The 55,732-nt window shown below is 52.5% G+C and carries 58 protein-coding genes, 1 tRNA gene and 2 riboswitches (1 of these 61 cut by a window edge); of the genes, 24 read left to right on the top strand and 35 right to left on the bottom strand.

The window, feature by feature from the left end:
• The 4 genes from gpmI to MWU63_RS14375 all read right to left on the bottom strand — a co-directional run.
• Window positions 1–1,454 carry the 5' portion of a 2,3-bisphosphoglycerate-independent phosphoglycerate mutase gene (gene gpmI / locus MWU63_RS14390; protein WP_247078482.1) on the bottom strand. It extends 67 nt beyond the left edge of the window, so only the first 1,454 of its 1,521 coding nucleotides appear in the window; it begins with the start codon at window positions 1,452–1,454; its stop codon lies beyond the left edge, outside the window.
• A 132-nt stretch (window positions 1,455–1,586) separates the two neighbouring features.
• On the bottom strand, window positions 1,587–2,057 hold the full coding sequence (gene rlmH / locus MWU63_RS14385) for a 23S rRNA (pseudouridine(1915)-N(3))-methyltransferase RlmH (RefSeq protein ID WP_213890481.1): 471 nt from the start codon (window positions 2,055–2,057) through the stop codon (window positions 1,587–1,589).
• Window positions 2,057–2,470 (bottom strand): ribosome silencing factor, encoded by a 414-nt coding sequence (rsfS, locus tag MWU63_RS14380; protein WP_343229467.1) that lies wholly within the window; start codon window positions 2,468–2,470, stop codon window positions 2,057–2,059. The genes rlmH and rsfS overlap by 1 nt, the downstream gene beginning before the upstream one ends.
• Window positions 2,471–2,719: 249 nt before the next feature.
• Window positions 2,720–3,574 (bottom strand): LysR substrate-binding domain-containing protein, encoded by an 855-nt coding sequence (locus MWU63_RS14375; protein WP_213890479.1) that lies wholly within the window; start codon window positions 3,572–3,574, stop codon window positions 2,720–2,722.
• Between the two features lie 89 nt (window positions 3,575–3,663).
• Between MWU63_RS14375 and MWU63_RS14370 the strand changes: the two genes are divergently transcribed.
• Window positions 3,664–4,686, top strand: coding sequence for a permease (locus tag MWU63_RS14370; protein WP_213890478.1), 1,023 nt, complete (start codon window positions 3,664–3,666; stop codon window positions 4,684–4,686).
• A gap of 17 nt (window positions 4,687–4,703) precedes the next feature.
• Here MWU63_RS14370 and MWU63_RS14365 read toward each other — a convergent pair whose 3' ends face one another.
• A complete protein-coding gene (locus tag MWU63_RS14365; RefSeq protein ID WP_213890477.1) occupies window positions 4,704–6,113 on the bottom strand; it encodes an amidase in 1,410 nt (469 codons plus the stop codon).
• A 56-nt stretch (window positions 6,114–6,169) separates the two neighbouring features.
• A complete protein-coding gene (locus MWU63_RS14360; protein WP_247078480.1) occupies window positions 6,170–7,477 on the bottom strand; it encodes a mechanosensitive ion channel domain-containing protein in 1,308 nt (435 codons plus the stop codon).
• 300 nt (window positions 7,478–7,777) lie between these two features.
• On the opposite strand from MWU63_RS14360, the gene leuC reads away from it, so the two are divergent.
• The 6 genes from leuC to MWU63_RS14330 all read left to right on the top strand — a co-directional run bounded on the left by leuC (window position 7,778) and on the right by MWU63_RS14330 (window position 14,253).
• On the top strand, window positions 7,778–9,199 hold the full coding sequence (gene leuC, locus MWU63_RS14355; protein ID WP_213890475.1) for a 3-isopropylmalate dehydratase large subunit: 1,422 nt from the start codon (window positions 7,778–7,780) through the stop codon (window positions 9,197–9,199).
• A gap of 11 nt (window positions 9,200–9,210) precedes the next feature.
• Complete coding sequence (gene leuD, locus MWU63_RS14350) at window positions 9,211–9,816, top strand: 3-isopropylmalate dehydratase small subunit (RefSeq protein ID WP_213890474.1); 606 nt, start codon at window positions 9,211–9,213, stop codon at window positions 9,814–9,816.
• 305 nt (window positions 9,817–10,121) lie between these two features.
• Window positions 10,122–10,964, top strand: a complete 843-nt coding sequence (locus tag MWU63_RS14345; RefSeq protein ID WP_247078473.1) for a hypothetical protein — start codon at window positions 10,122–10,124, stop codon at window positions 10,962–10,964.
• A gap of 8 nt (window positions 10,965–10,972) precedes the next feature.
• Window positions 10,973–12,037, top strand: coding sequence for an endonuclease/exonuclease/phosphatase family protein (locus tag MWU63_RS14340; RefSeq protein WP_247078471.1), 1,065 nt, complete (start codon window positions 10,973–10,975; stop codon window positions 12,035–12,037).
• Window positions 12,038–12,111: 74 nt separating this feature from the next.
• On the top strand, window positions 12,112–13,218 hold the full coding sequence (leuB, locus tag MWU63_RS14335) for a 3-isopropylmalate dehydrogenase (protein WP_213890472.1): 1,107 nt from the start codon (window positions 12,112–12,114) through the stop codon (window positions 13,216–13,218).
• A 141-nt stretch (window positions 13,219–13,359) separates the two neighbouring features.
• Window positions 13,360–14,253, top strand: a complete 894-nt coding sequence (locus MWU63_RS14330; protein WP_247078469.1) for a DUF2167 domain-containing protein — start codon at window positions 13,360–13,362, stop codon at window positions 14,251–14,253.
• A gap of 115 nt (window positions 14,254–14,368) precedes the next feature.
• Here the strand turns inward: MWU63_RS14330 and MWU63_RS14325 are convergent, their stop codons facing one another.
• The 7 genes from MWU63_RS14325 to MWU63_RS14295 all read right to left on the bottom strand — a co-directional run bounded on the left by MWU63_RS14325 (window position 14,369) and on the right by MWU63_RS14295 (window position 21,253).
• A complete protein-coding gene (locus MWU63_RS14325) occupies window positions 14,369–15,379 on the bottom strand; it encodes an NAD-dependent epimerase/dehydratase family protein (RefSeq protein WP_213890469.1) in 1,011 nt (336 codons plus the stop codon).
• A 104-nt stretch (window positions 15,380–15,483) separates the two neighbouring features.
• Window positions 15,484–16,530: a glycosyltransferase family 2 protein gene (locus tag MWU63_RS14320; protein WP_213890468.1), complete on the bottom strand. Its 1,047-nt coding sequence runs from the start codon at window positions 16,528–16,530 to the stop codon at window positions 15,484–15,486.
• Between the two features lie 179 nt (window positions 16,531–16,709).
• The gene (locus tag MWU63_RS14315) at window positions 16,710–17,402 is read right to left on the bottom strand and encodes an ABC transporter ATP-binding protein (protein WP_213890467.1); all 693 of its coding nucleotides are present in this window, start codon (window positions 17,400–17,402) and stop codon (window positions 16,710–16,712) included.
• Window positions 17,399–18,154 (bottom strand): ABC transporter ATP-binding protein, encoded by a 756-nt coding sequence (locus MWU63_RS14310; RefSeq protein WP_247078467.1) that lies wholly within the window; start codon window positions 18,152–18,154, stop codon window positions 17,399–17,401. Before MWU63_RS14310 ends, MWU63_RS14315 begins: the two co-directional genes overlap by 4 nt.
• On the bottom strand, window positions 18,147–19,130 hold the full coding sequence (locus MWU63_RS14305) for a branched-chain amino acid ABC transporter permease (RefSeq protein ID WP_213890465.1): 984 nt from the start codon (window positions 19,128–19,130) through the stop codon (window positions 18,147–18,149). The genes MWU63_RS14310 and MWU63_RS14305 overlap by 8 nt, the downstream gene beginning before the upstream one ends.
• Window positions 19,130–20,050, bottom strand: coding sequence for a branched-chain amino acid ABC transporter permease (locus tag MWU63_RS14300; RefSeq protein WP_213890464.1), 921 nt, complete (start codon window positions 20,048–20,050; stop codon window positions 19,130–19,132). Before MWU63_RS14300 ends, MWU63_RS14305 begins: the two co-directional genes overlap by 1 nt.
• Window positions 20,051–20,113: 63 nt before the next feature.
• Window positions 20,114–21,253, bottom strand: a complete 1,140-nt coding sequence (locus tag MWU63_RS14295; protein WP_213890463.1) for an ABC transporter substrate-binding protein — start codon at window positions 21,251–21,253, stop codon at window positions 20,114–20,116.
• A gap of 203 nt (window positions 21,254–21,456) precedes the next feature.
• On the opposite strand from MWU63_RS14295, the gene MWU63_RS14290 reads away from it, so the two are divergent.
• The 3 genes from MWU63_RS14290 to MWU63_RS14280 are packed head-to-tail and all read left to right on the top strand — an operon-like array spanning window position 21,457 to window position 22,542.
• Window positions 21,457–21,777, top strand: a complete 321-nt coding sequence (locus MWU63_RS14290) for a metalloregulator ArsR/SmtB family transcription factor (protein WP_213890462.1) — start codon at window positions 21,457–21,459, stop codon at window positions 21,775–21,777.
• A gap of 1 nt (window position 21,778) precedes the next feature.
• A complete protein-coding gene (locus tag MWU63_RS14285) occupies window positions 21,779–22,213 on the top strand; it encodes an SRPBCC domain-containing protein (RefSeq protein ID WP_213890461.1) in 435 nt (144 codons plus the stop codon).
• 17 nt (window positions 22,214–22,230) lie between these two features.
• Window positions 22,231–22,542: a hypothetical protein gene (locus MWU63_RS14280; protein WP_213890460.1), complete on the top strand. Its 312-nt coding sequence runs from the start codon at window positions 22,231–22,233 to the stop codon at window positions 22,540–22,542.
• A gap of 68 nt (window positions 22,543–22,610) precedes the next feature.
• Here MWU63_RS14280 and MWU63_RS14275 read toward each other — a convergent pair whose 3' ends face one another.
• Genes MWU63_RS14275 through MWU63_RS14265 form a run of 3 tightly spaced genes read right to left on the bottom strand, consistent with a single transcriptional unit; the run spans window position 22,611 to window position 26,582 of the window.
• Window positions 22,611–23,393: a carnitinyl-CoA dehydratase gene (locus tag MWU63_RS14275; protein ID WP_213890459.1), complete on the bottom strand. Its 783-nt coding sequence runs from the start codon at window positions 23,391–23,393 to the stop codon at window positions 22,611–22,613.
• Window positions 23,390–25,420, bottom strand: a complete 2,031-nt coding sequence (locus tag MWU63_RS14270) for an acetate--CoA ligase family protein (protein ID WP_213890458.1) — start codon at window positions 25,418–25,420, stop codon at window positions 23,390–23,392. Before MWU63_RS14270 ends, MWU63_RS14275 begins: the two co-directional genes overlap by 4 nt.
• Window position 25,421: 1 nt before the next feature.
• On the bottom strand, window positions 25,422–26,582 hold the full coding sequence (locus MWU63_RS14265; protein WP_247078466.1) for an acyl-CoA dehydrogenase family protein: 1,161 nt from the start codon (window positions 26,580–26,582) through the stop codon (window positions 25,422–25,424).
• Between the two features lie 80 nt (window positions 26,583–26,662).
• Here MWU63_RS14265 and MWU63_RS14260 point away from each other — a divergent pair, with 80 nt between their 5' ends.
• The gene (locus MWU63_RS14260) at window positions 26,663–27,601 is read left to right on the top strand and encodes a GlxA family transcriptional regulator (protein ID WP_247078464.1); all 939 of its coding nucleotides are present in this window, start codon (window positions 26,663–26,665) and stop codon (window positions 27,599–27,601) included.
• Window positions 27,602–27,607: 6 nt separating this feature from the next.
• Here the strand turns inward: MWU63_RS14260 and MWU63_RS14255 are convergent, their stop codons facing one another.
• The 3 genes from MWU63_RS14255 to MWU63_RS14245 are packed head-to-tail and all read right to left on the bottom strand — an operon-like array spanning window position 27,608 to window position 30,386.
• Window positions 27,608–28,588, bottom strand: a complete 981-nt coding sequence (locus MWU63_RS14255; protein ID WP_247078462.1) for a sterol desaturase family protein — start codon at window positions 28,586–28,588, stop codon at window positions 27,608–27,610.
• Entirely contained in the window at window positions 28,588–29,580 is a 993-nt protein-coding gene (locus MWU63_RS14250) for a sterol desaturase family protein (RefSeq protein WP_213890454.1), read from the bottom strand. The genes MWU63_RS14255 and MWU63_RS14250 overlap by 1 nt, the downstream gene beginning before the upstream one ends.
• A 44-nt stretch (window positions 29,581–29,624) precedes the next feature.
• Window positions 29,625–30,386: a class II aldolase and adducin N-terminal domain-containing protein gene (locus MWU63_RS14245; RefSeq protein WP_213890453.1), complete on the bottom strand. Its 762-nt coding sequence runs from the start codon at window positions 30,384–30,386 to the stop codon at window positions 29,625–29,627.
• A 103-nt stretch (window positions 30,387–30,489) separates the two neighbouring features.
• Here MWU63_RS14245 and MWU63_RS14240 point away from each other — a divergent pair, with 103 nt between their 5' ends.
• From MWU63_RS14240 to MWU63_RS14220, 5 genes are all read left to right on the top strand, one after another.
• Window positions 30,490–31,389, top strand: a complete 900-nt coding sequence (locus MWU63_RS14240) for a LysR substrate-binding domain-containing protein (RefSeq protein WP_247078460.1) — start codon at window positions 30,490–30,492, stop codon at window positions 31,387–31,389.
• Between the two features lie 13 nt (window positions 31,390–31,402).
• Window positions 31,403–33,211: an adenine deaminase gene (gene ade / locus MWU63_RS14235; RefSeq protein WP_247078458.1), complete on the top strand. Its 1,809-nt coding sequence runs from the start codon at window positions 31,403–31,405 to the stop codon at window positions 33,209–33,211.
• A gap of 2 nt (window positions 33,212–33,213) precedes the next feature.
• Window positions 33,214–34,695: an AMP nucleosidase gene (locus MWU63_RS14230; RefSeq protein WP_213890450.1), complete on the top strand. Its 1,482-nt coding sequence runs from the start codon at window positions 33,214–33,216 to the stop codon at window positions 34,693–34,695.
• Window positions 34,696–34,827: 132 nt separating this feature from the next.
• Entirely contained in the window at window positions 34,828–35,115 is a 288-nt protein-coding gene (locus MWU63_RS14225) for an HU family DNA-binding protein (RefSeq protein WP_213890449.1), read from the top strand.
• A gap of 78 nt (window positions 35,116–35,193) precedes the next feature.
• Window positions 35,194–36,060: a DMT family transporter gene (locus MWU63_RS14220; protein WP_213890448.1), complete on the top strand. Its 867-nt coding sequence runs from the start codon at window positions 35,194–35,196 to the stop codon at window positions 36,058–36,060.
• Here MWU63_RS14220 and MWU63_RS14215 read toward each other — a convergent pair.
• Together MWU63_RS14215 and aroC are read right to left on the bottom strand one after the other, a co-directional pair.
• On the bottom strand, window positions 36,057–36,713 hold the full coding sequence (locus MWU63_RS14215; protein ID WP_246531780.1) for an HD domain-containing protein: 657 nt from the start codon (window positions 36,711–36,713) through the stop codon (window positions 36,057–36,059). The genes MWU63_RS14220 and MWU63_RS14215 overlap by 4 nt on opposite strands.
• Entirely contained in the window at window positions 36,706–37,806 is a 1,101-nt protein-coding gene (aroC, locus tag MWU63_RS14210) for a chorismate synthase (protein WP_213890447.1), read from the bottom strand. Before aroC ends, MWU63_RS14215 begins: the two co-directional genes overlap by 8 nt.
• A gap of 90 nt (window positions 37,807–37,896) precedes the next feature.
• Window positions 37,897–37,995, top strand: a riboswitch (TPP riboswitch).
• Window positions 37,996–38,032: 37 nt separating this feature from the next.
• On the opposite strand from aroC, the gene MWU63_RS14205 reads away from it, so the two are divergent.
• From MWU63_RS14205 to MWU63_RS14195, 3 genes are read left to right on the top strand one after another with little or no spacing between them, the layout of a single operon-like run.
• A complete protein-coding gene (locus tag MWU63_RS14205; RefSeq protein WP_213890446.1) occupies window positions 38,033–39,013 on the top strand; it encodes a thiamine ABC transporter substrate binding subunit in 981 nt (326 codons plus the stop codon).
• Window positions 38,989–40,563, top strand: coding sequence for a thiamine/thiamine pyrophosphate ABC transporter permease ThiP (locus MWU63_RS14200; RefSeq protein ID WP_247078456.1), 1,575 nt, complete (start codon window positions 38,989–38,991; stop codon window positions 40,561–40,563). Before MWU63_RS14205 ends, MWU63_RS14200 begins: the two co-directional genes overlap by 25 nt.
• Window positions 40,550–41,242 carry an ATP-binding cassette domain-containing protein gene (locus MWU63_RS14195; RefSeq protein ID WP_213890444.1) on the top strand — a complete coding sequence of 231 codons (693 nt, stop codon included), beginning with the start codon at window positions 40,550–40,552 and terminating at the stop codon, window positions 41,240–41,242. The genes MWU63_RS14200 and MWU63_RS14195 overlap by 14 nt, the downstream gene beginning before the upstream one ends.
• Window positions 41,243–41,245: 3 nt before the next feature.
• Here the strand turns inward: MWU63_RS14195 and MWU63_RS14190 are convergent, their stop codons facing one another.
• The 8 genes from MWU63_RS14190 to MWU63_RS14155 form a co-directional block, all read right to left on the bottom strand.
• Window positions 41,246–41,917 carry a hypothetical protein gene (locus MWU63_RS14190; protein ID WP_213890443.1) on the bottom strand — a complete coding sequence of 224 codons (672 nt, stop codon included), beginning with the start codon at window positions 41,915–41,917 and terminating at the stop codon, window positions 41,246–41,248.
• Window positions 41,918–42,068: 151 nt separating this feature from the next.
• A complete protein-coding gene (locus MWU63_RS14185; RefSeq protein ID WP_213890442.1) occupies window positions 42,069–42,878 on the bottom strand; it encodes a cytochrome c1 in 810 nt (269 codons plus the stop codon).
• A gap of 14 nt (window positions 42,879–42,892) precedes the next feature.
• A complete protein-coding gene (gene petB / locus MWU63_RS14180; protein WP_213890441.1) occupies window positions 42,893–44,218 on the bottom strand; it encodes a cytochrome b N-terminal domain-containing protein in 1,326 nt (441 codons plus the stop codon).
• A gap of 11 nt (window positions 44,219–44,229) precedes the next feature.
• Window positions 44,230–44,793, bottom strand: a complete 564-nt coding sequence (gene petA, locus MWU63_RS14175) for a ubiquinol-cytochrome c reductase iron-sulfur subunit (protein ID WP_213890440.1) — start codon at window positions 44,791–44,793, stop codon at window positions 44,230–44,232.
• Window positions 44,794–45,137: 344 nt separating this feature from the next.
• Window positions 45,138–45,428, bottom strand: a complete 291-nt coding sequence (locus MWU63_RS14170; RefSeq protein WP_213890439.1) for a hypothetical protein — start codon at window positions 45,426–45,428, stop codon at window positions 45,138–45,140.
• Window positions 45,429–45,548: 120 nt separating this feature from the next.
• Entirely contained in the window at window positions 45,549–46,160 is a 612-nt protein-coding gene (locus MWU63_RS14165) for a glutathione S-transferase (protein ID WP_213890438.1), read from the bottom strand.
• Window positions 46,157–46,441, bottom strand: coding sequence for a hypothetical protein (locus MWU63_RS14160; protein WP_213890437.1), 285 nt, complete (start codon window positions 46,439–46,441; stop codon window positions 46,157–46,159). Before MWU63_RS14160 ends, MWU63_RS14165 begins: the two co-directional genes overlap by 4 nt.
• 54 nt (window positions 46,442–46,495) lie before the next feature.
• Window positions 46,496–47,119, bottom strand: a complete 624-nt coding sequence (locus MWU63_RS14155) for an FMN-binding negative transcriptional regulator (protein ID WP_213890436.1) — start codon at window positions 47,117–47,119, stop codon at window positions 46,496–46,498.
• Window positions 47,120–47,185: 66 nt separating this feature from the next.
• Window positions 47,186–47,331, top strand: a riboswitch (FMN riboswitch).
• Window positions 47,332–47,410: 79 nt separating this feature from the next.
• Here MWU63_RS14155 and MWU63_RS14150 point away from each other — a divergent pair.
• A complete protein-coding gene (locus tag MWU63_RS14150; protein WP_213890435.1) occupies window positions 47,411–47,845 on the top strand; it encodes a 6,7-dimethyl-8-ribityllumazine synthase in 435 nt (144 codons plus the stop codon).
• Between the two features lie 62 nt (window positions 47,846–47,907).
• On the opposite strand, the gene MWU63_RS14145 is transcribed toward MWU63_RS14150, so the two are convergent.
• From MWU63_RS14145 to dapF, 3 genes are read right to left on the bottom strand one after another with little or no spacing between them, the layout of a single operon-like run.
• Complete coding sequence (locus tag MWU63_RS14145; protein ID WP_213890434.1) at window positions 47,908–48,537, bottom strand: glutathione S-transferase; 630 nt, start codon at window positions 48,535–48,537, stop codon at window positions 47,908–47,910.
• Window positions 48,534–49,796, bottom strand: a complete 1,263-nt coding sequence (gene mtaB / locus MWU63_RS14140) for a tRNA (N(6)-L-threonylcarbamoyladenosine(37)-C(2))-methylthiotransferase MtaB (RefSeq protein ID WP_213890433.1) — start codon at window positions 49,794–49,796, stop codon at window positions 48,534–48,536. Before mtaB ends, MWU63_RS14145 begins: the two co-directional genes overlap by 4 nt.
• Window positions 49,796–50,638, bottom strand: a complete 843-nt coding sequence (dapF, locus tag MWU63_RS14135) for a diaminopimelate epimerase (RefSeq protein WP_247078454.1) — start codon at window positions 50,636–50,638, stop codon at window positions 49,796–49,798. The genes mtaB and dapF overlap by 1 nt, the downstream gene beginning before the upstream one ends.
• 102 nt (window positions 50,639–50,740) lie before the next feature.
• On the opposite strand from dapF, the gene MWU63_RS14130 reads away from it, so the two are divergent.
• The 4 genes from MWU63_RS14130 (at window position 50,741) to MWU63_RS14115 (ending at window position 53,557) form a co-directional block, all read left to right on the top strand.
• Window positions 50,741–50,816 (top strand) — tRNA-Lys (locus MWU63_RS14130).
• Between the two features lie 133 nt (window positions 50,817–50,949).
• The gene (locus tag MWU63_RS14125) at window positions 50,950–51,729 is read left to right on the top strand and encodes a hypothetical protein (RefSeq protein WP_247078431.1); all 780 of its coding nucleotides are present in this window, start codon (window positions 50,950–50,952) and stop codon (window positions 51,727–51,729) included.
• On the top strand, window positions 51,722–52,612 hold the full coding sequence (locus MWU63_RS14120; RefSeq protein ID WP_247078429.1) for a hypothetical protein: 891 nt from the start codon (window positions 51,722–51,724) through the stop codon (window positions 52,610–52,612). Before MWU63_RS14125 ends, MWU63_RS14120 begins: the two co-directional genes overlap by 8 nt.
• A gap of 57 nt (window positions 52,613–52,669) precedes the next feature.
• Window positions 52,670–53,557, top strand: a complete 888-nt coding sequence (locus tag MWU63_RS14115) for a hypothetical protein (RefSeq protein WP_247078427.1) — start codon at window positions 52,670–52,672, stop codon at window positions 53,555–53,557.
• A gap of 2 nt (window positions 53,558–53,559) precedes the next feature.
• Here the strand turns inward: MWU63_RS14115 and MWU63_RS14110 are convergent, their stop codons facing one another.
• From MWU63_RS14110 to MWU63_RS14100, 3 genes are read right to left on the bottom strand one after another with little or no spacing between them, the layout of a single operon-like run.
• Window positions 53,560–54,627 (bottom strand): site-specific integrase, encoded by a 1,068-nt coding sequence (locus tag MWU63_RS14110; RefSeq protein WP_247078425.1) that lies wholly within the window; start codon window positions 54,625–54,627, stop codon window positions 53,560–53,562.
• On the bottom strand, window positions 54,608–55,111 hold the full coding sequence (locus MWU63_RS14105; protein ID WP_247078423.1) for a helix-turn-helix domain-containing protein: 504 nt from the start codon (window positions 55,109–55,111) through the stop codon (window positions 54,608–54,610). The genes MWU63_RS14110 and MWU63_RS14105 overlap by 20 nt, the downstream gene beginning before the upstream one ends.
• Window positions 55,108–55,314, bottom strand: a complete 207-nt coding sequence (locus tag MWU63_RS14100) for a helix-turn-helix domain-containing protein (protein ID WP_247078421.1) — start codon at window positions 55,312–55,314, stop codon at window positions 55,108–55,110. The genes MWU63_RS14105 and MWU63_RS14100 overlap by 4 nt, the downstream gene beginning before the upstream one ends.
• Window positions 55,315–55,732 lie beyond the last annotated feature (418 nt).

The following is a 55,732-nucleotide window of genomic DNA, read 5'->3' as shown; positions in this document are numbered from 1 at the left end:
GTTGGTGCGATATCTGCAAGCCGCCCATTTCGCAAAGTGACGCCCTCAGGGCCTCCGACCAAGGCAACAGGAACCGGGTTCGTTGTGTGTGACGTGTGTGGACCACCCGTTGCCGGGTCAACCATGACTTCGCAATTGCCGTGGTCTGCGGTCACTATCATTGCCCCACCCGCTTGCTTTAAGGCTTTCAGCACCCGGCCAAGCCCAAGATCAACGGTCTCGCAGGCTTTGATTGCGGCTTCAAGGCTTCCGGTATGGCCAACCATATCCGGGTTCGCATAATTCGTAACGATCAGATCGTAACCAGCTTCGATGACCTCGACAAATTTTTTGGTGACTTCAGGGGCCGACATTTCAGGTTGCAGGTCGTAAGTCGCTACCTTTGGGGATTTTGGCATAAAGCGATCCTCACCCTTTTCCGGCACCTCAACGCCGCCGTTCAAAAAGAAGGTCACATGCGGATACTTCTCCGTCTCGGCGAGGCGAAATTGTTTTAACCCGTGCTTTGCAACCCAGGCACCAAGCGTGTTCACGATCTCGCGTTTGGGAAAACAAGTCGTCATGAAAGTTCGGTGGCTGTCTGAATAATCGACCATCCCGAGGAACGCGGCCAGTTTTGGCCGCAGACCTGTCTCGAAGCCATCAAACTCTGGGTCACCTATGGCCGCAAGAATTTCACGCGCGCGGTCAGAGCGAAAGTTAAGACAGAAAATGCCATCTCCGTCTTTGATTCCTGCGTAGTCTCCGATGACCGTTGCGCTGATAAATTCGTCACTTTCGCTTCTGTTATACGCGGCCGTTACTGCGGAATGTGCGTCTTTTGAAACCGGACCTTTTGCCCTGACAATCGCATGATATGCCTCACTGACACGCTCCCATCTGTGATCGCGGTCAAACGCAAAATATCGGCCGACAACGGTTACGATTTTTGCATTAGAAGGAAGGCTGCCCGCCAGATCACCGAGGTACCCATAAGCTGATTTTGGGGCCACATCGCGACCATCCGTTATTGCGTGAAGCGCAACAGGTATGCCAGCATCCGTAAGCACACGAACCGTCGCTTTTATATGCGAGATATGGCCATGAACGCCGCCATCTGACACAAGACCAAGCAGGTGAGCGGTTCCCCCGGTTTCTTTTAGTTTGGCAATAAAGTCCAAAAGAGCTTTGTTTTCAAAGTACGATCCGTCTTCAATGGCTAGGTCAATCTGTCCGAGGTCCATTGCAACGACACGTCCGGCACCAATGTTTGTATGACCAACTTCCGAATTCCCCATCTGTCCGCTTGGAAGGCCAACGTCAGGCCCATGTGTAAGCAACGTTGCGTTTGGGCAAGTGGCCATCACCTCGTCAAAATTAGGGGTATTTGCCAATGCAGGTGCATTCGCATCGGTCTCAGCGCGACTGCCCCATCCATCAAGAATGCATAGAACGACAGGTTTAGGCGTGTTCATTATAAGGTCCGTCTTCTGCTCGCCCTCTATCTATGGGTGAGGCGGTGAAAGAGCAAGGTTTCAGGTTTGTTCTGCAACTGGCTAAATTGTTGTTTTCGCTAACATCGACGCAAGAACAAGCTGAAAGCTGAATTAGCTTCGGTGATAGGGCGATCCTGCAAGAATTGTGGCGGCGCGATAGAGTTGTTCTGACAACATGACACGCGCCAACATATGCGGCCAAACCATTGCACCAAACGAAAGTTTAAAGTCTGCACGGGACCGAAGGTCTGGTGCGATACCATCAGCCCCACCGATAACAAACGCCAGATCGCTGCATCCATTGTCGCGCCACTGCGCCATTTGCGTTGCAAATTGGGGTGAGCTTAGCCCTTTGCCACGTTCGTCCAACGCACAGATTGTCGCGCGCTCCGGTATCGCCCGTTCAAGCAGCAGAGCTTCGGTGACCTGCCCACCACCCTTTTTATCTTCGACTTCATGCAACGTGACCGGCCCGAGCCCGAGCGCGCGGCCAGTACGGTCAAATCTGGTGAAATAATCTTCTATAAGCTCGCGCTCCGGCCCCGCCCGAAGGCGGCCAACTGCGCAAATGTGAACCCGCATCAGTTTTGCGGGCTAGGGCTTTGCCACAACTTTTCAAGCTGGTAGAACTCGCGAACTTCGGGGCGGAAGATATGCACAATCACATCTCCGGTGTCGATTAAAACCCAATCGCCCTGATCCTTGCCCTCGGTCTTTGAAAGACGTGCAAAGCGCTGTTTCAACCGGTCGACCAGTTTTTCCGAGATTGCGGAAACCTGACGTGTCGAACGGCCAGAGCAAACGACCATATAGTCGGCAATTTCGGATTTGCCGCGCAGGTCGATGGACACAATGTCCTCAGCCTTGTCATCGTTGAGAGAGGAAAGAATTTGTTCAAGCAGTTCTTCGCTTGATATATCCGCCGGCGTGCCAGTCATTGGCGCGTCCGGTGCGGCCGATCTACCAGCCGCGTTTACAGAGTGAGACAGGACAATGTCCTCCTTTCAGCGCGCCGACATGCTCCGGCGCTGAGCATAAGAAAAAGGTATCACTGCATTTGGTAAAGCTCAATGCACGGTTGCGCGACGCTAAAATTTTGTTTTCCGGGGTGTCTTTTCAGTTTAAGCTACTGGTAAAAATAGAAAAAATTGACCTTCCCCATTAACGACCTAAAGAATTTTTTCGTGTTCCATTGATGGGAATCAGCACACTTACGTGTTTCGAAAACAAAGAAACAAACTCTGTCACATTGTGTTGAAAGCGTTTCGTATGGCGGTTTTCATTGCGGTGAATGCCGGGCCATTCGCGGTTTTGCAATTTGCAAGCACCAGTTTGGAAGCCGGCATCTCAGAGAATCCTTCGTTTGGCGCCAAAAGTCTCAGGCTTGCACTTTGTGACGACTTCGCTAGCAGGCCGATCGCGATACCTGCTTCGATAGACGCAGCGACACCTGTGACGCTTTGGCTTGAAAACACGATGCGGAAAGGCCGACCAAGTTCGTTTAGCGAATTGAGAGCAGCATCCCGCCACCAGCAGTCCCGGTCAAACAATGCGACAGGAATAACATCTCGCGATAAAAGATCGTGGTAGCGTGACACCATCCAATGTGTTGTTTCTTCTGCCAGCAGTTCAACCCCTTCGTGCAGGTGTTCAACTTCATAAACCGCAAGATCAAGCGCGCCATTCTCTATGGCTTTTGGAAACCCACTGCTAATTGCACAGGTCACGTTCAGTTCGACAGAGGGATGCAACTGCGCAAACTCACCGACAATTCGCGAAATTGTATCTCTGCTTTGGTCGTCGGGTATCCCAAGTCTGAGTTTTCCATGCAGATCATCGGATGTCAGTTCACGCAGCGTTGACTCAAGAATACCGGTTACATCACGTGCCACAGGTACCAACTGCTCTCCGGCAGGGGTAAGGACAACCCCACGACCGTGCCGTTCAAAAACGGGTTGGCGAACGATTTCTTCAAGCCGCTTTATCTGGAGGCTCGCCGCAGATTGCGACCGGTAAATACGCGCTGCACCTTCCGTAAAACTGCCAGTGTCAGCAATGGCCAGAAAGGTGCGAAGCAAGTCACTGTTCAGATGATCCATTTAAAAACCTCATGTCTGGGCTTTGTATTACTCGTTTCTCATATAGTTACGCGAGATCTATATGTCGAATACCGAAACAGAGGTGCGCGATGTCAGATCAAACAAAAATTCCAAGCCGTTCTTTGAACCTGTCGATGATCTCGTTGATCTTGGGTGTAATTTTCTGCATCTCGCTCCTGATTTGGCCGCGATCAATCTTGGATATGACTTGGTTTGTTGCGGAAAGCATGGTGCTGGTCGCCCCATTGGTCATCCCGGGAATCGTGCTTGCAGCATGGATTATTGCCAGCGGTGCAGATTCTTACATTGCCCGCGCTTTCGAAGGGCGCTTGCTTTACGCGATCGTTGCAGCATCAGCGATTGGGGCGATCACGCCGGTCTGTGGCGTCACTGTCCTTCCCTTGATGGCTGGCCTTCTGGCGGCAGGTGTGCCGCTTGCGCCCGTAATGGCGTTCTGGCTGTCTTCGCCGGTCACCGACCCTGCGATGTTGGCGACAACTGCGGCGACTCTGGGTATAAGTTTCGCGGTTGGCAAAACGCTTGCAGCCTTTGGTCTGGGCCTTTTCGGGGGGGTCGTTACGTTGGGGTTTTCAGACCGCGACTGGTATAAGACATCTCTGCGCAGCAACCGTATCGTTGGTCATTTGTCAGAAAACGCCTGTGCAAAAGCCTTGTCTTTCAAAGCCGGTATTTGGGGTGATGCAGAACGCAGGGTAATTTTTCGTCGCAATTTCATCGCGACAACAAAGCTCATTCTGATCTGCCTGATCCCTGCCTTTGCGGCGGAATATGCTTTGAACGCGGTTCTGCAACCCGAAGCGCTTTCTGACTACGTTGGCGAAGATGTCTGGTGGGCAATTCCGTTTGCGGTTTTTGTTGGCGCCCCGGCGTATCTGGATGGCTATGCCGCACTTCCGCTGACACGTGGTTTAATGGAACACGGGATGTCACAAGGGGCAGCCATGGCGTTTCTGGTTTCAGGCGGTGTTGTCAGTATCTGGGGAGCAATGGCAATTTTCCCTGTCCTGAGGATCAGACCATTCCTGTTGTATCTTTCGCTGGCAGTTACCGGCTCGTTGATCGCTGGGTACGTCTTTGATTGGGTGTCCTGACGGACCTCAAAACGAAGTTACCCCAACACCGGGGTGTGCTTTTGTGGCCAGAGTGTTCTTTGATGATAGGCATGCCCAAGCCCGAGGACCCTGGCATCCGAGCCTCTATGCCCGATCAGTTGCAGGCCCATAGGCAGGCTAATTTGATTAAAACCAACGGGAACGGACAATGCAGGTAGTCCGATCAGCGACGCAGGAATTACGACTTCCATCCAGCGATGATACGTATCCATCCTGCGACCGGCGATTTCCTTAGGCCAGTCCAGCGTGACGTCGAATGGGAAAATCTGCGCGCTGGGCAAAGCCAGAATGTCGACATCGGTCATGGTTGCGACCGCTCTGAACCAGTCAGACCGAATGTCACTGGCATTGTTTATCTCTTGCGCCGAGAGCGAGAGGCCCAATTCGATTTCCCAGATAAGTTCAGGTTTCAACAGATCACGCGTTTCGGGGTTTTCGTAGAGGTAGCTGTATGATCCGGCAATGTCCCAACTGCGCAGTGTGATCCACGACTGCCAAAGTTTTTCCGGTGAAAACTCAGGTTTTATCGTTTCGATATCGCAGCCGAGATCAGCCAATGTCGTTAGGCCATTTTCACAAAGATTCAGAACACCCGGCTCCATCGGGAAATACCCGCCCCAATCTCCGATCCAGCCAATGCGTGTTCCCTTGGCCGATCTCGCATCCATTTGCGCGAACGTTGCGCCTGAATGTGGGCTGCGTGGGTCAGGCCCGGCCATAACCCGCAACAAAAGCTCCAGATCCTCAACAGACCGCGCCATTGGGCCAGCGGTTGAAAGTTGATGCAGAAACACCTCGCCCACCGGGTTTGGCGGAACGAGCCCATAGCTTGGCCGAAACCCATAAACGTTGTTCCACCCCGCAGGATTGCGCAGCGACCCCATCATGTCCGACCCGTCAGCAAGCGGCACCATCCGCGCCGCAAGGGCAGCACCCGCACCTCCGCTTGAGCCGCCAGCAGAGCGGGTCAGATCATATGGGTTGCGGGTTGGCCCGCTGACGGGATTGTAAGTATGTGACCCAAGTCCAAATTCGGGTGTGTTGGTCTTGCCGATGATCAGAGCACCGGCCTGACGCAGACGGCTGACCATCAGGCTGTCGGCTTTAGGAATATGATCTTTAAAAATAGGTGAACCGTGCGTGGTGCGCAGGTCTTTCGTATCGGCAAGATCTTTTACAGCTATAGGCAGACCGTGAAGCGCACCGGCCGGGTCAGAGTTGCCCATTTCAGAAGCTTCTGCCATGATTTCATCACGCGGGCGAAGTGATATGATTGCATTAATTGCGGTGTTCGATGCGTCAATTTGATCAAGGTAGGCTGACACAACATCTTCGACAGTCAGAGTGCCGGTACGAATTGCCGTGCCGAGTTCTGTTGCGCCGAGATTGAGAATTGGATTGCTCATGATCAGGTTATAATCTTGTGTTCCATACACAGCACACTCAGGGATTTCGTGGCAGGTTAGTCAAGCGGTTTTGGCGGTTTTTCCATCTCATCCGGCAACATGCGAACTTCTCTTTGGGGGAATGGGATGGAGATGTCGTTCTCCTTAAATTTATCCCATAGTGCCAGGTAAACGGCGCCACGCACGTTGGTCAGCCCCGCAGTCGGATCGGTTATCCAGAACCGAAGGATGTAGTCGACCGAACTGTCACCGAACCCAACGATATGGCAAACCGGCGGTTTCGTCGTAAGAATGCGCCCTACTGCGGACGCGGCCTCGATCGCCAAGGCCCGCACTTTATGTGGGTCATCGCCGTAAGCGACGCCAAAAAAGATATCCAACCGCACAAAATCATTCGAATGAGACCAGTTGACCACCTGATTGGTGATCAGGTCTTCGTTTGGAATAAGGTATTCCCGCCCGTCGCGTGTGACGACAGAAACATAACGCGCGCCCAGTGAATTGATCCAGCCGAAGGTTTCACCAAGGCTGATAACGTCGCCGGGTTTGATGGATTTATCGAGCAGGATGATCACCCCGGAAACGAGGTTTGAGACCACCTTTTGCAATCCAAAACCAAGACCGACACCAATCGCACCAGACAGAACTGCAAGACCTGTCAGGTCAAATCCGACAGCTTTCAAACCGATGAAAAAGGCGGCGCCGTATAATACGATTTGCAGGAACTTGACCATAAGAACCCGCATCGAAGGTGAGATGTCCTGGTTCTTTTCGATCTGACTTTTTGACTGGGTCGAAATAAGACGCGCAAAAAAGAACAATAACCCGGTTACAACCAGCGCCTTCAAAATGCCAAAGGCGGACAATCGGAAATCACCAAACTCTATTGCAACATTGTCTAGCAGATCTGAGGTTGCCTCGATGAAACCCAGATAATAGAGCGTCACATAGGCCCACCCCCCCCATGTCGCCAGACGCCGCATGAACCGATTTCGTATCAGGCGGGCGATCATCGCGATGGCCAACCACGCAACGGCGATTGTGCCGATGATAGACAACAAGAAAGTGCGTGATGGGAACGTGTTCAGCACTTCGCGCATGAAGGCGATCACGGTCCAGATCAGCAATACAAAAATAATCAGGTACAGCCTTCGGTGCAGAACAACCAGCCAGCGCAACTGCCATTTTGGTCTGTCTTCAAGATTGCGCATCCACGCGTGAAGACGCGGCGCGATAAACATATTTATCATCTGCGCAACGGCGAAAAGAGCGATCGCAATCGCGATCTGGTAAAGCCTCGACGGCAAAAGCAAATTTGCCAGAAAAACCTGTATCTGAGTCAGAAGAGTTTGAAATTCTGTCACGGTGTTTTGCGTTTCCTATACTGCTATGTCCACTCTTGCATGGGATTTCGAGTCCGACAACTCTGTCTGTATCTTTCACCTGCCGGTATCAGTTGATCTGACTCTATCTTGCTTGATGAAACCGACATTCCGATGTAAGGCAGGCGCATGACTCTTGTTTTTGACATGGACGACCGTTCACGCCTGCCATGGCGGTTTCACGGTCTCACGCTTTCTGTCACCGCCGACCTATGATGGTCAGGCGTGTGCAGCGCTCATACATAAGTCACCCCAATAGTCACTCTTCAAAAGAGAATTAACATGACCGCCCAAAGTAAAACCGGCCCTAGAACAATCTATGACAAGATATGGGATGCCCATATCGCCCATGAGGCTGACGATGGAACAACATTGTTGTACATCGACCGTCACCTTGTTCATGAGGTAACCAGCCCACAGGCTTTTGAAGGTCTGCGCATGACCGGCCGCGCTGTCCGCGCCCCGGATAAAACCATTGCCGTTCCCGACCACAATGTTCCAACAACGCTTGACCGGGCCAAAGGCATCGACAACGAAGAATCCCGCATTCAGGTCGACGCGCTGGACAAGAACGCCAAGGATTTCGGAATCCATTACTACCCCGTCTCTGATGTGCGTCAGGGTATTGTGCATATCGTCGGCCCAGAGCAGGGCTGGACCTTACCAGGCATGACAGTGGTCTGCGGCGACAGCCACACTGCTACGCACGGTGCCTTTGGCGCACTTGCGCACGGCATCGGAACGTCTGAAGTTGAACATGTTCTGGCAACCCAGACCTTGATCCAGAAAAAATCGAAAAACATGAAGGTCGAAGTTACGGGCAAACTACGCCCCGGAGTGACGGCCAAGGACATTACCCTGTCTGTGATCGGTGTAACCGGCACAGCAGGTGGCACTGGCCATGTGATTGAATATTGCGGCGAAGCGATCCGCGATCTCAGCATGGAAGGTCGCATGACCGTCTGCAACATGGCGATTGAAGGTGGCGCGCGTGCTGGTCTGATCGCGCCAGATGAAAAGACCTTTGAATATGTTATGGGTCGCCCTCACGCGCCAAAAGGTGCGCAGTGGGAAGCGGCGATGAACTGGTGGAAAACGCTCTACACAGACGAAGACGCGCACTTTGACAAGGTCATCACGCTGAAGGGCGAAGATATTGCGCCTGTCGTGACATGGGGAACCTCGCCAGAGGATGTACTTCCAATTACCGCAACCGTTCCGAGCCCTTCTGATTTTACCGGGGGTAAAGTGGATGCTGCGCAAAGGTCGCTCGAATATATGGGCCTGACCCCAGGCGAAAAACTGACAGACATCAAGGTTGACACGGTCTTTATCGGGTCGTGCACAAATGGCCGGATCGAAGATTTGCGCGCAGCAGCGGAAGTTCTGAAAGGCAGGAAGATCAAGGAAGGGATGCGTGCCATGATCGTTCCCGGGTCTGGTCTCGTTCGTGCGCAGGCCGAAGAAGAAGGGCTTGCGGATATTTTCATCGAAGCCGGTTTCGAATGGCGGCTTGCGGGCTGTTCCATGTGCCTGGCGATGAACCCGGACCAGTTGGAACCGGGAGAGCGTTGCGCAGCAACATCGAACCGGAACTTCGAAGGGCGCCAGGGCCGCGGAGGCAGGACCCATCTGCTTTCACCCGCAATGGCTGCCGCAGCAGCGATTACGGGACACCTGACTGATGTTCGTGAATTGGCTTAAGGAGCAGCAACATGGAAAAATTTGAAAAAATCACTGGAGTTGCAGCCCCGTTGCCGATGATTAACGTCGATACAGACATGATCATCCCGAAGTTGTTTCTGAAAACCATCAAGCGTTCGGGGCTTGGTCTGAACCTGTTCGATGAGATGCGTTACGACGATGATCGCAACGAACGACCAGAGTTTGTGCTGAACCAGCCAGCTTACCGTAAAGCAGAAGTTCTGGTTGCTGGCGAAAACTTCGGCTGCGGTTCATCGCGCGAACATGCGCCTTGGGCGATCAAGGATTTTGGCATTCGTTGCGTGATTGCACCCAGTTTTGCCGACATCTTTTTCAACAATTGCTTTAAAAACGGGATCTTACCAATCGCGTTGCCAAAAGAGCAAGTTGACGTCCTGATGAAGGACGCAGAAAAGGGCGAAAACGCTCGCATGACCATTGATCTGGAGAAACAGGAAATTATTACATCCGACGGAGAAATTTTTTCGTTCGAAGTTGATAGCTTCAAAAAACATTGTTTACTTGAAGGGCTCGATGATATCGGGCTGACGATGAAGAATGTTACTTCGATTGACAGCTTTGAGGCAGAAGCGAGCGTTTCGCGACCTTGGGTCTGATTTTCTTGTAGATACAATATGTTGAGGGGGGGCAGATATCTGCCCTCCTTTTTTCAATCTAATGATGCAAAGCCGCACCAGTTTGCTTTGGAAACGCCCTGAAAGATTCATATGGATTAACAGGATGTTGCAGTGAGAAGCGAAAGTGGGCAGAAATAAGGCAAGAATGAGGCAAAGTGCCACAATAGGGCAAGAATGAGGCAGAGTGCCACAAAGAGCTAATAAAGCTGCCGCAATGAGCAGTTAACGATGGGATAAGGGCGCGACACGGTATTGCGTTCGACCAAACTGAGGACAGACGGGCTGTGTTTTCAAGATTAGCAGGCGCAATCTTACGCGCAATATTGGTAGCGTTGCTAATTGCGACGCCTTCACTGCTGTTGCCTTCGTCTTCCCCAGAAACCACCCAGATTGTAACGTTAATCGCGCTATTCAGCGCCGCCCTTGTGATATTCGAGTACGCCTCTGTTTATCCGAGCCTGATAGAATTTCGGGATGCGCCGCCTTTTAACAGGGTGCGCTTTATGTCGCTATTTGTGACGGTGTTTTTGTTGTCTGTTATCAGTCGTGGGCAAATCGAGCCCACTAATCTGACGCAATTTGTACAGGCAGTCGGCGGCTTGATCGGTTACGCGATTGATTTCCCGTATAGCCCAGTCCGGCTTGTCCTGCAGATGTTCCCGACGGACACCAGTGCTGATAATATTTTCATGGTAAGAACTGCCGCAGGCTTGGCCTATCTTATATCGCTGATCACCCTGACGATATTTATTATCATCTTGCGGTTGCAAGGCTGGCCAGTTCAAGGCCGATCTTTCAACGTTTGGGTTAACCTTCCAACATTTGACCCGACAGCAGGGGGTGATGTTGTTGTACGTTTGATAAGGGACGCGCGCCTTAACATTATATTAGGCTTTGTTTTACCATTCTTGACTCCCGTAGTGGTTAGCTCTGCATCGACTTTGTTTACTCCGGTTACTGTAGGATCGCCGCAAACTTTGATCTGGACGGTATCTGCATGGGCGTTTCTTCCCGCAAGTCTGTTTATGCGCGGTATCGCCATGCACCGAATTGCAGAAATGATCCGCGAACAAAGACGGCAAGCTTACGAACTGGCCGCGCTGGAACAGGGTTTTGCGCCTTCCTGATCTGGTGGGTGACAGCCACCGCATGCATTTCAGATGCAATTCGCGTTGCCAGTTTTAATACCGAACTGAACAGAGCAGGCCCCGGCCTGCTTTTTCGTGACATTCTCAGAGGGGATGACACACAGATAGACGCTGTCGTTCAGGTGATTATTGCGGTTCAACCTGACGTGTTGCTTTTGCAAAGTTTTGACTATGATTTCGAACGGCAAGCGCTGAAGGCTTTCGCAGCTTTGCTGGGGAAGCAAGGCAAGGAATACCCTTACCTTTTCGCCTTACGGCCAAACACCGGGCTGCAAACCGGGATCGATATGAACGGGGATGGGCGTTCTGGGCAGCCGGAAGACGGGCAAGGGTATGGGCGGTTTTCGGGTCAGGGTGGAATGGCTCTTTTGTCAGTATTTCCTATTCTGGAAACCGAAGTCCGCGATTTCGCGTCCTTTCTCTGGAGTGATTTGCCAGAGGCATTAATGCCGGAGGTGGAGGGTAAGCCTTTTCCTTCGGAAGAGGCACAGCAGGTGCAGCGTCTTTCTTCTGTGGCGCATTGGGATGTACCTATCGAACTTTCGAACAGCCAAACACTCCACTTGTTTGCGTATCACGCCACACCACCAGTTTTTGATGGTCCCGAAGATCGTAACGGACGCCGTAATCACGATGAAACGGCCTTTTGGCAACATTATTTAGATGGGGCTTTGCCGGAAAGAAAGACAGAGGCGCCTTTCGTTATCTTGGGGGATGCAAACCTTGATCCACTGGATGGTGACGGGCGACACGCAGCGCTATCATCACTGTTGAAGCACCACCGAATTCAAGACCCCGCACCCACAAGCGCAGGTGGCGCAGATGCAGCGCGCAAACAGTCTGGTGTGAACGACGCACATCGCGGCGATCCCGCTCTGGATACAGTGGACTGGCCTGACTTTACGGGTAGGCCTGGCAATCTTCGTGTTGACTATGTGCTTCCCTCAGCAGATCTGCGGGTTGCCGATTCAGGTGTCTTTTGGCCGTTGGACGATACGCTTGTCACTGACGCATCGCGACACAGGTTGGTTTGGGTCGATCTGGAATTTTGAAGCTGCTGGTTTCTTGACCATGCCGGGCCAACCCGTTAGGTCGGGACAACCCTGCTATTCAAGGAATTATGTCAATGAGCAACCTTTCGCTTCTTATTCTGCCCGGTGACGGTATTGGCCAGGAGGTTATGGTCGAAGTACGCAAAATCATTGGCTGGTATGGCGAAAACCGCGATCTGAAATTTGATGTTTCAGAGGACCTGATTGGGGGTGCCGCCTATGATGCACATGGCACGCCTTTATCCGATGAAACGATGGCAAAGGCACAGGCGGTTGATGCGGTTCTTCTGGGTGCTGTGGGCGGCCCAAAATACGATGATCTTGATTTCAGCGTTAAACCCGAGCGCGGTTTGCTGCGGATCCGCAAGGAAATGGACCTGTTCGCCAACCTGCGCCCGGCTCAATGTTTTGATGCGCTTGCAGATTTCTCGTCGCTGAAAAAAGATATCGTTTCCGGCCTTGATATCATGATCGTGCGCGAACTGACCTCTGGTTCCTATTTCGGAGAACCGCGTGGGATTTTTGTAGAAAACGGGGAACGCGTCGGGATCAACACACAACGCTATACAGAGTCTGAGATTGACCGTGTTGCGCGAGCAGCATTCGAACTCGCACGACGCCGGAGCAATAAAGTCTGCTCAATGGAAAAAGCCAACGTCATGGAAAGCGGCATCCTTTGGCGCGAGGTTGTGACCGCCGTCCATAAAGCTGACTATGCGGATGTCGAACTCTCGCATATGTACGCAGACAACGGCGCGATGCAGCTTGTCCGGGCCCCCAAGCAGTTTGATGTCATCCTGACCGACAATCTGTTTGGCGATATCCTTTCGGATTGCGCGGCAATGCTGACCGGTTCGCTTGGTATGTTGCCTTCGGCCAGCCTTGGTTCACCCATGGAAAACGGCCGCCCAAAGGCGCTTTATGAACCAGTGCACGGATCAGCACCTGATATTATGGGGCAAGGCAAGGCAAACCCTTGCGCTTGTATCCTGAGTTTTGCAATGGCGCTGCGCTATTCCTTTGACCAGGGTACTGAAGCAAAGCGTCTTGAAAGCGCGGTCGAAAAGGTACTTGCAGATGGTGTAAGGACAGGTGATCTGATGCAAGCAAGTGATGGAACGCCCGCCACTACATCTGAAATGGGTGATGCAGTTATTGCTGCTTTGAACGCGTCACTCTGATTGCGGTCGAAGTTAACCTGATTTTGGCGAAACTAGTCTGCTTAAAGTTTTAGAAGTTAGAAATTTGACTCGCCAAAAGGTTGAGTTCGGTATTCAATTATAGTGATCATATTTGAAGGTGACCACTATAGGAGAGATTTCATGTCCAGAATTTTTTTAATTGCAATTGTTGCAATCAGTTTGTCATTTCCGGCGAGTTCAAAACCTCTGAACGAAATGTTTCCCGATATTTCTGATCGTTACACCGAAGAAGCAATCGTGCTGCTGCGTGATCTGGACTTTAAACAGGGTGAGATCGTGATAGGTGACGGCATTGGCCTTTTGACGCTGAATGAGGATTTTTACTACCTAGAACCGAGTGATGCCAGCTATGTGCTGACGGAACTCTGGGGAAATCCAGAAGAACAAGCGTCTCTTGGAATGATTTTTCCTGCCGATTTTACGCCGATTGATGATTCATGGGGAATCAATATTGAGTATGAAGATATCGGCTACGTCTCTGATGAAGACGCGGGTAGCTACGACTATGACGATATTTTACAGGAAATGCGGGATGATGCGGCCGAGGAGAACAAGTGGCGTCGTGAGAACAGTTTTCAAACTGTTGAACTGGTTGGTTGGGCGGCAGAGCCTTTTTATGATGCCGCTACGCGCAAGCTTTATTGGGCCAAAGAGCTGGCTTTTGAAGGGGAGGCTCAAAACACGCTAAACTATAACATCCGTGTCTTGGGGCGGCGAGGTGTACTTGTCCTGAATTTCATCGCCAACATGGATCAGCTTTCTGCGGTCAACAACGACGTTCCCCGCATTCTGGCGATGACAGATTTTGCGGAGGGTAATAAATATTCCGATTTTGACCCTTCGATTGACACTGTTGCAGCTGTTGGAATCGGCGGGTTGATAGCGGGTAAGGTTATGGCCAAAACGGGCATCTTTGTTGTTGCGCTGGTTTTGCTCAAGAAGTTCTGGTTCTTACTTTTTCTACCGCTTCTTTGGCTTAAGAGTGTAATCTCCAAACGTCGAAATTCAGGTTAAGAAAGCCTAAGAGCCAGAGGTAGCCTGTAAGCCACTTCTGAAATTTCTTCCGGTTTGTGAAAAATTTGGCTCCACCGAGCCATTTGTTGCAATCGCCCTGAGGCATTCCTGTGCTTCAGGGTTTTTTGTAGTAGCTCTTAAACCAGTCAACAAACTGCTCAACGCCCGTTTCCAGCGGCGTTTGTGGCAGCTTGCCAACCAGTTTTTCCAGCAATTGCGCATCTGCCCATGTTGCTGGCACGTCACCCGGTTGCATCTCGAGAAAGTTCTTTTCTGCGGTCTGACCAAGCGCAGTTTCTAATGCGTCTATGAAATCCATCAGGTTTACGGGTTGCCCTGCGCCAATATTAATCACTCTCCAGGGCGCGACGGGGGATAGGCTGTCACCGGGGTCCGGAGCATTGTCAGATCGGACAGGAGGTGCCGAAACTAGACGTATGATCCCCTCAACCAGATCATCAACAAATGTGAAATCTCGTTGCATATCGCCGTGGTTGTAGATGTCGATTGGCTGACCCTCTGTTATCAAATTCGCAAATTTCAAGGGGGCCATATCCGGGCGGCTCCATGGGCCATAGACGGTAAAAAACCGGAACATCGTTATTGGTAGCCCATAGAGATGCGCGTAAGAATGCGCCATTCCTTCGGTTGCTTTTTTGGTGGCGGCGTAGAACGACATCTGATGGTCTGCTTTATCTGTCTCGGCATAGGGCATTTTGGTGTTTGCGCCATATGCTGACGAAGTTGAAGCCAGCAGCATGTGCTTTGGTGGGTGGGTACGAGCCGCTTCCAGCAGCTCAAATGTTCCGACAAGGTTTGACTCGACATAAGACCGTGGTTCGTCAATCGAATAGCGCACACCCGCTTGTGCGGCCAGATGGATCACCACTTCTGGTTTTTCTTCCTCAAACAACATCGCCAAAAGGCGCGGTGTTTCCAGCGAGCCGATCTGCTCCTGAAAGTGGTTCGATTGCTTTAGAATGTCATGCCGCGCTTTTTTTAATGCGGGGTCATAATATGGGCTAAGGCTGTCAAAACCGATCACATCATGCCCATCAGCTAAAAGTCGCTGGCAAACATGAAAGCCGATAAAGCCAGCCGATCCGGTTACGAGGTACTTTGCCATGCGATGCCCTGCCGTTTTTTATTTGCCTAAGAATTAGGTCGCATAAATTTCAGAAACCTGCAAACGGGGTTTCCGAGACCGCCCTATTCATATCGACTTTTCGGTCACGAGCGGTATGCCTCGCTATACCATCGAACAAGCTGTTGCGTTAACTGCTTTGATAGCACCTTGCTGCTTCCGGTCAGCACAATTCGGTTGAACAGCTTATAAAGGTCGATCTGGGTGATAAGCACTTTAAATTTCTCATGATGCCAGTTCACCGAACACTCATGTAAGTCTGATACACCGGGAATGCGATGCAGCGCATTAAGCCGCTTTTCAGTTGCTGGCCGCATAGCGGAAATAGTTTCGTTTCGTTCTGTGTTGAAGTTTCGCTCAACCCAATAAGTCAGGTCTATCTCTTTGTCCTTTCGGTTGGGCAGGCCCCGATCACGCTTGATCAGAAACGACTCTGCAGAGCGTAGGGAATAGTGGTTCATCTCGGCAAGCGAGCGACCATTGGGCAGGCTATAAAGCGAAAGCCGCTTTTGGTTAGCCGCAAACACTCCCGGCATTTGATTGCCGGACCCGTCGACCCATTTTGGCAGACCGGCTTTGGTCGCGGGTTTTTGTTTTGGCCGATGAACACCAAGCTGGTTAAACGGCCCGCCCGCGCGGATCAGTGACTTAAACAAGGTTGCGGCTATCGGAGAGGAACAGTCTGTAGGGGCTGAAGCGGTAAATTGCGCGGTAACGGGGGCATCTTTTGCAAAGACAATGTCGTTGTTACCAAACAGCCGCCACGGCAAGGCGACAGCATCTGTATCGTCGGGAAGTGCTTTGAGCAAATCTGAAATCTGATGTCCGGCCACGTGAATGTTCAGAAATTCATCAACATCGCTGACCAAAATCCAGTCGGATTCTTTTCGTAACGGGTGTTTCCACGCATCGCGCAAAGCTTGCCACTGAATGCTTTGACTGCCTGTTTTGGTTTGGGGTAGGTGTACAATCTCCCCTGCTGCAGCCAGAGCATCCAGCATCTCGCCAGTTCCATCATCACAATCGTTGGAATAGATCAGATAATCAGTCACGCCCGCAGCCTGATGATGGGCAATCCATTCCAACAGAAAGGGGCCCTCATTTCGGACCGTGGTGATGCAGAGAACTCTCATGAATCGCCACATTGTTCTACGCGACTGTCAGCCAAGGTTTCCTGTGCTTCCAAAGCTGTCCGGATGGTGCTCACTGTTTTCCTTCCGAATTTACGGCTGAAATCACGCGACTGCGTATGGTCACCCTAACGGTTAGTGCGAAATATTGTCCAGACATTGGTAAATGACGGAAGGCAGGTTCAGACACCCAGATAGCGGTGCGTCAGGTCGTCATTCAGATCTGCCGTTGCGCCTGCCCAAACGGTTTTCCCGCGTTCCAGTATCACTGCATGATCCGCGACTGACGAAAGCTCTTTCAGGGACTTGTCAATCACCAGAATGGCAAGCCCGGTTTCTGATTTTAACCGCCGGATCGCGGCCCATATCTCTTGCCGAACCACAGGGGCGAGTCCCTCTGTCGCCTCATCAAGAATCAAGAGCTTTGGGTTCGTCATCAGAGCTCTGCCGATGGCAAGCATCTGTTGCTCGCCCCCTGATAAAGACCGGGCAGATTGACCGCGTCGCTCGCCGAGTCTCGGGAAAAGATCTGCGATTGTTGCGAGTGACCAGAAACCTTCTCGCGCAGCGGCAATAAGGTTTTCCTCAACCGTTAGATTGGTAAAACACCGTCGCCCTTCCGGTACCAAACCTATACCCAGTTGCGCGGCCTTGTAAGATGGCAGGCGGTTGAGCGATTGCCCTGCGAAAATAATTTTGCCGCTTTTTTGTGGGGCCATCCTGCAAATTGTTCGGATGGTTGTGGATTTCCCCATGCCGTTGCGACCCATCAAGGCAACGACTTCTCCTTCTCCCACCTGCAGATCAACACCGAACAACGCCTGAGAGGCCCCATAGAATGCAGTAATATTTGACGCGGTCAGAAGGGCGGTCACAACACGGCCTCCTCGCCCAGATACGCGCGCTGTACCTCAGAGTTTGCACGTATTTCGTCAACCGATCCGGTGGCGATCACCCGGCCATAAACAAGAACACTGATCCGGTCTGCAAGTTTGAAGACGGCGTCCATATCATGTTCGACGAGCAATATTGGTGCTTTGTGGCGAAGTTGGTCCAGAAGCTTTGTCATCTCGCCTGTGCCTTCCACGCCCAATCCTGCCATAGGCTCGTCAAGCAGGAAAGCTTTCGGGGAAAGCGCCAGTGCCATCGCGATTTCCAGCTTGCGGCGTTCGCCGTGAGCAAGATCAGCGGCATGAATAGTATAGCGGCCTGTCAGCCCGACCTGGTCAATAAAGTTGATTGCAGCCTCAGTCAGACCAGTTGCTTTCATCACAGGTCGTAAAAATCCCATCCAATGTCCGGTAGCACCCTGAACAGCCAGAACAACGTTCTGCAAGACAGTAAAATCAGGCACTACGGATGACACCTGGAAGCTGCGTGCCAGACCCATCCGCGCGCGTGCCGCCGTACCAAGGGTGGTCACATCCTGCCCCAGAAATTCAACTGTGCCGCTATCAGGTCTCAGTCCGCCTGCAATCTGGCTGATCAGGGTTGATTTGCCAGCGCCATTTGGGCCGATCAAAGCGTGGATTTCACCGGGCAGAAGACCAATGGAAACCTCGTCACTGGCTTTCAATGCTCCGAAAGATTTTGAGATATTGCGTACAGACAGGACTGGATCAGTCATGCGCGACCTCGCGCCCAACAAGGGTTCCGATCAGCCCACCACGTGCAAACAACACGACGCCGAGAAGTATGAGCCCTAGTAAGAATTGCCAGTAGTCGTTAATGCCACCCAGCCAATGTTCCAACAGAATGAATAGTGCTGCCCCGGCGACCGGCCCATATAGCCGCCCAACACCGCCAAGGATCACAAACACCATAATCTCGCCGCTGGTTTGCCAGCTAAACATCGATGGGCTGACAAAGCGATTAAGGTCGGCAAAAAGCGCGCCAGCCAACCCAGTGATCATGCCGGAAATTAGAAAGGCCGTGAGGCGAATATTGAAGGGTCGCATCCCGACCGCTTCAACCCGCTCAGGGTTTTGGCGTGTTGCTTGCAGTGCTAGTCCAAAGCGCGACTTGGAAAGGCGTGATGACAGGAAAAGCGCGAGGCCGAGGATCACATAGGTAATCGTGAAAAACTGAATAGGGTCGAGCGTGTTCAGACCCGGAAACCCGTTTCGCAGATAAATAGGCAACCCATCTTCACCCCCATATGCAGGCCAGGAGATTGCGAAGAAAAACAGCATTTGTCCAAAGGCGAGTGTAATCATGATGAAATAGGCGCCGCTGGTACGCAAAGAAAGTGCGCCGATAATCAAGGCGGCCAGACCGCTCGAAGCCAGCGCGACAACCCAGATAATTAACATCGATTTCGTGCCAGCAATTTCAAACGGCCATGTTGTAAGAAGGGTGTAGCTTTGCGCGTGGCTTGCTAAGATTCCCATCGCATAACCGCCGATGCCAAAGAATGCTGCATGGCCCAGTGATATTAAACCGCCAAGTCCAAGCGCGATATTGAGGCCAACACCCGCCAGTGCGAGGATCGCGACTTTCGTCGCTAGTGTAATTACGAAAGGCGCATCACTTACGTAAGCAATCAGAGGGACAGCCAGCAAACCAAACGCGAACACAAAGTTCAGAATGCGTTCGCGCAGCATCAGATTGCATCCCCATAGAGGCCGCTGGGTTTTGCGACCAAAACCAACGCCATCAGAATGTAGATAGACATTGATGCAAGGGCGGAGCCGACAGAAGTTGCGCTTGACGGGTCCATGAAGGTGCCAAAGAAAACAGGTAAAAGGAAACGGCCAAGCGTATCAGTCATCCCAACAAGAAGTGCGCCGACAAAAGCCCCTTTGACCGAACCGATACCGCCAATCACAACGACAACAAAAGCCAGAATAAGAACCGGTTCGCCCATGCCAACCTGAACCGATTGAATGGCTCCAACCAGCGCCCCGGCGAAACCGGCCAGGGCGGCCCCAAGTGCGAAAACAATGGTATAAAGCTTCGAAATATCAACACCAAGTGCCGCGATCATTTCCCGATCACTTTCGCCCGCGCGAATACGAATACCGAGCCTTGTTTTGGTGATCAGGGCGTAGAGCCCTACGGCAATCAGCAAACCAGCCGCGATAATTGCCAGCCGGTAACGGGAATATTCAATTCCGCCAGGCAGGGTAACAGGGCCGGAGAACGCGGCAGGCACGTCAAGAAACAGCGGAAAGGACCCGAACAGCCATCGCGTGCCTTCGGAAAATACCAGGATCAGGGCAAATGTCGCCAGCACCTGATCCAGATGATCACGACTGTACAGGCGTCGTATCACCACCAGTTCAACGATGGCACCAGCAGCGGCAGCAGCAGCAAGGCTTGCAATGACACCCAGCCAGAAAGAGCCTGTCGCCGTCGCGACGGCAGCACAGGCAAACGCGCCAACCATGTAAAGCGAACCATGCGCAAGATTGATGAGCCCCATAACACCAAACACAAGTGTTAGGCCTGCTGCCATCAAGAACAGCATAACGCCAAGTTGCAGCCCGTTTAAAAGCTGTTCAATGATCAGGGTCATTGCCAAGAAATTTGCCCGTTCAATAAAATGGTGGGCTACCCAATTGAGCAGCCCGCCGCATTTGTGATCTTACATTTTGCAGTCGGCAGCGTAAGCGTCCGAATGGTTTGTAAGGCCGGTTGCGATGATCTGATTGGTGAAGACATCACCCTCTTTGATCACTTCGCGCACGTAGATGTTTTGAATCGGGTGATGATTTGGCCCAAAGGCAAAGTCACCACGAACCGAGTCAAAATTTGCAGCCTCCAATGCTGCGCGGAAGGCGTCTGCATCTGAGACATCTGCCGCTGCCATTGCCGAAAGCAAGAGGTTTGCGGTGTCAAACCCCTGGCTCGCATAGAGTGACGGGAGGCGACCGTATTCTGCCTGAAAGTTTTCTACGAACGCTGCGTTTGCAGGGTTGTCCAAATCTTTGTTCCACTGAGACGTGTTGCGAACACCAAGCGCAGCTTCACCGACCGCTTGCAATATCCCCTGGTCAAAAGAGAATGCTGGCCCAAGCAGCGGAATATCAACACCTGATTGTGCGTATTGCTTCATGAAGGCGATGCCCATGCCGCCGGGCAGGAAGAAATAGACGCTATCCGCGCCGCTTGCCCGGATCTGCGCGATCTCAGAGGCATAGTCTTTCTGGCCAAGCTGGGTGTAAACCTCGCCCGCAAGACCGCCTTCGTAGAACCGCTTGTACCCTGTCAGCGCATCCTGCCCCGCAGGGTAGTTTGGCGCCATGATAAATGAATTTGCGTAGTTTGCACTGTTGGCATAGGCACCTGCGGCTTCGTGCAGATTGTCATTCTGCCAGGCAACGTTGAAATAGTTTTTGTGACACCCCTGACCTGCAAGGGCTGATGGGCCCGCGTTGGGAGACAGATAAAAAACGTTCTGCGCCGTTGCCGCTGGAACAACAGCCATCGCAAGATTTGACCAGATAATACCAGTCAAAACGTCAACCTTCTCTGACTGGATCATTTCGTCTGCCAACTGAACAGCAACTTCAGGTTTGCGCTGATCGTCTTCGATCACCACTTCGATATCTGAATTTCCGGATTGTGCGACTGCCAGCATGAAGCCGTCGCGTACATCGATACCAAGGCCTGCTCCGCCACCTGACAAAGTTGTAATCATTCCGACTTTCACAGGTTCAGCAGACGCCATGCCTGCAATCGCAAGCACGGTCGCTGCCGCTGTAAATGTTTTCAAAAGTCCCATCATGTCCTCCCGTTGGATTTATTCTGTAATTTTATCTGTCGTTGGGTCTGGGCACGCAAGTTAATGCATCGGCCAGTGTGCGCAAGCAATTGTAAAGAGTTTTCAAGGTTGCGAGGCGGGTCTTTGTCTTAAGAACGTGCACCTATCCAACAAATCTATTATTTCCTGTTTATATTAATTAACACGAGTGCTAATAAAGAATCATGGAAAATCTTGCATCTATCTTTTCAGCGCTGGGCGACCCGACTCGCTTTGCAATCATAGAGCGGCTTTTAGCAAACGGAGAGCAAAGCGCAGGCGAACTTCAGGATGTCGCGAATATTTCAGCACCTGCAATCTCGCGGCATTTGAAAGTCTTGCACGAGGCCGGGCTGGTAAACCGAAAGATAAATCGACAGCAGAGGCTCTATTCTTTGCGACCCGAAGCGTTTGCGACGGTGGGGAGCTGGTTTATTTCCCATCAGGAGTTCTGGGCAAAAAGTCTGGACCGTCTCGAGGCGGCATTGAAGAAGGAGAGCAACTAGAATGACTGATGTTTCAATAGAGAGGGTGTTTTCCGCCCCACAGGAAAAGGTGTTTTCCTTCATTACTGAAACCGAAAACCTTTTGAAGTGGTGGGGGCCAGAAGGAATTACGATAGCCGAAAACAATCTGAATTTCTCAGCCTGCGGTCCGTGGTTCTCTGTGATGGTTAATGGAGAAGGTGAAAGGTTCAAGGTTTCCGGGCTGGTCACGTCCGTAGATCCACCAAACTCTGTCAGCTTTACCTGGGGGTGGCATGATGATCGGGACATTCGTGGTGCAGAAAGCCATGTCACAGTAACGCTTAGCGCAGATAAATCAGGTGGAACGAAATTCGAATTGGTGCACCGCGATCTGACGGACGAAGAAGCGGGTGTTCGACACAATGAAGGCTGGACATCGTCGCTCCGCAAGCTTGAGCAGTTTGTAAATTCATAGATAAGGGAGGATTAAGAATGTCCAAGTACATTTTTGTTTACCACGGTGGGCGTAAGCCTGACGCACCGGATGAAATCGAAAAAGTCATGGCAAATTGGATGACGTGGTTTCAGGACATGGGCGACGCGGTCGTCGATGGCGGAAACCCTGCTGGTATGTCCAAAACTGTTTCTGCCTCCGGAGTCGTGGATGACGGAGGGGCGAACCCGATATCGGGATATTCACTGGTCGCCGCTGACAGTATTGAGATTGCGGCTTCAATGGCCAAGGGATGCCCAATTCTGGAAAATGGTGGAACCGTCGAAGTTGCGGAAGCGATGGAAATGTAGATCAGGGAAACGCAGAATAGACCCTTATTAGGGTCTATTCTTGTGGTACACTCCGTAAAACACGCGCACTAGCGACCTTTCCAGATTGGGTCACGTTTTTCAGCAAAGGCGCGTGCGCCTTCCATCTGGTCTTCGGAGCTGTAGAGCGCATCAACAGTACGCAACTGCCGCCCGGTTATCCGGTTTAAAGCATCCTGAAACTTGCTGTCTTCGGCGTCGCGAACGATTTCCTTGATTGCGGCATAGACGAGCGGCGGGCCGGATGCGAGGACTCTTGCAAGCTCCCATGCGCGTTTCATGAGCTTATCCGCAGGCAGTATTTCGTTTACCAGACCCCACCGATGTGCCTCGTCGACGTCAAACCAACGTCCTGTTAGCAGCAGTTCCATGGCGATATGATAGGGAATGCGCTTTGGCAGCTTAATGCTGGCTGCGTCGGCCACTGTACCGGATCTGATTTCGGGAAGCGCGAAAGACGCGTGATCTGCTGCAAGAATAATGTCAGCAGAAAGGGCCAGTTCCAGCCCGCCACCGCAAGCAATACCATTGACTGCGGCAATCACCGGTTTGTTCATGTCACGTAATTCCTGCAGACCACCAAACCCCCCAACGCCATAATCACCATCTACGGCATCACCATCTGCAGCGGCCTTAAGGTCCCAGCCCGGGCAAAAGAATTTTTCTCCGGCGCCGGTAACGATAGCGACGCGCAGTTTTGGATCATCACGGAAAGCAGCGAACGTTTCGCCCATGATCTTACTGGTCGCAAGGTCAATCGCATTCGCTTTTGGGCGATCGAGGATGATTTCCAGTATTGGTCCATCGCAGCGGGTTTTTACAGGGTCGGTCATGGAGCCTCTCGAAGTAGAGCGTCTGCCGCTACAGCGCGTGTAGGGGTGCAGATCAGCGGGTTAATTTCAATTTCCTCGACATGGCTGCCATTGGCAAGAACATAAGCTTGTACCGCCTGAACCGCGTGCAAAATAGCTGGCAGATTGGCTGCTGCTTTTCCACGATAACCGTTTAGTAAATTTGTTACTTTCAGGCCAGTTAGAGCCTCTTTTATCGAGTTTTCGTCCGTCGGCAACAACAATGATTGGCTATCATCAAGCAATTCTGTCAGCGTCCCACCCGCGCCCAGCGTCAGAACAAACCCGTGGGCCGGGTCACGTGTTACGCCGATCAGCAACTCAGCAACACTGTCGGAGATCATCTCTTCCAACAGAAAACTGTCACAAGGCATGTTGATGCCAGCCTCAGAAACCTGATCAGCGTCTTTCAAATTCAAGGCGACAAGACCTGCCTCTGTCTTATGTGCAATGCCTTCACCCTTAAGAACCAATGGAAAGTTCAGAGTATCTGCAGCGGTTTTCAATTTGGATTTATCATCAACATGCGTACCTTTTGGGGTATCAAGGCCAAAGGTCGAAAGCTTTCGTTTTGTGTCCATTTCAGAGACTAAACAAACCAAATCAGGCCCGCTCTCCAAGAAAACGGGTGTAGACGTTGGCGATTTGAAAGAACCGGCTGCTTCGGCTGCAATAATCGCTTCGGCCAACCCGCTTATTGGGACAACCCCACCTGAGATGAGCCGTTTCGCGACCTCTTCGGGCATCAACTCTGGCAACGTCGCGACCATTGCGACATTCGCTCCTGTTAATTCCTTAGCGCCCAACGCTGCTTCAATAGCGCACTCCCAGTCACCGGCATCGCAAATGTCTGATCTAGGAAAGTCCACGATCAGCAAGGTTAGCGCGACAGAGGGGTCCATCATGGCCGCCCAGGCCCGTGTCATGGCTGGGCCGTCGCGCCAGATGTAAGTGTGGTAGTCAAGCGGGTTGGCTAACGCGACCATCGGTCCAAGCGCATCGCGCAAATCGTGCTTCTGTCTTTCGTTGAGCTCCGGAAATACAACCGAACGGCCAATCGCAGTATCTGCCGCAAGGGACGCTTCGCCACCAGAACAGCTAATCGACGCGAGTCGGTTTGACGGAAGGGGACCCGTGATGTGAAGCAGTTTGAGTGTTTCGAGAAACGCTGGAAGGCTATGTAAACGCGGAATTCCAAGCCGTTTTAAAAACGCAGCGGCGCCAGCGTCCTCCCCTGCAAGAGAAGCCGTATGAGAAATCGTCGCCGCTCGTGCCTGTTCGGATTGGCCGACTTTGATTGCGACAATGGGCTTACCCGCTGCATAGGCTTTGTCTGCCAGCATCTCCCATGCGCGCAGATCTCCGAAGCCTTCAATATGCATCCCAATCGCGGTAACACGCGGATCATCAATCAGGGCTGCAGCCATTTCGGCCTGGGTAGTCTGCGCCTGATTTCCAGCGGTTACCATGTAGGCAATTGGCAAGCCGCGGTTCTGCATGGTCAGGTTGATCGCCATATTTGAGGATTGGGTTAGAATAGCAACGCCGGATTTAACGGTTGTGCATCCATGTTGGTCAGGCCAAAGCAGTGCGCCATCCAGTGCATTTATGAAACCATAGCAATTCGGGCCAAGGATTGGCATATCACCCGCCGCTTCCAGCAAAAGGGATTGTAAACCACCTGCCGCCTCGTCCTCTGCTTTGGCTTCGGCAAAACCTGATGCAAAGCAAACGGCACCGCCTGCGCCGAGTTTTGCAAGAGTGCCGACAACGTCAATTGTTGCTTGTCGGTTGACCCCAACGAAACAGGCATCCGGCGCTTCTAGAAGCTGATTTAGGCCTGAATAGGCTCTTATTCCGCAAATTTTAGCCGCTTTAGGGTAAACGGGGTAGATCGCCCCGTTGAACCCCATCTTTTGGCATTGTTCGATAACCGCCCGGCACCACGCTCCACCGCCGACAACAGCGATCGATTTTGGCCGGAACAGGCGCGACAGGTCTTTGGTCATGTTAAGCCCCGAGAGGGCGAAGCAGATCGCGGCTTATAATATGGCGTTGGATTTCGCTTGTACCGTCCCAGATACGCTCAACCCGTGCGTCCCGCCAGAACCGTTCCAGCGGATAGTCATCCATCAAGCCCATGCCGCCGTGCACCTGAATCGCAGCGTCGGTAACACGTGCCAGCATTTCCGAGGCATAGAGCTTGGCGGAGGCAATTTCCCGGTTGGCAGGCAGACCCCGGTCAAGTCTTTCAGCCGCCGCCAACGTCAAAAGGTCAGCGGCATCAATTTCGGTGATCATATCGGCAATCTGAAACCCGATCCCCTGAAACTTACCAATCGGCTGGCCGAACTGATGGCGTTGGGCGGCATAATCCAGTGCATAGTCAAAGGCCCTTCGCGCCCGGCCCACACACATGGTGGCAACCGTAATTCGGGTGGCGTAGAGCCATTCGTTCATCACAGCAAAGCCTCCATCAACCTCACCTAGAACTTGAGCGTCGGGCAAACGGCAATCATCAAATTCAAGCACCATGTTCTTGTATCCACGGTGGCTGACAGATTTATAGCCATCCCGGATGGTAAACCCTGGCGTTCCCCGGTCTACCAAGAAGGTCGTGATGCGCTTTTTAGGCCCGCGCGGTGTCTGATCTTCGCCTGTTGCAACAAAAACGATTATGAAATCAGCGTGATCTGCGCCTGATATGAAGTGTTTTGTTCCATTCACGACCCAATCACCACAGTCACGGACCGCGCTGCATTTCATGCCCCGCACGTCCGAACCCGCACCGGGTTCAGTCATTGCAAGCGCGTCCATCCGCTCTCCACGAACAGCGGGGAACAAGTAACGTTCTTTCTGTTCTCCCTCGCATGCCATCAGGATGTTTTGTGGACGCCCGAAAAAGTGATTTAGCGCCATTGACCCGCGGCCAAGTTCACGTTCCACCAATGCAAACTCAAGGTGGCTCAGACCCGCACCGCCCACTTCTTCAGGAAAATTACAGGCGTAGAACCCAAGTTCGATGGTTTTTCGCTTAATTTCCTCAGCAACCTCTTCTGGTACTTCACCTGTACGGTCTACCAAATCTTCGTGCGGATAGATCTCGTTTTCAACGAAACTGCGGACAGTTGAAACGATCATCTCTTGTTCTTCGTTCAGGCCGAATTGCATCACGGGCTCCGATTTGCTGAATTTGTTTGCAAAGGTTATTGGGCACGCCCAGTATGGCTGTGCAAAGTTGGGTAAAAATCATGCGAAACTGGGAAAATCAAAACGCCGCAGTGCAGCGTATCGGCGTGTTGCTGTTCGAGTCCTTTTCGAACCATTGCCTTGCCAATACTGTTGAACCGCTTCGCGCTGCAAACACGCTTTCTGGACGCGTCTTATATGATTGGCGTTTCCTGTCTTTGGACGGGGCTCCGGTTACCTCGTCCAGCGGGTTGCAGATTGCGCCGCACGGAAAACTGGCGGAGGCGTCAGGCGATATGTTGGCTGTGATGCCAAGTTATGATTTTAAGCGGCATGCAAACACGGTAACAGTACGTGGCCTTCGCAGTGCTGCACGAAGATTTCCAACCTTAGCGGGCTTTGATACAGGCAGTTGGCTGTTGGCCGAAGCAGGGCTGCTGACAGGACGTCGCGCTACGATTCACTGGGAAGAACTGGGTAGCTTTGCTGAAAAGTTCCCGGATGTCGAAACTGTGCGTGAACGATATGTCATTGATTCAAATCGCATCACCTGCAGCGGCGCAATGGCGGCTTTTGATCTTGTGATGGAGATGATCGCGCAAACAAGCGGCGAAGCGTTGAGGTTGGAGGTTGCGACCCTCTTCATGTCACCAGGTGTTTCTGCGCCGCAAAATGTGCTGCTGGCACGAACAAAGACCGTTTCACGCGCCGTGGCGCTGATGCAGGAGCATTTGGAAGAACCGTTAAGTATTGGTGAAATAGCACGGCGTGTCGGGCGCAGCCAAAAGGATTTGGAAGCGCGCATGAAGGCGGATCTTGGAGCGTCTCCGCAGACCGTATACAGGCGTTTTAGGCTTATATTGGCTCGAAAACTGGTTCTTGAAACAGAATTGCCAGTTGGCGAAATTGCGCTACGTTCCGGGTATCAGAACGCAAGCGCGATGACCCGGGCCTTCAGAGAAGAATTTGGAACTGCCCCGCGGCATATGCGAGTTGGATAGGCAGGTTCAGCGCGCCGAGTTTCTGATTTTCAAGCGGTGACGCATCCGTTCTTTTGCCTCTGGTGTTCCATCATGAAACGATCCGAACAAAATATCCCAAGGCACGTCCAGATTGCCGTAATTACATTCAAAATACCTATGATGCATCTGGTGATGAAACATACCTAACCGAAGACGTTTTTTGTTTTTGATGAACAACTCTTCAAACCCGGTATGTGTTGTCACGGCAGACAGCGCGTAAAACTGTAGGTGAAACATCATGTGCAAAGGGTGAGAAGCGATAACCCAGTGGATCAGAACCGATCCAAAGTAGATGATATGTTCGATCGGATGCATCGAAAGTCCGGACCAGGGACCGACATTGGTATTCCGATGATGAAGCGCATGGGCAACACGGTAAAGTGGGGGCCAGTGCAGCCAGCGATGAATCCAATAAAAATAAAAGCTTTCCCATATCGGGATCAGAAAAAAGATTGCTACAAACCAGATAGGGTTCGTGTCCCAGCTTAGTAACCACAGATATCCATTGGCAAAGCACCAGAACATCAAAACTTCATAGGCGCTCCAAACTAGAACACCGCTGGTGCAGCTCCAGAAAATATTGTCCAGAACCTGATTGTTCAGGGTGAACATTCCGCCCTTTTTGGCAAATTCGCGAGTGTCATATTTAAGGTCGTTTCCTTGATTTCGGAACGTGTAAAAATATAGGTGTAAGCCACCTGCAACAGTCACTAATAAGGCCAAATTGCGTAAAATGATCTGAAGAATCCAACCAACTGCGAAGGTCTGAGCGGTTTCCAAAGAGGGGCTAAACCAAACCCAGCTGGCAATGCTTAGCCCAAGGATTATCAGGTTAACGGTGATCAGGAACCAGCCATCCCAATACCAGCGCAGCACCGCCAGCGGTTTTGGGGGCCATTGCCACAGAGGAGAAACCCCCAAAGGCAAATCAGGGGTATAGTTCCATTCTCGTCGTGGTTCTGCCATCAGGCATGCATCCGTTTCTTGCGCGCGCGTGTTTCCACAGTCGCCGCTTCCGAACCATCATGGAAAGTGCCAAACCAACGGTCCCAGGGCATCTCTTGGTTTCCGTAATTACACTCATAATAACGATGGTGAAGCTGATGGTAAAAGGTTCCGAGCGCCAGACGCCGCTTATCTTTGATCAGCAGGTCCTCATATCCTGTATGGCTCATCGCGGCACCGGGCCCTTGATACACGATGTGAAAAAACAAGTGAATTGGGTGGGTCGCCACGACCCAATGGATGCACAGCGTTGTTAAGTAGATGAAATGCTCAACAGGATGCATTGAAAACCCACTCCACGGCCCGATGTTGACGTTCCGATGGTGAAGCGAATGCACACGTTTGTAAAGAAACGGAACATGCAGCAGCCGATGCACCCAATAGAAATGAAACGCAGACCAGATAGGGACGAGGATCAGGGCAAGAATGAACCAGACTGGGTTGCTGGCGAATGTAATCGTTGGTGCGTATCCGTTGGCCATCAACCACATTGTGACCACCTGAAACCCGGTGAGTTGCAGCACACCTGACCCCAAAGACCAGAACATATTGTCCCGTACCTGATCCGAAAAATTCCACAGCCGGTTGTTTTTCCCCTGATCGCGGCGTTCGAACTTCAGTTTCTTACCTTGGCCTTTATGTATGTAGAAATACCAGTGCAGCCCGCCCGAACAGATAAAAACCATTGCAAAGTTGATTGCCCAGATCTGTAGAATCCAACCAACGACAAAGGTTTGCGTTGTCTCAAGCGATGGATAAAAGAACGCCCAAAGCGCGAAAGCCATCAGAAGCATGATCACGCGTTCGGACAGCATCAGCCAGTTAAAGGTGAGCCATTTCACAAGATAGGCTGGCCGTGGTGGCCATTGGAAAATTGAGGGGTCCTGTAGCGGCAGGTCAGGATGGTAGTTCCAGCTACCGGATAGGTTTTCCGTCTTCAGTTTTTCAGGCATCTCTGAAGGTCCTTGTTGGAGTCTAGTCAAACGCGGAATATGCCTTATTGGGCATAGTTAGAGCCTTCTTCATCCAATATTGCCTTTAACTCCGCCAAGTGGCGTTCAGCCTGACTAGGGTAATCTTCCAGCTCCTGCGCAGTCTTTTCAGCGACCTCATCTGACAAAACGCGCAACGGTTTACCGGTTTGAAGTGCGCGAATGTATGTTTCTGCTGCGCGTTCGAAATAATAGAGCCTGTTAAACGTATCGGCGACGCTATCTCCGATGATCAGCACCCCATGATTGCCCATGATCATCACTTTGACTTTCGGGTCGGACAGCATAGACGCGCAGCGTTCGCCTTCTGCCTCAAAGGCGAGGCCACCAAAACTTTCGTCAATAACGTAGCGCTTGTAGAAGGTCGCGGTGTTCTGGTCGATTGGTGGGAGGTTTGAATCCGCAAGGCAGGCTAAAACAGTTGCATGGATCGAATGCACATGCATCACGCAGCGCGCATGCCGACAGCGCCGGTGAATCGATCCATGCAGCCCCCACGCGGTTGGATCAGGTGCATCCGGTGTGTCCAGCGCATTCGGATTGTTGGCATCCAGCAGCAGCAGATCAGACGCTTTGATACGCGAAAAATGCGCCTGATTTGGGTTCATCAGAAACTCAGTTCCGTCCTCGTTCACCGCCAGGCTGAAATGGTTCGCCACCGCTTCGTGAAAATTAAGCCGTACGGTCCAGCGAAACGCAGCGGCCATATCGACGCGTTCTTGCCAGTGATCAATATTTGCTTTGTGGAGAGGGGTAGGCGTCGCCATTTCATTTCCTTTCAAATCCTTGAGCAACATCGTGGCGATGCTGGCTGATCTTTACCAACGAAAAAAAAGGCGTCATGCTATTAGCAGAACTTATGCATAGCTTATGAAAAAAATGGATGATACCGGCCTTCCCCCGCTGAACTGGTTGCGCGCGTTTGAAGCGTCGGCGCGACACCTGTCGTTCACAAGTGCGGCTCAGGAACTAAACATGACGCAATCTGCCGTCAGTCAGCAGATCAAGGCGTTAGAGGGATATTTGGGTAAGGCATTGTTTTACCGACTTGTTCGGCGGCTCGAACTGACGGACGCGGGTAATCTGTATCTTCCATGGGTTCAGGATAGTTTTTCTGTTTTGACAAAGGGTACGCAACAATTGCTTGGCCCTGATCGGGCGAAAACGTTGCAGATCGTCTCTAACCTTGCCTTCACGGTGCATTGGCTGGCGCCGCGATTACCAAAGTTTTTCGCGGCACATCCCAAAATTCGTTTAAATTTCACAACGCCAATCTGGCATTTGGATCATACTTCACAGTCTGCTGACCTTGAGATTCGATTTGGGCGTGAACCAGATTCTCGGCTGATGTACGAGCTTCTTACACGGGCAAACTATTTTCCGATTTGCGCCCCGGGCGATTCAGTAACGCTCGACACGCTGTTTGATCGGCCGTTGTTTGACTGTGCAGGGCTTTCCTGCAACTGGGAATCCTGGTGCACAGGACAAGGGATATCTTTCCCTAAAAAGGCGCATTTGACCTATGCGAGCACTTACACAGTTTCGTTTTCAGCAGCGCGCGCTGGCAGCGGTGTTGCGATTGGGCATGATATTCTTGTGGCAGACATGTTGCGTGATGGCATTTTAAAACAGCCATTTGATCACGTTGCACCCGTAAGCGAGGCCTACTATCTGATTCATCCGGCGGGACATGTCGCGTCACCTGCATCTCAGGCTTTTTCCGATTGGCTCAAGAGTGAAATCAGGGGCTTGAACACCGAACAAATGTAAGGACAATTGGTCCATGGAAACACATTCAATTAAAACATGGCCCGAAAGCGCCGCACGTTTAATCGCCGTTGCGGCCGGGCGCGAAGCGGCGGATCTGGTTCTAAAGGGCGGTGTCTGGGTTAACGTTCACACCCGCGAGCTTCTCGAAAACCACGATATCGCAATTGCTGATGGTCGATTTGCCTATTGCGGCCCAGATGCCAGTCATTGCATCGGACCCGCAACTGAGGTGATCGATGCAAAGGGTCAGTATATGATCCCGGGACTATGTGATGCGCATATGCACATCGAATCCGGCATGCTGACGCCCGCAGAGTTCGCCCGCGCTGTCATTCCGCATGGCACCACCTCGATGTTCACCGATCCGCATGAGATTGCGAATGTCATGGGGCTTGAAGGTGTACGCCTGATGCACGACGAGTCGATGATGCAGCCCGTTAACATATTTACGCAGATGCCAAGTTGCGCGCCGTCAGCCCCAGGTCTTGAAACAACGGGTTATGAAATCAAACCCGAGGACGTTGCCGAGGCGATGAGCTGGCCCGGTATTGTTGGGCTTGGGGAAATGATGAATTTTCCCGGCGTGGTCAATGCTGACCCAAAAATGTTGGCCGAAATCGCAGCGACCCAGAACGCGGGTAAAACCGTTGGGGGGCATTACGCAAGCCCGGACCTTGGCCCGGCTTTCCACGCCTACGCGGCAGGCGGACCCGCAGATGATCACGAGGGAACCTGCGAGGCGGATGCAATTGCCCGTACCCGGCAGGGAATGCGGCACATGATGCGGCTTGGTTCGGCCTGGTACGACGTTGAAACCCAGATAACAGCGGTTACGGAAAAAGGGCTCGATTCCCGCAACTTTATTCTTTGCACCGATGACAGCCATTCAGGCACGCTGGTCAACGACGGCCATATGAACCGCGTTGTGCGCCATGCAATCGAATGTGGATGCGACCCGCTGGTCGCACTGCAAATGGCGACAATCAATACAGCAACCCATTTTGGGTTAGAGCGGGAACTTGGGTCGATCGCCCCTGGGCGCCGCGCTGATGTTGTTCTGACGTCGGACCTTAAAACACTGCAAATAAACCGCGTCATTGCACGTGGAGTAACAGTGGCGGAAAATGGGGTGGTAAAGGTTGAATGCCCGCATCTGAAGTGGCCGGAAAAGGTACGGAAAACCGTGAATATGGGACGCATGCTGATTGGTGCTGACTTCCATATCACAGCCCCGAAAGGCGCGAACACGGTTACTGCAAAAGTTATCGGCGTTGTTGAAAATCAAGCCCCAACCAAAGCTTTGACAGCAGAACTTTCCGTCGTGGACGGAATAGTCGAAGGGGACCCCGCTCAGGATGTTTGCCAAATTGCACTGGTGGAACGACATCAGGGTACTGGTGGTGTGGTAAATGGTTTTGTGTCCGGGTTCGGATATACTGGTGATATGGCGATCGCGTCGACGGTCGCGCATGACAGCCATCACATGATCGTTGTCGGTACGAATCATGCTGATATGGCGATGGCTGCGAACAGGCTGCAAGATGTTGGCGGTGGTATCACTGTCTGGCAGAACGGACGCGAACTGGCCTTGGTGAAACTGCCAATTGCAGGTCTCATGTCAGATGCACCCGCACAAGAGGTGGCAGAAACAGCTGATAAAATGGTCGCCGCTATGGCGGTCTGTGGCTGCACGCTGAACAATGCTTATATGCAGCATTCACTGCTGGCACTTGTTGTTATCCCAGAACTACGTATCTCTGATTTGGGCTTGGTGGACGTCACAAAGTTTGAGCTGACAGAGCTGTTTGAAAAAGGAAAATAACAATGACAGCACATTTCGAAATAGATGTAGAAACCCCGGCCGTTCCCGCACATGAAAGCTTCACCGACGCCAAGGCAGCAGTGGAAAGGCTGAAAGACCTTTATCGCACAGCCACTCAGTTCCTGAGCGAGAGGTTTTCAGAAAAAGCGACAGGCCCGCGGCCCGATAGACGGTACAGAGCATTTTATCCCGAAATTCGGGTTACGACGACAAGTTACGCCCAAGCCGACAGCCGTCTGAGTTTCGGCCATGTCGCAGTTCCGGGAACTTATTCAACCACTGTTACTCGGCCCGATTTGTTCGAAAACTACCTGTGCCAGCAAATAGATTTGTTGATGTGCAATCATAGTGTTCCCGTGGTGATAGGCATATCTGACACACCAATGCCGGTTCATTTCGCGGTCGCGGGTGACGCAGAGGTGAATGTTCCGCAAGAAGGGTGCATGGAGTATCCACTGCGCGACGTCTTTGATGTGCCAGATCTTTCAACCACAAATGATGATATAGTGAATGGCTTTGGTTACAAAAATCCGGACGAGTCAGGCCCGCTTGGTCCGTTTACTGCACAGCGCGTGGACTATTCTTTGGCGCGGTTGGCGCATTATACGGCAACACCGGCTGAACAATTCCAGAACCACGTTTTGTTCACCAACTATCAATTCTACATAGAAGAGTTTGAGGCATACGCACGTGAAATGCTTGCCGACCCAAACAACGGCTACACAGGTTTCGTTGGGCCGGGAAACGCGGAGATCTCTTCGCCAAACCAAATAATGGACGCACCAGCGAAATTGCCGCAGATGCCGACCTATCATTTGAAACGCGCGGATGGGACGGGAATCACACTGGTGAACATAGGGGTGGGTCCTTCAAACGCCAAAACCGCAACAGATCATATTGCGGTTTTGCGGCCTCATGCCTGGCTGATGGTCGGGCATTGCGCCGGGCTGCGGAACTCTCAGAACCTTGGGGATTTCGTGCTCGCGCATTCTTATCTGCGCGAAGATCATGTTCTGGATGACGATCTGCCAATCTGGGTTCCGATTCCACCGCTTGCGGAAATTCAAATCGCTTTGGAACAGGCAGTTGCGTCAGTTACCAAACTGGAAGGATTTGAGCTTAAACGCATCATGCGAACGGGGACCGTCGCCACCATTGACAACCGCAACTGGGAGTTGAGAGACCAGTCAGGCCCGGTTCAGCGTCTTTCACAGTCGCGCGCCATCGCTTTGGATATGGAAAGTGCAACGATCGCAGCAAATGGTTTTCGCTTTCGCGTCCCTTATGGGACATTACTGTGTGTTTCAGACAAGCCTCTTCATGGTGAGTTGAAATTACCGGGAATGGCCTCGGATTTTTATAAAACACAGGTGTCGCGGCATTTGAAAATAGGTATACACGCTATGGAAGCATTGCGGAAAATGCCACTGGAACGCATCCATTCACGCAAATTGCGTAGCTTTGAAGAGACCGCGTTCCTCTGAGACGGCGAAAATCAGCACAAAATACATGAAAAACTGAAGAATTTTACCACTAATTGTTGTGTCCCATCACAACATGCCGTTAAATGCGCCCAATAATGCCCAAGTTATCAGGGCTTCATGAGGAGACATACAATGGCAAAACCAATGACAAAGACCCAGCTTGTAGCTGCTCTGGCCGACGAAATGGGCTCAGACAAAAAAGCAGCGAACGGCGCACTGGACGCAGTTATCGCGGTTATCACGCGCGAAGTAACCGGCGGCGGCGCTGTGACCCTTCCAGGTGTTGGTAAAATTTACTGCCGCGAACGCCCAGAGCGCATGGTTCGCAATCCCGCTACTGGCGAGCAGATCAAAAAAGACGCCGACAAAGTTGTCAAAATGACAATCGCGAAAGCGCTGAAAGACGGCGTCAACGGCTAATACGTTCGGGGATTGTCCCCAACGCTGAATACATTAGGGTCGCCTGACACAGGCGACCCTTTTCATTTGGAGGCAGGAATGGACATACGTGCGATAGGCATGGGGCTTGCCTTTGCATTGATGTGGTCTTCGGCCTTTACCTCTGCACGGGTCATCGTGATGGATGCGCCTCCGTTGGGCTCACTGGCGCTTCGGTTCCTTATCTCTGGAATCATCGGCGTGGGGCTCGCCCGGATGATGGGCCAATGCTGGACCCTGACGCGCGACCAATGGCGTGCGACATTTGTTTTTGGGCTGTGCCAGAACGCGCTATATCTGGGGCTTAATTTTGTTGCGATGCAAACCATCGAAGCGTCGCTTGCCTCTATCATCGCATCGATGATGCCACTGATGGTTGCCTTTGCTGGCTGGGTGGTTTTCCGCGAACGGCTTCGCCCGCTTGCGGTACTCGGCCTGCTGGCGGGCGTAATTGGCGTTGGCCTGATTATGGGTACGCGGATTAACGGTGGAGTTGACCTCTACGGCGTCAGCCTGTGCGGAATCGCCGCCGTAGCCCTGACCATTGCCACACTTTCGGTGCGGGGGGCATCATCCGGCGGAAATGTCATGATGATTGTCGGGCTGCAGATGTTTGTTGGCGCGGGTATCCTTGCCGTCGCGTCAGCCGGGCTGGAAACAATTGAAGTTAACTTCACCTGGAGGCTGGGTTTTGCGTTTATCTACACAACGCTGGTTCCGGGTGTACTGGCAACCTGGGTTTGGTTCGCACTGGTTGGCAGAATAGGTGCTGTACGCGCAGCGACCTTTCACTTCCTGAATCCATTCTTTGGTGTTGCAATCGCCGGTGTTTTACTTGGCGAAGCGATAGGCGGGATAGACCTGATTGGTGTCGCGATCATCACTGTGGGCATTCTGGCGGTGCAGTTGTCTAAACAACGCGCTTAGCCACCCCAGTTTTCGGGTAATTTGTGGCCAATTTCATTCGCGAGATTTTCCAAAAACCTGCACATAATTGCGGCCCGCTCTGTTGCCAGCTTACGGGCGGTATCGGTCGACATCTTACGAGGAAGCTTTAAGAGCTTTGCGGCCCAGTGATCAATTGAGAACCGTAGATCATCAAGTGCACGGATTGTTGGAAATGGGTCGGTTGGATTATAAAGTTCACGCCCTAAAGAACCCGCGACAGCAAAGGCGCGCGCGATACCAATGGCTCCCAGCGCATCTAACCGATCAGCGTCCCGCAAAATCTTCGCCTCTATGTTTCGCGCAGGAATGTTCGCAAAGTAGCTATGTGCCTCTATCGCGTGTCTGATTGTTGCAATGCCTTCCTCGGAAAACGAAAATGGAGCAAGTAGCCCCTCAGCTGCATCTGCGGACATAGTCGACGCACCCACCCGGTTTGGGTCATCTTTTGGCAGGTTTACCAGATCATGAAAATAGGCCGCTGCTAAGAGGGTGCTTCCAGCAACCACACCTTCGCCTTCGGCAATCTGCTGACAGTTTCGCCAGACCCTGTCTAGATGCGCGAGGTCATGCGCAGCATCATTCGCCATGTGATCCGCAACGATCCGGCGAAACTGTTGGTGTAAATCAGCCAATCTTGCCCTGATTTTCACCAACCTGGCCACGGTGCAACAGCAGGTGGTCCAGTATAACGCAGGCCATCATTGCTTCGCCGACCGGAACTGCGCGAATCCCAACGCAGGGATCATGCCGGCCTTTGGTCACCACCTCGATCGGGGTGCCATCTTTGCGGATCGATCTGCGTGGTGTGAGGATCGATGACGTTGGCTTTACGGCGAAACGAACGACGAGATCCTGACCAGTGCTTATTCCACCCAAAATGCCGCCCGAATGGTTAGAGCTATACTCGGGTCCATCCGGCCCCATGAATATCTCGTCCGCGTTGTCAGTGCCTTTTAGCGCTGCCGCCGCCATGCCTTCACCAATCTCAACACCCTTTACGGCATTGATTGACATCATCGCGGCGGCAAGGTCGGTATCAAGCTTACCGTAGACAGGCGCGCCTATGCCTGCCGGGACGCCACGCGCCACAACCTCGACAACGGCCCCAACCGAGTTTTTTGATTTTCGGATTTTTCCAAGATAGGCGTCCCAATCTTCAACGGCACCTGCATCGGGAATCCAGAAATCATTCTGGTCAATCGCGTCCCAGTCAAATCTGCTTCGGTCAATGTGCATTTCGCCCATCTGAACCATGTAACCCCTGATCTCGACATGAGGCACCAAAGCCTTGATCGCTTCGCGCGCAACCCCACCCGCTGCAACCCGTGCAGCGGTTTCACGTGCCGACGACCGGCCGCCACCGCGCGGGTCACGGTTGCCGTATTTTTGATGGTAGGTGATGTCTGCGTGGCCGGGACGAAAGGTTTCGGCGATATCCCCATAATCCTTAGACCGCTGATCGGTGTTTTCAATCATCAACTGAATCGGCGTGCCTGTGGTTTTGCCCTCATACACTCCGGACAGAATGCGTACCAGATCGGCCTCTTGCCGTTGCGTGGTGTGCTTGCTCTGGCCGGGTTTGCGCTTGTCGAGCCAATGCTGGAGCATTTCGGGAGTGACCGGCACACCGGGGGGGCAGCCATCCACTGTCGCGCCCAAAGCGGGCCCGTGGCTTTCGCCCCACGTAGTTACACGAAAGAGATGCCCGAATGTATTGATGCTCATGCAAACGCTCCTTTTCAACTGCTCTACCGGGCGGCGGCGCCTGTCTCAAGGGGTTTTGGCTTGCCAAGTGCGTTATGCCGCCCTAGAGACATCCTTACCTCGGGGGGCCTTTACTGGCTGAGATGCAATAGCGGACCCGTTGAACCTGAACCGGTTAAGACCGGCGGAGGGAAGGTTGAGATGCACTCATCCCGATATCCGCCCGTCGGCAAATAGAGGATGAGATATGAAATATCCACTGATCGCCGCGGGACTTTGTGCAGCCAGCATGGCTGCGGCAGAGGCACCCGTTCTGACAGTTTACGCACCAGACTACTTTGCGTCTGAATGGGGCCCGGGCCCCGGCATTGAAGCAGGGTTTGAAGAACGCTGCGCCTGTGATTTGCAATTTATCACGGGTGATGTTCTGCCCCGGCTATTGCTTGAAGGGGAACGGACAGAGGCGGATGCTGTCATTGGCCTGAACACCGATGTCACGCTGAAGGCGCGGGAATCAGGCTTGTTTGGTACACATGGTCAAGACACCAGTGGCCTCACGCTGCCGATTGAATGGTCGGATGACGTGTTTCTGCCCTTTGACTGGAGCTACCTTTCCTTCGTCTACGACAACACCAAGCTTGAAAACCCACCCACCAGCTTTGAAGCGCTGCTAGAGATGCCGGACGATGTGAAAATCGTTATTCAGGACCCACGGAGTTCGATCTCTGGTCTTGGCCTGTTGCTTTGGGTGAAATCGGTTTACGGGGATGATGCGGAAAACGCCTGGACACGGCTTGCGCCAAAAATCCTGACCGTGACCAAAGGCTGGTCCGAAGCCTACGGTATGTTCACGGATGGCGAAGCTGACATGGTTTTGTCGTTCACCACGTCGCCCGCCTATCATATCATAGCCGAAGAGGATTTGACAAAATCGGCGGCGATTTTTGATGAGGGCCACTATGTGCTTGTCGAGTTGGCGGGGAAAATCGCGACGACCGATCAGCCGGAACTTGCTGACTCGTTTATGGAATACGTCCTGTCAGAGGAGTTCCAGTCTATGATCCCGACAAGCAACTGGTCCTACCCCGCCCAGCTTGATGCAGAGAAACTACCCGCACAGTTTTTGCAGTTAGGAACGCCTGAAAAGGCGATCTTCTTGTCCGAACAAGAAGCGAATGACGTGCGGGACGGAGCACTGGAAGAATGGCGAAACGCCTTGTCCCAATAAAGCCGGTCTACGGCTTGGGGGCGGTTTCTGCCGCCCTAATCCTTTTGCTGACGCTCGGCACATTGGCTGCCGTAGTAACGCGGGCAGAGGGGGTATCCGCCTTGCGCCCAGCAGATTGGGCTGCGTTAAGGTTTACGCTTTGGCAGGCGTTCCTTTCGGCATCTCTAAGCGTGCTTCTTGCAGTGCCGGTGGCACGCGCGCTTGCGCGGCGGCAGTTTTTCGGACGCTCAGCGCTTGTTACATTGCTTGGCGCGCCGTTTATCCTGCCGGTTATTGTTGCGGTGCTGGGATTGCTCGCGGTGTTTGGCCGGTCAGGCATACTCAGCACGATGCTTGGCTGGGTGGGTTTGCCGCCTGTTCATATTTATGGATTACACGGCGTCGTTCTGGCGCATGTCTTTTTCAACATCCCCCTTGCGACACGCCTTATTTTGCAAGGTTGGCTGGCCATCCCGGCAGAGCGGTTTCGTCTTGCAGCCTCGCTTGGCTTTGACAATGCAGACATACAGCGTGTTCTGGAATGGCCAATGCTGCGCGCAGTTGTCCCGGGTATCTTCATGGTGATCTTCCTTCTTTGCATGACCAGCTTTGCGGTTGTTCTTGCATTGGGTGGGGGGCCAAAGGCGACAACGCTGGAACTCGCGATTTATCAGGCGTTCCGGTTTGACTTTGATCTTGGAAAAGCGGCTCTTCTTGCTGTCATTCAATTTGGTTTATGCGCGGTTGTTGCGGTTATCGCGTGGCGTGTGGCAACACCTGCAGGCATGGGGGCAGGCCTTGACCGGACTGTTGAACGGTGGGACACGAGCAATCCGGTGCTTCGCGCGCAGGATTTTACTGTCCTTGTGTTCGCCACGCTGTTTTTGCTCACTCCCCTGGTCGTGATCTTTCTTAAAGGTGCCGGAGCAGTCTGGACGCTGCCTGATGTTGTCTGGTGGTCTGCGTTCAGATCAGTACTGGTGGCCTTGGGTTCTGCAGCACTCGCGATCAGCCTGGCTTTGTCCTTGGCATTGCTTGCAGTCAAACTTGGCCAGAAACGAACCGCCGGATTTGTCGAGGGTTTTGGATATCTGACGATTGCTGCGTCACCTTTGGTCGTCGGGACCGGGTTATTTATCATGATCTTCCCGTTTGCGCGCCCGTCCGATCTGGCGCTGCCGGTAACAGCTATCGTAAACGCCGCGATGAGCCTGCCATTCGCCTTGCGCGCGTTGAGCCCCGCACTGCGCGACATCGAAAATGACTTTGGTCGCCTCGCTGACAGTCTTGGTCTGTCAGGCTGGTCCCGGATGCGGTTGCTGATCTTGCCACGGATGCGCAGACCGCTTGGGTTCGCTGCTGGTCTTGCGGCAGCGTTGTCTATGGGGGACCTTGGGGTTATCGCATTGTTTGCTGATCCTGAAAGCGCGACACTACCGTTACAGATGTTTCGTTTAATGACGGCCTACCGGATGGGCGACGCGGCAGGAGCGGCGCTAGTCTTGTTGGCGCTCAGCCTGTGTCTGTTTTGGGTTTTTGATCGTGGGGGTCGTGTTGATGCTGACACTTGAAAGATTGGAAATTGTTCAGGACGATTTTTGCCTTACGGCTGATCTGTCAGTCCCAACAGGAGCAAGGGTTGCTGTAATCGGGCCATCCGGGGCGGGCAAATCAACCTTGCTCGCAGCCATCGCAGGTTTCCTGAAACCCGGAAGTGGCAAAATCCTGTGGGATGGGGTTGATCTGGCTGACCTTCCGCCGGGAGAAAGACCGCTAAGTTTGTTGTTTCAGGACAATAACCTGTTCCCACATTTAAGTGCTGCGGAGAATGTTGGCCTTGGCCTGCGTTCTGATTTGAGGCTATCCTCTTCGCAAAAAGAGGCCGTGAGTAATACTCTTGAACGAGTGGGGTTGAAAGGGTTCGGCAACCGCAAACCAGCCGCTTTGTCGGGCGGGCAGATCGCCCGTGTTGCGTTGGCACGTATGATCTTGCGTCAAAAACCACTTGTGTTGCTGGATGAGCCATTCGGTGCGCTCGGCCCGGCATTAAAGGGTGAGATGCTAACCCTTCTGGCAGACCTGCTTGATGAGACAGGCGCAACCCTGCTGATGGTTAGCCACGACCCGGATGATGCAGTGCGCATTTCAAGCCAAACAATCCTTGTGGCAGAGGGTATTGCGCATCCGCCAATAGATACGGCCACGCTATTTGCCAACCCGCCAGACGCGTTGAAAAGGTATCTGGGGTAGCCTTCAGAAAAAATTGTGCGACAGCACGAACATCAAAGGCACTGGCGCGACGGCAATCAGGAGTGAAATAACAAACGCGGGCAGTGGATATAGCCCGGACATGCCTGCTGCAAATGCAATGCCGCCACCGCCGCCAAGAACAACGTTACCCGGCAGGTTTAACACAGCGATCAGCGCAAGATACCTGTGCTTTAGCAGGAACGGAATAATACGGTTCGGTGCGTTCTCTGCCAAATAGGAAAGGCGCTCTTTGTGGTCCAGACCAGCCAGATTCTCCACCAGAGTTCGTGCGCGTTCGAATCCCAGATATGCAAATGCTCTGGCAATAAGTGCGGCAGGTACAAACCGGCCAATCAGGTAGGCGATCAGCAAAGCGGCCACCATGCACAGATAGACCAGTATCGCGGCACTTGCGCCAAAGATCATCAGCATACCAAACCCGATCTCTGCACCGGGGACAAAGGGTATCGCCGATGTGACGATGTAGAGACCAGCAATGGTCAGTATCATCATCCGCATCAGGGGTTCGTCATTGAGTACGGCTTCGCTGGACGCATAACTTGCGGCGCGTTGCCCAAAGTACCAACCCAAAAACAGAATCGCGAGAAATATGATCAGGACCACGAAACGGCGTCTATGGTTAGAGAAATGCTTTATTAGTGTGCCCGCAGCCATGCTGTGCGCCTTTAATCAATTTGTGCAGGTTCACCCTAGCACAGCAAAAAAGGTGGAGCGTATCACGATCGACTGACAGGATAGTGATACAGGCTAACAAAAGAAAACCCCGCCGAATGGCGGGGTTTGTTCATTTCAAAATCAACGAGTTCTATGCTTCGCCAGATTTCGCTCTTTTCTTGATTGGTGCCCAAATCCGTTTGTTGGTGAGATAGAGCAGCACCGACAGAATCAAGAGAGAGAAAACACCGATGAAGCCTGCTTGCTGACGAGCCATCATTTTTGGTTCTGCAGCCCACATCAGGAAGGCAGAAACATCCATTGCTTCGTGGTGAAGATCGTTAGAGTGGCCGTCGGCGTACTCTACATCTTCACCAACCAGCGGCGGCGCCATTGAAATCCAGCCGCCCGGGAAGGCAGTGTTTTCATAGAAAGTGACGTTGTTTTCTTCTTTTTCGTGGCCGGTGTAGCCAGTCAGGATCGAAGCGATATATTCAGCACCACCCATGCCGCGAACGGCCTGATTGATCCCTAGGCCATATGGCCCGTGAAAACCCGCGCGCGCTTTTGCCATCAAAGACAAGTCAGGCGCACCAGCCGCAGTGTTTGCAGGGAAGTGATCCGCCGGGGTCGCCGTGCGAAAATCACCGTCACCGTCGCTAAGCTCGGGATCCCAGACTTCGAAGTTTTCAGCGTAAGCCCGTGCCTGGTCTTCTGAATACCCAAGTCCGCCTTCATCCGCGAGGTTGCGGAAGTAGACATATTGCATGCCGTGGCAGGCTGAACAGACTTCGGTGTAGATTTGCAGGCCGCGTTGCAACTGGTTCTGATCGAATTTGCCAAAAGGTCCTTCGAACGAGAAAGCAAAATCTTCGATGTGTTGCTCGCCACCGGCTGCAAAAACGCCTCCGGTTGAAAGGCCAAGGGCCGTGACGGCGGTGATCGCTAGTTTTTTGATCATTGTCATTGTCCCTTTCACTCGGCCGGCGTTTCAGCTTTGGCGCCGTAGTGTGCGTCAAAGTCTGCTTCGATGGTGGCCGGTTGTGCCTCTGGTTTCTCAATCACACCCAATAGCGGAAGGATGATCAGGAAGTAGGCGAACCAATAGGCGGACGCGATCAGTGAGATCCAGTCATACGGGAACTCAGCAGGGCGTGCGCCAACCCACATCAGAACAAAGAAGTCGATCACAAGAAGCACAAACCACCATTTGAACATCGGACGGTAACGACCCGAGCGTACAGATGAAGTATCGAGCCAAGGAGCCAACGCCAGAACGGCGATTGCGCCAAACATTGCCAGAACACCAAAGAACTTGGCGTTGATGATGCCACCGGTGACAAAGCTTACAAGCTGAACAGCCCAGACATCAGCCGTGAAGGCCCGCAGGATCGCGTAGAATGGCAGGAAATACCATTCGGGAACGATGTGTGCAGGCGTCACCAGCGCGTTCGCTTCGATGTAGTTGTCCGGGTGGCCAAGGTAGTTCGGCATAAAGCCGACGATCGCCCAGAAAATCAACATGATAACGGCCAGTGCAAAGACGTCTTTGATCACAAAGTATGGCCAAAACGGAAGGGTGTCTTTTTCCGCAACAGCCTTAGAGTCCTTGCGTACGTCGACGCCGGTTGGGTTGTTGTTACCGGTTGAGTGGAATGCCCAGATATGAACAACCACAAGCCCAGCAATCACAAACGGCAGCAGGTAGTGAAGTGAGAAGAACCTGTTAAGTGCCGGTTGCCCAACTGCGCTTGCGCCCAGAAGCCATGTCTGAATTGCTTCACCAATACCCGGGATCGCACCAAAGAGGCCGGTGATCACAGCAGTACCGTGGAAAGACATCTGACCCCAGGGCAGAACATAACCCATAAACGCCGTGCCCATCATGCAAAGGTAAATCAGCATCCCGATGATCCACGTAACTTCACGCGGCGCCTTGTAAGATCCGTAGTAAAGGCCGCGGAAGATGTGTGCATAAACCGCCACGAAGAACAGTGATGCACCGTTCATATGAACGTAGCGCATCATGTGGCCGCCATTCACATTGCGCATGATATGCTCAATCGAGGCAAACGCCATGTCGACATGCGGCGTGTAATGCATCGCCAGAATGATGCCGGTGATAATTTGCAATACGAGGCAGAATGTAAGGACGATACCCCAGATCCACATCCAATTCAGGTTTTTGGGTGTGGGGATCATCAGTGTATCATAGAGAAGGCCAACCACAGGCAGGCGTGAATGGAGCCATTTTTCGATACCCGACTTGGGCTCGTAATGGTCGTGCGGAATTCCGGACATTTGTGCCTCCCTTAACCCAGCTCGATCGTCGTTTCATCGACGAAGTTGGCGACAGGCACCGGAAGGTTTTCCGGAGCCGGACCTTTGCGAATACGACCAGACGTATCGTAGTGCGACCCGTGGCATGGGCAGAACCAGCCACCAAATTCACCAGCTGCGTTACCAAGCGGCACACAACCAAGGTGCGTACATACACCCATCATCACCAGCCACTCGCCGTTTTCGTCAAGCGCGCGGTTTTCATCTGATGCGTCAGCGGATTCGTTTCCATTGTCGTTGCGCGCGCTCGAATCGATCAGCGTGCTCATATCGACATTGCGGGCAGCCTCGATTTCTTCTTCCGTACGACGACGGATGAAAACTGGCTTACCCTGCCATTTGACGGTCAGCTGCGTTCCGGTTTCGATACCTGAAATATCAACACGAATCGATGCCAGCGCTTTAACATCGGCACTTGGATTCATCTGATTTACAAGCGGCCAAACCGCTGCTCCGGCTGTCACAGCGCCTGCGCCTGCCGTTGCATAATAGAGGAAATCCCGGCGGGTGCCTTCGTGATCTTCTGCGTGAGACACGAGAGTTTCTCCCTTCCCTGGCCGAACGGCCTTAACGTTAAAATGACCACGCGTGAACGTAGCCTTCTCGCGCGGCTGTTTATCCGCCCAAATGCGCTCCGTCCAGAAGACAATGCGGCTCAAATAAAAAAGATGCGGTTTTGTCGCGGTTCATTAGTGCAATTTACAGTGGTATTCGAGGGTCAGGAAGACAAAAATTGCCGTTTTGTGTTTAACTTCGCATCCAAAACGCCTCTGGACCCTGAATTTGCGTCAACTCCAGTCGACCAGCACAAGAAATCACCCGGCAGAAGTAAGAAAACCTCAAATCGCCAGTACATGTTTTTCGAATTGAGAGTTCGGTTTTAGCCGACCGACTCATTCATTATGACTCTGTATCCACCCGGTTTTGGGGGTTCTGCAAGGAATTCGCCAAATGATTGCCAAAGCTCAGCAACTTTTGCCTGATTTGCATTTGAAATTTCCTCGCTTTCGACAATCGAGATGATGTAGCCGTTCCCGTCCGCGTCCACGGCATTGATGAAATGCTTCAATCCGGCCAGCGCCAGAATTTGCGGCTTGATCCGTTCAAGCATTTTTTCAGATGCTTCAACCGTTCCTGGTTTAAGTTTGTAGGTTGTTATCCGTGCAAACATTTCAGTCCCCCCAAGTATATTCGCTCTGCCAAGCAGAGTTGTTCAGTACAACTCGTTTCAGGGTTCTGAGCTTAGTCCAATTTCGGAGAAACGCCTAATCCAGCTCAATGCAGTGAAATGCTAGCCAGCAGGAGGGACCGTTGCTAGCATCGACTCACGTTCTGCGAATCTTTCGTACCAGTCTGCCAGTGCCTCATGTCCCGTGCGCCAACCCCGTGCATCGTGGCGCAAGTCGAGATACCCAAGTGCACAGCCTATTGCAATTTGCCCCATATCAAGAGAGCCGTTCAGCTGGCTCATCCAGCGGCTGTTAACGGCATCGACGGCATTGGATACCTTGCTCCATTGCGCCTCAACCCAATCTGGAAATTGTTTTTCCTCGGGGCGTAAACGACCCTCGTAAACCATCAGAAGTGCTGCATCGAGAATACCATCCGCAGTGGCCTCGAGCGTGAGGGCATCCCACAGTCTGGCACCGTCTGGGTAGAAGCCCGCTTGAAAACGCGCGTCTAGATAGCGGCAAATGACACGGCTGTCATACAGCGAAGGGCCATCGTCGCGCGCCAATGCGGGAACTTTACCAAGCGGGTTTTGCGCGATTGCGCTTGCTGACGCTTCAAATGGAGTACCGTGTGTGGGTTCCAGTGCGACCGCTTCGGTCTGTTCTGCCTCATGTAATAGGACCATGACCTTGCGTACATAGGGCGAGGTCGCGCTGTAGTATAGTTTCATTCAGATGCCTTTCGGATGCGTATACGGCCCAAAGCCGAAATGTCTATATCCACACCGGGGCCCATTGTTCCCAGCCGGATCGTTCTTTTAAAATGAAAGCCAGCGTTGGTCTGGTCACCATCGCTACGCAACGTTGCACCTTCTTCAAGTTCGTCGAGCGCGTCTTCAGCGCGTTGATCGCGGCGGCCTCGTTCAATGGTGCGCGTGACAGCGTAAGCCGCCAACGCAACGGCGCCATAACGCAATGCAAGACCTGCAACCGGGGCAAGGGGTAACGGCATTATCTCCTCCCAATCTGTGTTTCAAATGTAAGAAGCCAGTCTGCCGATGTCCAATCAAGCTTTGGATGGGGCCATCATCAGCGCCGAAAGGTGGCGTGTTTCGTGACCTGTTCCAGATGCATCCATCTGAGACGCTGCGTTGCTGCGGACCTCATCAGTCTTGTTCTGGCCAAGCTTCCATGTACCGTCAATGCTGGTGATCTCGAGTCTAATTGGAACGATCTGGCGCATCATCTTGTCCATAACGCCATCGCTCATTTTGCCAGAAACCCAAGGGGTTTTTGGCAGCAGGTCCGCCTCAAACCGCGCCGAAAGCCGGTCGAGTAAACCTCTTAACTTTTCCTGTGGCTCTTTTATCAACTGACCACGCAAGTGTACCGCAACATAGTTCCATGTTGGCACCTGATCATCGATTCCATACCAGTCAGGTGAAACATAACTGTCCGGACCAGAAACAGCTACAACCGCCGGCTCTGGTTCACTTAGCGTGCGAACAATCGGGTTTGACCTTACCAGATGCAACTCTGCAACCTTACCGTCATCAGACAGTAAAAACGGAACATGTGACAGCAGCGGACCTTCCGATCCGTTTACAGAAAGAATGCCAAAACCGCACTTCTGCGCAAAACTTCGATTCGCTTTATCTGGCATCTGTCTGAAGGCAGGGTTTGGGTGCATGTCGCGTCTCTGTTTGAAAATGTCTTATCCGGGTCTTGCCTTCAGGCCAAGGCTTAGCCATTTTGGCTGTGTTCTCAGGGCGGGGTGAAATTCCCCACCGGCGGTGTGTGGCGCAAGCCATAAGCCCGCGAGCGGCCCCGGATATCGGGGTGTCAGCAGATCTGGTGTGATTCCAGAGCCGACGGTCATAGTCCGGATGGAAGAGGACGATTGGGTGGTAAGGCATGGTGCCTTGGCGTTCCTTTCGTTTGCACGCTCTGGGTGACGTGTCTGGAATGAAAGGAAAGAACTATGACACCCACCCGCTACGCCTTTATTAAGGCAAACTGGCACTCAGATATTGTTGATCGCGCCTTTGATGGGTTTTGCGAGCTGATCCCGGCCTCTCAGGTCGATGTGTTTGATGTGCCTGGTGCGTTTGAAATGCCGCTTGTGGCACGTGATCTCGCGGCGTCCGGTCGTTACGCCGCTGTGGCTGCAGCCGCATTCGTGGTTGACGGCGGCATTTACCGGCACGACTTTGTGGCGCAAGCTGTGGTCGATGGTTTGATGCGTGCAGGCATGGATACAGGTGTTCCAGTGCTGTCAGTCTCTCTGACCCCGCACCACTATCAGGAAACCGATCACCACAATGAAATATACCGCGCGCATTTTGTTGAAAAAGGACGCGAGGCCGCAAAGGCAGCGTTGATGATTGGCAAGACAAGGGCTTCTCTAGCAGCCTGAATTCTTTTTCCGAAAAATATCCCCGCCGGAGGCATTAATCTTTTTTGCCTCTGGCAACGCTTTCAGGGAAACAACACGACGTGATCACCGGCCTGCCATTTTGGGTTTTTCTTCATGATTGCCGTAAACCGCTCTGAGGAAAGAAACCTCTCGAGCCATTCAATAAGGTTCGGCCAGGGCTGCGCGTCAAACCAATCTTTTTCGATATTGGCGAATTGCCGTACGAAGGGTGCAATAGCCGTATCTGCGATACTCGGGCTTTCACCAAACAGATAGAGTTGCTCAACAAGCATCATGTCGAGTTTGCGCAAGAAAACAGAAGCCTTTTCCCGCTCGACCGATGGGTCTGCATCTTTGTAGCGCGTTGCGTATTTCGTGCGATCAAGGGCAGACTTGAAGGGACCATCCGCCTCATCAATCAGGCTATGGGCTTCTTGCGGCACATTCAGCCATCCTTCGGGGTCATTTTCGCCAAGTGCCCAGTGCATCACGTCAAGACTTTCTTCAAGCACCTCACCATCGGCAACGACCACCGGAACCGTTCCCTTAGGGGATGCCGCTAGAAATTCCGGTGCTTTATCGCGCAAAACGATTTCTCGTAGTTCACAGGTGATCCCGGCGCTGGCAATCGCCAATCGTGCGCGCATCGCATAGGGGCAGCGCCGAAAGGAGTAAAGAATCGGAAGAGTCATGCTGTTAACCGATGAACGTCATAACCCGTTATCCGGGTTGTGACGAGGCTACCCTCGGTTTGATCAGCCGCAAAATTCACCTCGGTAAACTGCTCTGTCCGCCCCATGTGCGGGTTTTCCATCAGAATATGGTGGGTTTTGCCGACTTGATCGGAAAGATGGCGCGCAACCTGAGCTTCGCCCGCCGCACGCAAACGTGCCGCCCGTGATTTTATTGCACGCCCATCGACAGCCGGCATCCTCGCTGCAGGTGTGCATTCACGAGCTGAATAGGGAAACACATGCAGCCATGTCAGGTCACACTCGGTCACGAGTTTCAGAGAGTTTTCGAACATTTCTTCCGTTTCCGTCGGAAAGCCCGCGATGATGTCAGCGCCAAAAGTCATGTCGGGGCGCAAACGACGCGTCTCTTCGCAGAACGCGATTGCATCGTCCCGCAGATGGCGCCGTTTCATGCGCTTCAGGATCATGTCATCACCCGCCTGCAAGGAAAGGTGAAGGTGCGGCATAAGACGTGGTTCTGTTGCGATCGCCTGCATAAGGTTTTCATCAGCCTCGATGGAGTCTATCGAGCTAATCCGCAAGCGGGGCAGGTCTGGAACCAATTTGAGAATCCGCATCACCAAGTCGCCAAGGCGTGGCGTTGCGGGCAGATCAGCACCCCAGCTTGTCAGGTCTACACCGGTCAATACGACCTCATTGTAACCCTTGTTGACCAGTCGCTTGATCTGATCGACGACAACACCAGCAGGGACAGACCGCGAATTGCCGCGTCCATAAGGGATAATGCAAAAGGTGCAGCGATGATCACAGCCGTTCTGAACCTGAACATAGGCGCGCGACCTTGTGCCAAACCCGTCAATCAGATGCCCGGCTGTTTCGGTGACTGACATTATGTCATCAACCTGCACGCGCTCCGTTTCCCCGATGAAATCCGGGCCGCGCATGGATGCCCAGATGCTGGCCTGCATCTTTTCTGTATTGCCGATGACAAGGTCGACTTCGCCCATCTCGGCAAAGGTTTGCGGTTCAGTCTGCGCTGCACAGCCTGTCACAATCAGTTTCGCGTCAGGATGCGCGCGGCGCAGTTTGCGAATTTCCTGCCGGGCTTTGCGTACAGCCTCTGCCGTGACGGCGCAGGTGTTCACGACAACAGCATTTTCGATACCGGCGGCGGCAGACAGTTCTTTCATCGCCTCGGTTTCATAGGCGTTCAGGCGACAGCCAAGCGTCGTGAAAAGGGGGGGGCTGCCTGACATCAGATGTTTTCCAGAAACTCACGACGGATTACGCCGTCAAAGACATGCGTAATTGGACCAGTCATCCAGACACCGTCATCGCGCCAGTCAATTTCGAGATCACCACCATCCAGATGGATCGTCACCTTGCGGTCGGTCAGACCCTTGCGATGCGCCACAACCGCAGAAGCACAGGCACCAGACCCACAAGCGAGGGTTATCATTCCGCCGCGTTCCCAGACGCGCATTCGCAAGGTTTGACGGTCAATCACATGAATGAATTCAACGTTCGTGCGCTCCGGGAATAGCGGGTGATGTTCCAGCGCTGGGCCGACGTCTGATAATGGTACAGCTTCTGCATCATTAACGACGAAAACCATATGTGGGTTTCCAATACCAGCAGCACCGGGGGCCCCTTCAATTGGCAAGGCGTTCAGATCATCAACAGGATGGGCAAGTGGTATCTGATCCCACTCCAGTTGCGGCTGTCCCATGTTCACGCTGATCAGGCCCTCTCCGGCATCTACGGCTTGCAGGGTTCCGCGTCCCGTGCGGATGCTGGCAGCTTTCTGCCCGGTTTCGTCCATTATGATCCTTGCAACACAACGGCTGGCGTTGCCGCAGGCATCTGCTTTTGACCCATCAGAGTTCCAGAATTCTACATCCAGATCCGCAACGTCAGACTCGCGCAACACCGCAAGCTGATCAAAGCCGACCCCGAAATACCGGTGCCCAATTGCCCGAGCGGTATCTTCATTCACCAAATCAGGCGCACTTCTTGCGTCGACAACAACAAAGTCATTGCCAAGCCCGTGCATCTTGCGAAACGGAAGCCCGCCCGTCTGGAGAGTCAAATCTGCCATGCGCATCATATAGGTTAAGCGGAAAAATCAATCCAGAGGGCTGATTCAGGCAATTTCGTCCTTGACCCCTGCGGTCAGCTTGCCTAAGACGGCGCCTCGTGAGGGCCCTTAGCTCAGTTGGTAGAGCGGCTGACTTTTAATCAGTAGGTCACTGGTTCGAACCCAGTAGGGCTCACCACATCTTTTCAATAGGTTACGCTGTTATTGGATGTTGCCTTCTTTTCTTGGGTAAGTGCAGGGTAAGCATTGCGCAGGAATATCTTGATTTTTGAGGTTGTATGTCCCAGCGTTAGCGCAATTGGGAGAATACTATGGGCCATATTAGGCTCGGGACTTTATCACAGTCAAAGAAATGGCGCGACGTTATCGGGTTGCTCGATTCGGATGCCTCACTTCAGGATGTGGCAGCGGCAGCGGCACACGCGTCTGAACGAGATCTTAGCCGCGCTTCGGATGACCCTTCCTTTCAGTATGTGACCAGCCTGCTTGTGCAACTGCCGTTGTTGGCACGCGCACCGGGCTTTGAGAGTGCAATGGCCGACCTAGGTGTTGATGAGGGTGCCCTTCAATCCGTTCCTGCACTGCTCGCCAGTCTGAGCCATTCGATTGACCAGAACGCTTTTAAGGTGGGCCGATCATCAGACGCGGGAGAGCTTGCACGCGCAGCGCTGCTAGAAAGTCTGTCGGTACAACTTCGCGACAGACTACCCTCGCTCTTTGATCCAGATTCTCAACAAATCCGGCAAGCGTTGGCCTCTTTTTCCAGTGGCCAGAACTTTGCGCATCTTGCCCGCGATTTCTTCGCAAGGCTGTCGTACAAATCGCTCGACTATTTCCTGAGCCGCGAACTCGCCAATCACACAGGAGCTGGCAAACGCTTCGCAAGTGATGCGGAGCGCGTCGAGTTTGACCGGGCTCTGTCGCAACACACGTTTGAAGCGTCACGAATTGTTCAGGAGTTTGCAAGTGGCTGGTATGGAAAGACCGTCTGGAAGGAGGAAAACCTAAGTCAGGACACAATCAACAATTTTACGCATTACGCGTTCAAGAAAATGAGGACCGAACTCGGGCGGCGTCGCGAAGATGCCTGAATACCAGATTCGATGCTTTTTGCCACTTGCCGAAAGTAGAGGCGACGAGCAACTCCGCTTTACGGTCGATGGTCGGACAAAGGGTGTTACCCTGAAAATCGGTAGCCTGCGCAAAAACCTCGTTACCTCTCTCCCTGAAACCGTCATCGATATGATTGAGATTGCGGCCTACGTCTATGCAATTGACTCGAGCGTGAGCCGTGGTGGGCCGGTAGATCAGCAGATGGCAAAGAAGTGGCACCGTCAGTTCTTTGTCGAATTGCCAGTGCGCGATGCAGCGTTCTGGAACGCGCCAGAGCTTAAGAAAGAACTTGAGGAGACGTTGTTCTTTCTTTCAAATGATCGCTTCCAGTTCACCTTCACGCAAATGGAGGCTGAACATCCAGAACGCGAACGATACTTTGACTTTGGAAAAGAGAACGCCTGGTCGCCAGATACGGTCATGTTGTTCTCAGGTGGTCTGGATTCTTTTGCAGGGGCATTGGAGGAGATTATTGAGCGTAACAACAAGGTCGCCCTGATAAGCCACTTCTCAGCGACCAAGATTAGCCCCGTTCAACGAAATCTACAAAAGGCGATGGCAGAAAAGCTTGGGCAGCATAGCCTGATGTATTTCCCTATGCAGGTTCAGCTTAAAGGTGGCACAAATGTGGAAGGCACCCATAGAACACGGTCTTTCCTGTTTGCAGCCCTTGGCATGGCAACGGCAACTGCCTTCGGCAAAGAAGCTATTTCATTCTATGAAAACGGTGTCGTAAGCTTAAATTTGCCGCCGGTTAGGAATGTTCTTGGAACACGTGCAACCCGCACGACGCATCCCCAAACACTTCGCAGGTTTGAGAGATTATTTAGCCGCATCTTTGGGAAACCGCACTGCGTCTAGAACCCATTCTTCTGGCGAACGAAAACGGAGGTTGTTGAAACGATTGCGCGTCTTCAAATGGCAGATCAGATTGCGCACTCGAGAAGCTGCGCTGACGTCCACAATCAGACCAAGCAACACCCGCATTGTGGCCGGTGTTCGCAATGTATTGATCGACGCTTTGCGATACTCGCTGCCGGATTGGAGGCCCATGATCCGGAGGACGCCTATCGCTTGGATCTGATGACAGGCGTTCGAATGTCTGGCCCCGACAAGGAAGTTGCCTTGTCCTACGTACGTGCAGCATCTGGCTACCAGACGATGACTGCTGCTGAGCTAGAGCGGTATTTTCCAGTTGTTGTGAATGCGATCAATCATCTGGACGGGCCTCGAAACACTGCGTTACAGAGGCTGGCAGAGCTTTTGCGTCGGCATGGAACAACCGTATCCGATGTCATGCGCAACACAATGAAGGAACAAAGGCCTGAGCAGTTTCCCCAAGGCAGCCTGCCCGCAATGCTTGGCGATATCCTACGTGAACATGCTTTTCCGATATCAGATGCATTTGACACGCCGATTGTTGCGGAAGCGATAGACAAGACATTCGAACTGGTCTTTGACCTAAAACGGAGAACGCTTCTGATCGATGACAAGATCGAGATCAAAGGGGCGGCTTATGAACTACTATTAGTGTTAGCAAATGAAAACCTGCTTGGGGCAGGGAAAGGCCTTGTCAAATTAGATTACCCAACGCTTCCAGCAGGCGAACTCTGTGATCGCTTAGGTTTGGAAACTGAGGAGGCTGTTCGAAGAGGAGTACTCCGGGCCCGGTCTACCCTAAAGAAAAAGTTCATGTCGGCGGGGTTGGATGCTGAGAAAGGCATCGAGTTGATCGAAAATTTGCCGGGTTTTGGATACCGTCTGGCGCCCGACAAGGTCGCCGTTCGGATGAAACCTGAACGCTAAGATCATTCAATGACATCGAAGTCATTGTCCGGGTCTTGGATTGGGCCACGCTTGCGAAACTTCTCAAGCAATTCCATCTGTCGCCCCGTTGCCACGGACCCATATGAGCGAAACGTTGTCAGCACATCGTCGTGCCCCATGTTTTGTGACCAGGCCTTGTAGTCTTCGGGTGACCTGCAATGGTCTTTTGCCAGTTTTGCGAGCGTGTCACGAACACGGTGAGGTGAAAATGGTGAAAGTCCGGCATCCTTGAAGGCTTGCTTGAATATCTTGGCAGCAGACGATGGGCTGGCCCAGGGTTCACGTAAAATGCCGAGCGCTTCAAACCGTTTGGAAATCCCAACGCCAACTTTTGTCTTCGGAAACAGCGGGTCACTTTCCGAGAACAGGTGAACAGATTTGAGTTCGCCGATCCAGTCGCGGACGATTTGTTCGATCTCGCCGCCTATTGGGTAGAACGCCGTGGTGAAACTCTTGCCAAACTTGGTGTCAACAGTTCTGCCATCAAACTGCACACAGGCGTTCGCAAGATCGACATGTCCGATCCGTAGAGAGATTGCTGCCCCCTCGCGAGAACCTGTCAGGAACAGGAACGCAATGAGCGCACGATCACGCCGTTGCAGGACCGTTTCTTGTGACATCTCGTGAACAAGCTTCCGAACCTGTTGCGGCGATGGGTGTGGTTTCCAGCAACTGCTTCGCCGCGCTCGTTCTGATTTTAGATCCGGTGAGAGAAAGTCTGCATCAGAGCGCGTAATCTTGGATTTGTAGCCAGGCTGATCCGCAAGCCATTTGAAGAAAGCCTTCACCTCGCGCAAGGTCCCATTGATCGAACCTTGTGAAAGCTTGGCCCCGGTGCGCTGGTTTTGCTTAGAAGATAAGCGGCGCTTGAAACTACGTGCTTGTTCCGAATGAAACGCTCGAAAGTCTTTGCCTGCGAGAAACGCTTGATAGGAAGAAACTGCAGCAGCAGCCTTGTCAATTGAAGCCTCGGAAAGGCCTTTGGCATCTTTGAGCCAGACAAGGTATTTGCGCTTGATGCGCAGGTTGTCAGAAACGCGCTTTGACATTGCTCTGAGCCTCACTCTCTAAGGTTACATTTAAGGGGGCATCTGTATGGGACACTATTCTTGGGTCCGCCTGCTGAATCGTGACCTCTATTTTTGCCCGGATTGCCTCAAGATCAGCACGACGGATGATCTTGTTGATGACGGAACCACACATCGGGCAGAGGGCTGTCAGCATGCCGGTCGAGGGAGCTTGCTGTGTGTAATCCGCAAATTTTCCAGCGGGTTCCTGGGGTAATTTGCATCCCAAGCAATACAGGTGATGCAGGGCAAGCTTGCACCTGACCTGCTCACGGCGGTAACCGAGATAGGTTTTGAGATCTGTTCCTGTGATTAGCCATGGTCTGTGTCGCGTATCGGCCAGCAGACCCTTGCTCTTGATCCAGCGGATGATGGTTTGCCTGTGTCTGCCCAGCGCCTCTGCCGCTTCAAATACTGTGTAGATTCTATGGGTTTTGATTTTGTTGGGGGAGGGGAGCCGTGTCATTGGGTCTCCTCCACGGGAAGAGGGCCAGACGTGTTCTGGCAGACCTGTGACGCCTCATAGGCGTTGACATCTTCCTGCCGATATAGAACCCGTGCCCCGATCTTCAAAAACTTGGGACCCTTCCCCAGCCATCGCCATTGTTCCAGCGTCCTTGGCGAAATCTGCCAGTAATCTGCTAACTGCTCTTGCGTCATCTTGCTCATTGCGAGCCTCTTTGCTTCTTTCCACGTCGAGTGGATTCGACCTGGTTCTAGAATCAAAGATGAGGTTCATTAGGGGCAAAGTATGTGGACAGCACGTTTTAAGGCGTGACTCATGGGTCGTGTAACTTATTGATAAATATAGGGCGAGAATTGAAAGGCGTGACCAAAACTCAAAACACAGTCATTTGGAGGAGCTAGCGTATGGCTCAGCGCAAGAACGAGTCGCTCTGCCCGTTCTTATGTCGCCTATCTCAAAAGTGTTTTTGCCTAGCTGATTAGGATTCAAAGCAGCCGTTCGCCGCATGCGTGTTGAATGGCGACTAGGCGGTGTGGTTTCAACTGATCGCCGCAACACATGCTTCAAATTTCTCTGCTGGCGTTTGGTATTGCAAGGTCTTTCGAGGTCGCTCGTTGAGTT

This window comes from Pseudohalocynthiibacter sp. F2068 (assembly GCF_023015645.1).
In the GTDB taxonomy this organism is placed as follows: Bacteria; Pseudomonadota; Alphaproteobacteria; order Rhodobacterales; family Rhodobacteraceae; genus Pseudohalocynthiibacter; species Pseudohalocynthiibacter aestuariivivens.
Note: the sequence above shows the minus strand (reverse complement) of the source record. Positions and strands in the feature narration are given on the sequence as shown.

What these genes read in the sequence shown, in the direction of transcription:
- rlmH (WP_213890481.1), bottom strand. Translation starts at nt 2,057, where the DNA reads ATGCGGGTTCACATTTGCGCAGTTGGCCGCCTTCGGGCGGGGCCGGAG.
- MWU63_RS14375 (WP_213890479.1), bottom strand. Translation starts at nt 3,574, where the DNA reads ATGGATCATCTGAACAGTGACTTGCTTCGCACCTTTCTGGCCATTGCT.
- MWU63_RS14370 (WP_213890478.1), top strand. Translation starts at nt 3,664, where the DNA reads ATGTCAGATCAAACAAAAATTCCAAGCCGTTCTTTGAACCTGTCGATG.
- MWU63_RS14365 (WP_213890477.1), bottom strand. Translation starts at nt 6,113, where the DNA reads ATGAGCAATCCAATTCTCAATCTCGGCGCAACAGAACTCGGCACGGCA.
- leuC (WP_213890475.1), top strand. Translation starts at nt 7,778, where the DNA reads ATGACCGCCCAAAGTAAAACCGGCCCTAGAACAATCTATGACAAGATA.
- leuD (WP_213890474.1), top strand. Translation starts at nt 9,211, where the DNA reads ATGGAAAAATTTGAAAAAATCACTGGAGTTGCAGCCCCGTTGCCGATG.
- leuB (WP_213890472.1), top strand. Translation starts at nt 12,112, where the DNA reads ATGAGCAACCTTTCGCTTCTTATTCTGCCCGGTGACGGTATTGGCCAG.
- MWU63_RS14330 (WP_247078469.1), top strand. Translation starts at nt 13,360, where the DNA reads ATGTCCAGAATTTTTTTAATTGCAATTGTTGCAATCAGTTTGTCATTT.
- MWU63_RS14325 (WP_213890469.1), bottom strand. Translation starts at nt 15,379, where the DNA reads ATGGCAAAGTACCTCGTAACCGGATCGGCTGGCTTTATCGGCTTTCAT.
- MWU63_RS14320 (WP_213890468.1), bottom strand. Translation starts at nt 16,530, where the DNA reads ATGAGAGTTCTCTGCATCACCACGGTCCGAAATGAGGGCCCCTTTCTG.
- MWU63_RS14310 (WP_247078467.1), bottom strand. Translation starts at nt 18,154, where the DNA reads ATGACTGATCCAGTCCTGTCTGTACGCAATATCTCAAAATCTTTCGGA.
- MWU63_RS14305 (WP_213890465.1), bottom strand. Translation starts at nt 19,130, where the DNA reads ATGCTGCGCGAACGCATTCTGAACTTTGTGTTCGCGTTTGGTTTGCTG.
- MWU63_RS14295 (WP_213890463.1), bottom strand. Translation starts at nt 21,253, where the DNA reads ATGGGACTTTTGAAAACATTTACAGCGGCAGCGACCGTGCTTGCGATT.
- MWU63_RS14290 (WP_213890462.1), top strand. Translation starts at nt 21,457, where the DNA reads ATGGAAAATCTTGCATCTATCTTTTCAGCGCTGGGCGACCCGACTCGC.
- MWU63_RS14285 (WP_213890461.1), top strand. Translation starts at nt 21,779, where the DNA reads ATGACTGATGTTTCAATAGAGAGGGTGTTTTCCGCCCCACAGGAAAAG.
- MWU63_RS14280 (WP_213890460.1), top strand. Translation starts at nt 22,231, where the DNA reads ATGTCCAAGTACATTTTTGTTTACCACGGTGGGCGTAAGCCTGACGCA.
- MWU63_RS14275 (WP_213890459.1), bottom strand. Translation starts at nt 23,393, where the DNA reads ATGACCGACCCTGTAAAAACCCGCTGCGATGGACCAATACTGGAAATC.
- MWU63_RS14270 (WP_213890458.1), bottom strand. Translation starts at nt 25,420, where the DNA reads ATGACCAAAGACCTGTCGCGCCTGTTCCGGCCAAAATCGATCGCTGTT.
- MWU63_RS14265 (WP_247078466.1), bottom strand. Translation starts at nt 26,582, where the DNA reads ATGCAATTCGGCCTGAACGAAGAACAAGAGATGATCGTTTCAACTGTC.
- MWU63_RS14260 (WP_247078464.1), top strand. Translation starts at nt 26,663, where the DNA reads ATGCGAAACTGGGAAAATCAAAACGCCGCAGTGCAGCGTATCGGCGTG.
- MWU63_RS14255 (WP_247078462.1), bottom strand. Translation starts at nt 28,588, where the DNA reads ATGGCAGAACCACGACGAGAATGGAACTATACCCCTGATTTGCCTTTG.
- MWU63_RS14250 (WP_213890454.1), bottom strand. Translation starts at nt 29,580, where the DNA reads ATGCCTGAAAAACTGAAGACGGAAAACCTATCCGGTAGCTGGAACTAC.
- MWU63_RS14245 (WP_213890453.1), bottom strand. Translation starts at nt 30,386, where the DNA reads ATGGCGACGCCTACCCCTCTCCACAAAGCAAATATTGATCACTGGCAA.
- MWU63_RS14240 (WP_247078460.1), top strand. Translation starts at nt 30,490, where the DNA reads ATGAAAAAAATGGATGATACCGGCCTTCCCCCGCTGAACTGGTTGCGC.
- ade (WP_247078458.1), top strand. Translation starts at nt 31,403, where the DNA reads ATGGAAACACATTCAATTAAAACATGGCCCGAAAGCGCCGCACGTTTA.
- MWU63_RS14230 (WP_213890450.1), top strand. Translation starts at nt 33,214, where the DNA reads ATGACAGCACATTTCGAAATAGATGTAGAAACCCCGGCCGTTCCCGCA.
- MWU63_RS14225 (WP_213890449.1), top strand. Translation starts at nt 34,828, where the DNA reads ATGGCAAAACCAATGACAAAGACCCAGCTTGTAGCTGCTCTGGCCGAC.
- MWU63_RS14220 (WP_213890448.1), top strand. Translation starts at nt 35,194, where the DNA reads ATGGACATACGTGCGATAGGCATGGGGCTTGCCTTTGCATTGATGTGG.
- aroC (WP_213890447.1), bottom strand. Translation starts at nt 37,806, where the DNA reads ATGAGCATCAATACATTCGGGCATCTCTTTCGTGTAACTACGTGGGGC.
- MWU63_RS14205 (WP_213890446.1), top strand. Translation starts at nt 38,033, where the DNA reads ATGAAATATCCACTGATCGCCGCGGGACTTTGTGCAGCCAGCATGGCT.
- MWU63_RS14200 (WP_247078456.1), top strand. Translation starts at nt 38,989, where the DNA reads ATGGCGAAACGCCTTGTCCCAATAAAGCCGGTCTACGGCTTGGGGGCG.
- MWU63_RS14195 (WP_213890444.1), top strand. Translation starts at nt 40,550, where the DNA reads ATGCTGACACTTGAAAGATTGGAAATTGTTCAGGACGATTTTTGCCTT.
- MWU63_RS14190 (WP_213890443.1), bottom strand. Translation starts at nt 41,917, where the DNA reads ATGGCTGCGGGCACACTAATAAAGCATTTCTCTAACCATAGACGCCGT.
- MWU63_RS14185 (WP_213890442.1), bottom strand. Translation starts at nt 42,878, where the DNA reads ATGATCAAAAAACTAGCGATCACCGCCGTCACGGCCCTTGGCCTTTCA.
- petB (WP_213890441.1), bottom strand. Translation starts at nt 44,218, where the DNA reads ATGTCCGGAATTCCGCACGACCATTACGAGCCCAAGTCGGGTATCGAA.
- MWU63_RS14170 (WP_213890439.1), bottom strand. Translation starts at nt 45,428, where the DNA reads ATGTTTGCACGGATAACAACCTACAAACTTAAACCAGGAACGGTTGAA.
- MWU63_RS14165 (WP_213890438.1), bottom strand. Translation starts at nt 46,160, where the DNA reads ATGAAACTATACTACAGCGCGACCTCGCCCTATGTACGCAAGGTCATG.
- MWU63_RS14160 (WP_213890437.1), bottom strand. Translation starts at nt 46,441, where the DNA reads ATGCCGTTACCCCTTGCCCCGGTTGCAGGTCTTGCATTGCGTTATGGC.
- MWU63_RS14155 (WP_213890436.1), bottom strand. Translation starts at nt 47,119, where the DNA reads ATGCACCCAAACCCTGCCTTCAGACAGATGCCAGATAAAGCGAATCGA.
- MWU63_RS14150 (WP_213890435.1), top strand. Translation starts at nt 47,411, where the DNA reads ATGACACCCACCCGCTACGCCTTTATTAAGGCAAACTGGCACTCAGAT.
- MWU63_RS14145 (WP_213890434.1), bottom strand. Translation starts at nt 48,537, where the DNA reads ATGACTCTTCCGATTCTTTACTCCTTTCGGCGCTGCCCCTATGCGATG.
- mtaB (WP_213890433.1), bottom strand. Translation starts at nt 49,796, where the DNA reads ATGTCAGGCAGCCCCCCCCTTTTCACGACGCTTGGCTGTCGCCTGAAC.
- dapF (WP_247078454.1), bottom strand. Translation starts at nt 50,638, where the DNA reads ATGGCAGATTTGACTCTCCAGACGGGCGGGCTTCCGTTTCGCAAGATG.
- MWU63_RS14125 (WP_247078431.1), top strand. Translation starts at nt 50,950, where the DNA reads ATGGGCCATATTAGGCTCGGGACTTTATCACAGTCAAAGAAATGGCGC.
- MWU63_RS14120 (WP_247078429.1), top strand. Translation starts at nt 51,722, where the DNA reads ATGCCTGAATACCAGATTCGATGCTTTTTGCCACTTGCCGAAAGTAGA.
- MWU63_RS14115 (WP_247078427.1), top strand. Translation starts at nt 52,670, where the DNA reads ATGGCAGATCAGATTGCGCACTCGAGAAGCTGCGCTGACGTCCACAAT.
- MWU63_RS14110 (WP_247078425.1), bottom strand. Translation starts at nt 54,627, where the DNA reads ATGTCAAAGCGCGTTTCTGACAACCTGCGCATCAAGCGCAAATACCTT.
- MWU63_RS14105 (WP_247078423.1), bottom strand. Translation starts at nt 55,111, where the DNA reads ATGACACGGCTCCCCTCCCCCAACAAAATCAAAACCCATAGAATCTAC.
- MWU63_RS14100 (WP_247078421.1), bottom strand. Translation starts at nt 55,314, where the DNA reads ATGAGCAAGATGACGCAAGAGCAGTTAGCAGATTACTGGCAGATTTCG.